General features: G+C 62.9%; 55 protein-coding genes, 1 tRNA gene and 1 pseudogene (1 of these 57 cut by a window edge). 38 read left to right on the top strand and 19 right to left on the bottom strand.

What is annotated here, in order from left to right; translation table 11 throughout:
• Together NKI73_RS19120 and NKI73_RS19115 are read right to left on the bottom strand one after the other, a co-directional pair.
• A protein-coding gene (locus NKI73_RS19120; protein WP_352632342.1) for an MFS transporter crosses the window boundary here: on the bottom strand, positions 1-936 show its 5' portion. 267 nt of this gene lie to the left of the window's left edge; the window shows 936 of its 1,203 coding nt (coding positions 1-936); the start codon lies at positions 934-936; its stop codon lies off the left edge, out of view.
• Between the two features lie 189 nt (positions 937-1,125).
• The gene (locus tag NKI73_RS19115; RefSeq protein ID WP_224571096.1) at positions 1,126-1,584 is read right to left on the bottom strand and encodes an Lrp/AsnC family transcriptional regulator; all 459 of its coding nucleotides are present in this window, start codon (positions 1,582-1,584) and stop codon (positions 1,126-1,128) included.
• 170 nt (positions 1,585-1,754) lie between these two features.
• On the opposite strand from NKI73_RS19115, the gene NKI73_RS19110 reads away from it, so the two are divergent.
• Both NKI73_RS19110 and NKI73_RS19105 read left to right on the top strand, forming a co-directional pair.
• A complete protein-coding gene (locus NKI73_RS19110; protein ID WP_352632339.1) occupies positions 1,755-2,489 on the top strand; it encodes an AzlC family ABC transporter permease in 735 nt (244 codons plus the stop codon).
• A complete protein-coding gene (locus tag NKI73_RS19105; RefSeq protein ID WP_352632338.1) occupies positions 2,486-2,785 on the top strand; it encodes an AzlD family protein in 300 nt (99 codons plus the stop codon). Before NKI73_RS19110 ends, NKI73_RS19105 begins: the two co-directional genes overlap by 4 nt.
• Before the next feature lie 56 nt (positions 2,786-2,841).
• Here the strand turns inward: NKI73_RS19105 and NKI73_RS19100 are convergent, their stop codons facing one another.
• Positions 2,842-3,477, bottom strand: a complete 636-nt coding sequence (locus tag NKI73_RS19100; RefSeq protein ID WP_352632336.1) for an FMN-dependent NADH-azoreductase — start codon at positions 3,475-3,477, stop codon at positions 2,842-2,844.
• A gap of 112 nt (positions 3,478-3,589) precedes the next feature.
• Here NKI73_RS19100 and NKI73_RS19095 point away from each other — a divergent pair, with 112 nt between their 5' ends.
• Positions 3,590-4,546, top strand: a complete 957-nt coding sequence (locus NKI73_RS19095) for a LysR family transcriptional regulator (protein ID WP_352632334.1) — start codon at positions 3,590-3,592, stop codon at positions 4,544-4,546.
• Here NKI73_RS19095 and NKI73_RS19090 read toward each other — a convergent pair.
• A pseudogene (locus NKI73_RS19090) lies at positions 4,479-4,694 on the bottom strand (TetR/AcrR family transcriptional regulator); the annotation flags it as partial. The gene NKI73_RS19095 and the pseudogene NKI73_RS19090 sit on opposite strands and share 68 nt — an antisense overlap.
• Between NKI73_RS19090 and NKI73_RS19085 the strand changes: the two are divergent.
• Positions 4,646-4,993 (top strand): VOC family protein, encoded by a 348-nt coding sequence (locus tag NKI73_RS19085; RefSeq protein WP_502905615.1) that lies wholly within the window; start codon positions 4,646-4,648, stop codon positions 4,991-4,993. The pseudogene NKI73_RS19090 and the gene NKI73_RS19085 overlap by 49 nt on opposite strands.
• A gap of 108 nt (positions 4,994-5,101) precedes the next feature.
• The gene (locus tag NKI73_RS19080) at positions 5,102-6,013 is read left to right on the top strand and encodes an arginase family protein (protein WP_352632330.1); all 912 of its coding nucleotides are present in this window, start codon (positions 5,102-5,104) and stop codon (positions 6,011-6,013) included.
• Here NKI73_RS19080 and NKI73_RS19075 read toward each other — a convergent pair.
• Positions 6,010-6,960, bottom strand: a complete 951-nt coding sequence (locus tag NKI73_RS19075; RefSeq protein WP_352632328.1) for a S1C family serine protease — start codon at positions 6,958-6,960, stop codon at positions 6,010-6,012. The two genes, NKI73_RS19080 and NKI73_RS19075, sit on opposite strands and share 4 nt — an antisense overlap.
• A 168-nt stretch (positions 6,961-7,128) precedes the next feature.
• Between NKI73_RS19075 and NKI73_RS19070 the strand changes: the two genes are divergently transcribed.
• Both NKI73_RS19070 and NKI73_RS19065 read left to right on the top strand, forming a co-directional pair.
• Positions 7,129-8,001 (top strand): S1C family serine protease, encoded by an 873-nt coding sequence (locus tag NKI73_RS19070; RefSeq protein WP_352632326.1) that lies wholly within the window; start codon positions 7,129-7,131, stop codon positions 7,999-8,001.
• 8 nt (positions 8,002-8,009) lie between these two features.
• On the top strand, positions 8,010-8,645 hold the full coding sequence (locus NKI73_RS19065) for a helix-turn-helix transcriptional regulator (RefSeq protein ID WP_352632324.1): 636 nt from the start codon (positions 8,010-8,012) through the stop codon (positions 8,643-8,645).
• Between the two features lie 6 nt (positions 8,646-8,651).
• Here NKI73_RS19065 and NKI73_RS19060 read toward each other — a convergent pair whose 3' ends face one another.
• Together NKI73_RS19060 and NKI73_RS19055 are read right to left on the bottom strand one after the other, a co-directional pair.
• Entirely contained in the window at positions 8,652-9,041 is a 390-nt protein-coding gene (locus NKI73_RS19060) for a type II toxin-antitoxin system VapC family toxin (protein WP_352632323.1), read from the bottom strand.
• Positions 9,038-9,304, bottom strand: a complete 267-nt coding sequence (locus NKI73_RS19055; protein ID WP_352632321.1) for a type II toxin-antitoxin system VapB family antitoxin — start codon at positions 9,302-9,304, stop codon at positions 9,038-9,040. The genes NKI73_RS19060 and NKI73_RS19055 overlap by 4 nt, the downstream gene beginning before the upstream one ends.
• 178 nt (positions 9,305-9,482) lie before the next feature.
• On the opposite strand from NKI73_RS19055, the gene NKI73_RS19050 reads away from it, so the two are divergent.
• Positions 9,483-10,349 (top strand): SDR family oxidoreductase, encoded by an 867-nt coding sequence (locus NKI73_RS19050; protein WP_352632320.1) that lies wholly within the window; start codon positions 9,483-9,485, stop codon positions 10,347-10,349.
• Positions 10,350-10,461: 112 nt separating this feature from the next.
• Here the strand turns inward: NKI73_RS19050 and NKI73_RS19045 are convergent, their stop codons facing one another.
• Both NKI73_RS19045 and NKI73_RS33675 read right to left on the bottom strand, forming a co-directional pair.
• Positions 10,462-10,980 (bottom strand): TIGR00645 family protein, encoded by a 519-nt coding sequence (locus NKI73_RS19045; RefSeq protein WP_352632318.1) that lies wholly within the window; start codon positions 10,978-10,980, stop codon positions 10,462-10,464.
• A gap of 304 nt (positions 10,981-11,284) precedes the next feature.
• Positions 11,285-13,504 (bottom strand): OmpA family protein, encoded by a 2,220-nt coding sequence (locus NKI73_RS33675; protein ID WP_502909568.1) that lies wholly within the window; start codon positions 13,502-13,504, stop codon positions 11,285-11,287.
• Between the two features lie 196 nt (positions 13,505-13,700).
• Between NKI73_RS33675 and NKI73_RS19030 the strand changes: the two genes are divergently transcribed.
• Together NKI73_RS19030 and NKI73_RS19025 are read left to right on the top strand one after the other, a co-directional pair.
• Positions 13,701-14,147: a YcgN family cysteine cluster protein gene (locus NKI73_RS19030; RefSeq protein WP_183462112.1), complete on the top strand. Its 447-nt coding sequence runs from the start codon at positions 13,701-13,703 to the stop codon at positions 14,145-14,147.
• A 293-nt stretch (positions 14,148-14,440) separates the two neighbouring features.
• Positions 14,441-14,821 carry a hypothetical protein gene (locus NKI73_RS19025; RefSeq protein WP_352632312.1) on the top strand — a complete coding sequence of 127 codons (381 nt, stop codon included), beginning with the start codon at positions 14,441-14,443 and terminating at the stop codon, positions 14,819-14,821.
• Positions 14,822-15,125: 304 nt separating this feature from the next.
• On the opposite strand, the gene NKI73_RS19020 is transcribed toward NKI73_RS19025, so the two are convergent.
• Positions 15,126-15,836 (bottom strand): SIMPL domain-containing protein, encoded by a 711-nt coding sequence (locus NKI73_RS19020; protein WP_352632310.1) that lies wholly within the window; start codon positions 15,834-15,836, stop codon positions 15,126-15,128.
• A gap of 134 nt (positions 15,837-15,970) precedes the next feature.
• On the opposite strand from NKI73_RS19020, the gene NKI73_RS19015 reads away from it, so the two are divergent.
• Positions 15,971-16,046, top strand: a tRNA-Ile gene (locus NKI73_RS19015).
• Positions 16,047-16,413: 367 nt separating this feature from the next.
• Here NKI73_RS19015 and NKI73_RS19010 read toward each other — a convergent pair.
• Both NKI73_RS19010 and NKI73_RS19005 read right to left on the bottom strand, forming a co-directional pair.
• Positions 16,414-17,682, bottom strand: a complete 1,269-nt coding sequence (locus NKI73_RS19010) for a D-tagatose-bisphosphate aldolase, class II, non-catalytic subunit (RefSeq protein ID WP_352632309.1) — start codon at positions 17,680-17,682, stop codon at positions 16,414-16,416.
• Positions 17,682-18,668: a tagatose kinase gene (locus NKI73_RS19005; RefSeq protein ID WP_352632307.1), complete on the bottom strand. Its 987-nt coding sequence runs from the start codon at positions 18,666-18,668 to the stop codon at positions 17,682-17,684. Before NKI73_RS19005 ends, NKI73_RS19010 begins: the two co-directional genes overlap by 1 nt.
• A gap of 65 nt (positions 18,669-18,733) precedes the next feature.
• Here NKI73_RS19005 and NKI73_RS19000 point away from each other — a divergent pair, with 65 nt between their 5' ends.
• The 7 genes from NKI73_RS19000 (at position 18,734) to NKI73_RS18970 (ending at position 26,152) form a co-directional block, all read left to right on the top strand.
• Entirely contained in the window at positions 18,734-19,180 is a 447-nt protein-coding gene (locus tag NKI73_RS19000; RefSeq protein WP_352632305.1) for a hypothetical protein, read from the top strand.
• 12 nt (positions 19,181-19,192) lie between these two features.
• The gene (locus NKI73_RS18995) at positions 19,193-20,119 is read left to right on the top strand and encodes an ArsR/SmtB family transcription factor (RefSeq protein WP_352632304.1); all 927 of its coding nucleotides are present in this window, start codon (positions 19,193-19,195) and stop codon (positions 20,117-20,119) included.
• A gap of 183 nt (positions 20,120-20,302) precedes the next feature.
• Positions 20,303-21,814, top strand: a complete 1,512-nt coding sequence (gene arfA, locus NKI73_RS18990; protein WP_352632302.1) for an arabinosylfuranosidase ArfA — start codon at positions 20,303-20,305, stop codon at positions 21,812-21,814.
• A gap of 45 nt (positions 21,815-21,859) precedes the next feature.
• Entirely contained in the window at positions 21,860-22,951 is a 1,092-nt protein-coding gene (locus NKI73_RS18985; RefSeq protein ID WP_352632300.1) for an ABC transporter ATP-binding protein, read from the top strand.
• A gap of 19 nt (positions 22,952-22,970) precedes the next feature.
• A complete protein-coding gene (locus tag NKI73_RS18980; protein WP_502905633.1) occupies positions 22,971-23,888 on the top strand; it encodes a carbohydrate ABC transporter permease in 918 nt (305 codons plus the stop codon).
• A complete protein-coding gene (locus NKI73_RS18975) occupies positions 23,885-24,733 on the top strand; it encodes a carbohydrate ABC transporter permease (RefSeq protein ID WP_352632298.1) in 849 nt (282 codons plus the stop codon). The genes NKI73_RS18980 and NKI73_RS18975 overlap by 4 nt, the downstream gene beginning before the upstream one ends.
• A gap of 105 nt (positions 24,734-24,838) precedes the next feature.
• Positions 24,839-26,152, top strand: coding sequence for an extracellular solute-binding protein (locus NKI73_RS18970; protein WP_352632418.1), 1,314 nt, complete (start codon positions 24,839-24,841; stop codon positions 26,150-26,152).
• A gap of 300 nt (positions 26,153-26,452) precedes the next feature.
• On the opposite strand, the gene NKI73_RS18965 is transcribed toward NKI73_RS18970, so the two are convergent.
• The 6 genes from NKI73_RS18965 to NKI73_RS18940 form a co-directional block, all read right to left on the bottom strand.
• Positions 26,453-28,072 carry a GMC family oxidoreductase gene (locus NKI73_RS18965; RefSeq protein ID WP_352632296.1) on the bottom strand — a complete coding sequence of 540 codons (1,620 nt, stop codon included), beginning with the start codon at positions 28,070-28,072 and terminating at the stop codon, positions 26,453-26,455.
• A gap of 52 nt (positions 28,073-28,124) precedes the next feature.
• The gene (locus tag NKI73_RS18960; RefSeq protein ID WP_352632294.1) at positions 28,125-29,162 is read right to left on the bottom strand and encodes an extracellular solute-binding protein; all 1,038 of its coding nucleotides are present in this window, start codon (positions 29,160-29,162) and stop codon (positions 28,125-28,127) included.
• A gap of 104 nt (positions 29,163-29,266) precedes the next feature.
• The gene (locus NKI73_RS18955; protein ID WP_352632292.1) at positions 29,267-30,055 is read right to left on the bottom strand and encodes an ABC transporter permease; all 789 of its coding nucleotides are present in this window, start codon (positions 30,053-30,055) and stop codon (positions 29,267-29,269) included.
• Entirely contained in the window at positions 30,052-30,951 is a 900-nt protein-coding gene (locus tag NKI73_RS18950) for an ABC transporter permease (RefSeq protein WP_352632290.1), read from the bottom strand. Before NKI73_RS18950 ends, NKI73_RS18955 begins: the two co-directional genes overlap by 4 nt.
• Entirely contained in the window at positions 30,948-32,042 is a 1,095-nt protein-coding gene (locus NKI73_RS18945) for an ABC transporter ATP-binding protein (protein WP_352632288.1), read from the bottom strand. Before NKI73_RS18945 ends, NKI73_RS18950 begins: the two co-directional genes overlap by 4 nt.
• A 91-nt stretch (positions 32,043-32,133) precedes the next feature.
• Complete coding sequence (locus tag NKI73_RS18940) at positions 32,134-33,264, bottom strand: branched-chain amino acid ABC transporter substrate-binding protein (RefSeq protein WP_352632286.1); 1,131 nt, start codon at positions 33,262-33,264, stop codon at positions 32,134-32,136.
• Between the two features lie 193 nt (positions 33,265-33,457).
• Here NKI73_RS18940 and NKI73_RS18935 point away from each other — a divergent pair, with 193 nt between their 5' ends.
• The 9 genes from NKI73_RS18935 (at position 33,458) to NKI73_RS18895 (ending at position 42,191) form a co-directional block, all read left to right on the top strand.
• The gene (locus NKI73_RS18935; protein WP_352632285.1) at positions 33,458-34,372 is read left to right on the top strand and encodes a branched-chain amino acid ABC transporter permease; all 915 of its coding nucleotides are present in this window, start codon (positions 33,458-33,460) and stop codon (positions 34,370-34,372) included.
• A 1-nt stretch (position 34,373) separates the two neighbouring features.
• Positions 34,374-35,549, top strand: a complete 1,176-nt coding sequence (locus NKI73_RS18930) for a branched-chain amino acid ABC transporter permease (protein WP_352632283.1) — start codon at positions 34,374-34,376, stop codon at positions 35,547-35,549.
• Entirely contained in the window at positions 35,546-36,331 is a 786-nt protein-coding gene (locus tag NKI73_RS18925; RefSeq protein WP_352632281.1) for an ABC transporter ATP-binding protein, read from the top strand. Before NKI73_RS18930 ends, NKI73_RS18925 begins: the two co-directional genes overlap by 4 nt.
• The gene (locus NKI73_RS18920) at positions 36,324-37,025 is read left to right on the top strand and encodes an ABC transporter ATP-binding protein (protein ID WP_352632279.1); all 702 of its coding nucleotides are present in this window, start codon (positions 36,324-36,326) and stop codon (positions 37,023-37,025) included. The genes NKI73_RS18925 and NKI73_RS18920 overlap by 8 nt, the downstream gene beginning before the upstream one ends.
• Before the next feature lie 202 nt (positions 37,026-37,227).
• Positions 37,228-38,502, top strand: a complete 1,275-nt coding sequence (locus NKI73_RS18915) for a flavin-containing monooxygenase (RefSeq protein ID WP_352632277.1) — start codon at positions 37,228-37,230, stop codon at positions 38,500-38,502.
• A gap of 50 nt (positions 38,503-38,552) precedes the next feature.
• Positions 38,553-38,993 (top strand): RidA family protein, encoded by a 441-nt coding sequence (locus NKI73_RS18910; protein WP_352632274.1) that lies wholly within the window; start codon positions 38,553-38,555, stop codon positions 38,991-38,993.
• A gap of 5 nt (positions 38,994-38,998) precedes the next feature.
• Positions 38,999-39,673 carry a DUF1028 domain-containing protein gene (locus tag NKI73_RS18905; RefSeq protein ID WP_352632272.1) on the top strand — a complete coding sequence of 225 codons (675 nt, stop codon included), beginning with the start codon at positions 38,999-39,001 and terminating at the stop codon, positions 39,671-39,673.
• Between the two features lie 21 nt (positions 39,674-39,694).
• Positions 39,695-41,185: an aldehyde dehydrogenase gene (locus NKI73_RS18900; RefSeq protein WP_352632269.1), complete on the top strand. Its 1,491-nt coding sequence runs from the start codon at positions 39,695-39,697 to the stop codon at positions 41,183-41,185.
• A 49-nt stretch (positions 41,186-41,234) separates the two neighbouring features.
• Positions 41,235-42,191 (top strand): LysR family transcriptional regulator, encoded by a 957-nt coding sequence (locus tag NKI73_RS18895; protein WP_352632267.1) that lies wholly within the window; start codon positions 41,235-41,237, stop codon positions 42,189-42,191.
• Between the two features lie 39 nt (positions 42,192-42,230).
• On the opposite strand, the gene argE is transcribed toward NKI73_RS18895, so the two are convergent.
• Entirely contained in the window at positions 42,231-43,397 is a 1,167-nt protein-coding gene (gene argE, locus NKI73_RS18890) for an acetylornithine deacetylase (protein ID WP_352632264.1), read from the bottom strand.
• A gap of 276 nt (positions 43,398-43,673) precedes the next feature.
• Here argE and NKI73_RS18885 point away from each other — a divergent pair, with 276 nt between their 5' ends.
• From NKI73_RS18885 to NKI73_RS18835, 11 genes are all read left to right on the top strand, one after another.
• Entirely contained in the window at positions 43,674-45,743 is a 2,070-nt protein-coding gene (locus NKI73_RS18885) for an oxidoreductase (protein ID WP_352632260.1), read from the top strand.
• A gap of 83 nt (positions 45,744-45,826) precedes the next feature.
• Positions 45,827-46,429: an ANTAR domain-containing response regulator gene (locus tag NKI73_RS18880; RefSeq protein ID WP_352632257.1), complete on the top strand. Its 603-nt coding sequence runs from the start codon at positions 45,827-45,829 to the stop codon at positions 46,427-46,429.
• A gap of 2 nt (positions 46,430-46,431) precedes the next feature.
• On the top strand, positions 46,432-47,670 hold the full coding sequence (locus tag NKI73_RS18875; protein WP_352632416.1) for a CmpA/NrtA family ABC transporter substrate-binding protein: 1,239 nt from the start codon (positions 46,432-46,434) through the stop codon (positions 47,668-47,670).
• A 359-nt stretch (positions 47,671-48,029) separates the two neighbouring features.
• A complete protein-coding gene (locus NKI73_RS18870; protein ID WP_352632255.1) occupies positions 48,030-49,346 on the top strand; it encodes a CmpA/NrtA family ABC transporter substrate-binding protein in 1,317 nt (438 codons plus the stop codon).
• A gap of 97 nt (positions 49,347-49,443) precedes the next feature.
• Positions 49,444-50,334, top strand: a complete 891-nt coding sequence (ntrB, locus tag NKI73_RS18865) for a nitrate ABC transporter permease (RefSeq protein ID WP_352632253.1) — start codon at positions 49,444-49,446, stop codon at positions 50,332-50,334.
• A gap of 11 nt (positions 50,335-50,345) precedes the next feature.
• A complete protein-coding gene (locus tag NKI73_RS18860) occupies positions 50,346-51,143 on the top strand; it encodes an ABC transporter ATP-binding protein (protein ID WP_136620067.1) in 798 nt (265 codons plus the stop codon).
• Positions 51,144-51,542: 399 nt separating this feature from the next.
• The gene (locus NKI73_RS18855; RefSeq protein ID WP_352632251.1) at positions 51,543-51,734 is read left to right on the top strand and encodes a hypothetical protein; all 192 of its coding nucleotides are present in this window, start codon (positions 51,543-51,545) and stop codon (positions 51,732-51,734) included.
• Positions 51,735-51,847: 113 nt separating this feature from the next.
• Positions 51,848-53,089, top strand: a complete 1,242-nt coding sequence (locus NKI73_RS18850) for an MFS transporter (protein ID WP_502905634.1) — start codon at positions 51,848-51,850, stop codon at positions 53,087-53,089.
• A gap of 20 nt (positions 53,090-53,109) precedes the next feature.
• Positions 53,110-55,560, top strand: a complete 2,451-nt coding sequence (gene nirB / locus NKI73_RS18845; protein ID WP_352632247.1) for a nitrite reductase large subunit NirB — start codon at positions 53,110-53,112, stop codon at positions 55,558-55,560.
• 5 nt (positions 55,561-55,565) lie between these two features.
• On the top strand, positions 55,566-55,895 hold the full coding sequence (nirD, locus tag NKI73_RS18840) for a nitrite reductase small subunit NirD (protein ID WP_352632414.1): 330 nt from the start codon (positions 55,566-55,568) through the stop codon (positions 55,893-55,895).
• 3 nt (positions 55,896-55,898) lie between these two features.
• On the top strand, positions 55,899-56,104 hold a 206-nt coding region (locus NKI73_RS18835), incomplete at its 3' end, for a hypothetical protein (RefSeq protein ID WP_352632245.1).

The following is a 56,104-nucleotide window of genomic DNA, read 5'->3' as shown; positions in this document are numbered from 1 at the left end:
GAAGATGACGGCCAGCATATAGAACTGGTCGAGCCGGCTGATCGAGAGATAGGCGGCAATGACGATCGCCTGGATCGCCAGGCCCGCGATCAGCACCGGCTTGACGCCCAGCCGATCGGCAAGCACGCCGTAGAAAAGCCGCCCGCCGAGGCCGGCGAGGCCCTCGACGCTGTAGATCGAGACGGCCGCCATGGGGGCGACGCCGCACAGCATGGCGTAGCTGACCATGTGGAAGATCGGTCCGGAATGCGCCGCGCAGCAGGCAAAGAAAGTGAGGCCGAGTACGATGAATTGCGGCGAACGCAGCGCCTGGCCGACCGTCAGGCCGGCGCCCTCGGCAACCGCCGCTGAGCCGGTATCGGCCACGGCGGGCTTTGGCGGCTGGCGCACCAGCAGCACCGCCGGCAACAGCAGCACCCAGGCGGTGATGCCGATGTCGAACATGGCGGTGCGCCAGTCATAGGCCGAGATCAGCCAGCGGGCGAAGGGCGAGATCGTCATCGGCGCCACGCCCATGCCGGCCGAGACCAGCGAGACCGCAAGGCTGCGGTTGGTGTCGAACCAGCCTGTGGTCAGCGCGATCATCGGCGCGAAGAAGGCGCTGGCGGCGAGGCCGACCAGCACGCCATAGGTGATCTGGAAGGTGAGGAGGGTGCCGGCTCGGCTGGCCAGCACCAGCGCCAGCCCGAGCAGCACCGCCCCGATCGTCACGACGATGCGGGCGCCAAAACGATCCGACAGGGCGCCCCAAGCGAAGCCGCCAAGGCCCATCACCAGGAAGTTGAGTGTCATGGCGCTCGAAATGCCGGCGCGCGACCAGTTGGTGTCGATCGCCATCGGCTCAAGGAAGATCGCCAGCGAAAACATCGTTCCGATGGCGACACAGGACATCAGCGCACCAGCGGCGACGATGACCCAACGATAGGAAAGGCTCATTCAAATCTCCCATGCCAGAGGGCAGCGCTGCGCGCTGCTTGCCTCCGAAGGACGCAGGCACCGAGGCCGATCCTACAATCCGGTTGCATTTTTTATCCAGTCTGAAAGGACGCTGTTCTTCGGTGGCATGGCCTTTTTTAGACGCATGTCGTTATCCTAAAACCGCTTTGCACTTTTAGGCGACATGCGTCAGATCGGCAGTTCCGACGTGTATTTGATCGTCTGGCTGGGAACGTCCGTCTTGACGTTCTGCACGCCCTTGATGCGGCTTAGATGCTCCGACTGGAAGCGGCGGTAGTCGTCGATGCCGGCCGCCACCACGCGCACCATGGCATCGCAGTCGCCGAGCATCAGATAGCACTCCATCACCTGCGGCAGTTTGGCGACTTCGGTGGCGAAATGCTCGATCGTGTCCTCGTCCTGCGCCTTCAGCCAGATGCGGGTGAAGAAGGTGAGGCCCTTGCCGATGCTGGCCGGGTTGAGCACGGCGACATAGCGGTCGATGATTCCGGCCTCCTCCAGCAGCTTCACGCGCCGTAGGCAAGGCGAGGGCGACAGCCCGACCTCATTGGCCAGATCGTTGTTGGCCATGCGGCCGTCACGCTGCAGCGCCCGTAGGATCCGCTTGTCGATCTCATCCAGCTTCATGGCTTTAGATTCCATCTATTCGGCAATTTGTGACACTCAATGCCGAAATTCGGTGAAATACAACAATATTTGCAACCAAATTGCGGGCCGATATCGGTATGTTTGCCGCCGACATCAGTTGATTTCAAACGCAGGGAAGCGGCGGCCGCGAGGCCAGCCGATGGAGAACCATGAGCATTTCAGAGGCAGTCAAGGCGGCGGGCGATGGCTCAAGATCCGAATTCCGCCGTGGCGTGACGTCATGCGCGCCGGTGCTGTTCGGCACCATTCCCTATGCGCTGGTGCTTGGCGCCCAGGCCAGACAGAGAGGCTTAAGCGTTGTCGAACTGTCGGCAATGACGGGACTGAATTTTGCCGGGGGGTCGGAATTCGCGGCGATCCAGCTGTGGACATCGCCGCCGCACATCGTGCTCATCGTCGCCATTACCTTTCTGGTCAACAGCCGTCATTTGCTGATGGGCGCGGCACTGGCGCCGTTCCTGCGCGATCTGCCGCGGCGCAAGGTCTTCCCGGCGCTGTTCTTCATGTGTGACGAGAGTTGGGCGCTGGGCTTGGCCGATGCCCGGAAGCGCAGTGCTGCCGGCATAACGCCGGCCTTCAGCCCGCGCTACTACATGGGCGCGGCATTGGCGATGTATCTCACCTGGGTGGCCTTCACCACGCTGGGTGCCGTGCTCGGCCCGATGCTTGGCGATGTCGAGGCCTACGGTTTCGACATGGCGTTTCCGGCCGTCTTCCTGGTGCTGATGCGCGGCATGTGGACGGGCATGGCGGCGGCGCGGCCCTGGCTGGTCAGCCTGGTCGTCGCGGCATTGGTGTATCTCTTCGTCCCAGGCGCCTGGTATGTCGCCGCGGGTGCCGTGTCGGGGCTGGCGGCGGCCTGGCTGACGGCAGGTGATGCATGATCGACGCAACGACCCTTCTCACCATCGTGCTGATGGCCGGCGTCACCTACCTGACGCGGATCGGCGGCTACGTCGTGCTGCGCAACCGCATGCTCAGCGTGCGAGCCACGGCGGTGATGGAGGCGGCGCCAGGTTGCGTGCTGATCTCGGTCATCGCGCCAGCCTTCGTGTCGCGCAATCCGGCGGATCTTCTGGCGCTGGCGATCACTTTGATCGCCGCGACGCGGCTGTCCATGCTGCCGACCGTGCTGATTGGGGTCGCTTCGGCGGGGCTGTTGCGGTATCTGATTGGCTAGAATGAAAAAAGGCAGGCGCGGCGCGCCTGCCTTTTCATCCAGATGATCGGTGTGACTTACGCGGCAGCCGCGATGTCGCGGCGGGCGGCCACCACGGCGTCGACTTTGGCGGTCGCCTTGGCGAGCGCTGCGGTCACCGCGTCAGGGCCCATGCCGACGCCTTCGATGCGGATGACGTCGACATCGGTCATGCCGAGGAAGCCGAGCACGCCGCGCAGGTAGGGAATGGCGTGATCGAACTGCACGGCCGCACCTTCGGAATAGATGCCACCCGAAGCCAGCACGATATAGACCTTCTTGCCGGTGACGAGACCCTTGGGGCCGTTCTCGCCATAGGCAAAGCTCTTGCCGGAACGAGAGATGTGGTCGACCCAGGACTTCAGCGTTGAGGAGATGTTGAAGTTGATGAAGCCTGTGGCCAGGATCACCGTGTCGGCGGCGAACAGCTCGTCGAGCACTACATCGGAGACGCCGACGACTTCAGCTTGGCGCGGAGTGCGGGCTTCTGCCGGCACGTAGATGCCGCTGGCGTAGTCGGCGTCGATATGGGGGAGCGGATTGGCGACGAGGTCGCGCACGACAAGCGTGTTCGACGGATCGGCGGCGACGAGCTTTTCAGCGAATTCGGTAGCGATGCGAGTCGAATGCGAGGCGGCGCCGCGCGGGCTCGAAGTGACGAGAAGAATGGACATTTTGGGGCTCTCCAGCGGTTGGAATGATTTGTCCCGCCAGATATGGGGCTATCGACCCATTCGATAAACTGGTATATTTTCTATACGATCCATCCATAAGTTAGATATAGCGATGCAGCCCAACCCAACCCTCGACCAACTTCAGATCTTTGTGACAGTCGCTGATACCGGCAGCTTCTCGGCCGCCGGCCGCAAGCTCAACCGGGCGCAGTCCGTCATCAGCTATGGCATCGCCAATCTCGAGGCGCAGCTCGGGCTGAAACTGTTCGAGCGCGAGGGGACGCGCGAGCCGCAGCTGACCGAGATCGGCCGGGCGATGCTGGAGGATGCACGCCGCATGGTCGGCGTGCTGCAGCGCATTCGCTCGCGCGTCGACGGCCACCACCAGGGGCTTGAGGCGGAAGTCGCGCTGTCGGTCGATGCGGCGCTGCCCTCACCGGTGCTGGTTCGGGTGCTGAAGGCATTCGAGGCACAGTTTCCGACCGTGATGCTGCGCCTGCACATCGGCACGCTTGGGCTGATCCCCGATCATGTCGTCAGCGGGCAGGCCGACCTTGGCATTGGCGGGCTGCTGGGCGAGGTCGACGTGCATCTTGTGCGGATCGGCTTCATGTCGATCGTGCTGGCCGCTGCCCCTACTCACCCGCTGGCGTTGCTGCCAAAACCAGTGGCGATCGAAGACGCGCGCGAACACATCCAGCTTGTCGTCACCGATCAATCGGAGCGCACCAAGGGGCGCGACTTCGGCGTCTACGCCTACCGCACATGGCGGCTGACGGACATGCGCACCAAGCATACGCTGATGCGCGAGGGGTTGGGCTGGGGCGGGCTACCGCGCTGGCTGATCGCCGACGATCTGGCGAGCGGCCGGCTGGTCGAACTCGACCTCGAGTCCTTCAGGGAGGTGAGTTCTCCCCTGTTTGCCATGCATCGCAACGATCGCAGCCCGAAGCCGGCGGCGGCCTGGCTGATCCACCAGTTCAAGCGACAGCTCCGCTGCTTCAACGAGTTCGAACCGGGCGAGGTGCCTGAGGAGGAGCCGGAGACAGACCTTCGATCAGTGCCATGAGCACGGCGCGGTAATCCTCGGCCGAGGCACCGGCCTCGATGGCCAGCGCGACGCGGTCGAAGGCAGCGGCAAAGAGCGCTGTCAGTGCCTCCGCCGGCAATCTCGTCATCGTCTGCGCCCGCATTGCCGCAACCAGACCTTCGCGCAGCGGATAGCAAACGCGTCAATCTCGGCATCGTCCAGGGCGACCATGAGACAATCCCGGAAGAGGGGCGGGGCCGCACATTGGGCCTGCTGATCAATTTCGAGGTTCGCGATCCCGACGCGGTCTACGAGCGCGTCCTTGCCGCCGGCCTGCCGATCCTTCGATCCTTGCGCGACGAGCCCTTCGGCCAGCGCCATTTCATCACCAAGGACCCCAACGGCGTGCTGATCGACGTCATCAAGCCGATCCCGCCCAGCGAGGAATTTCTGGCGCAGTATGCGGACGGGGCGGCGGGAGCCTGAAAGGCGGCCGTTGGCAGGAACTGTCGGCAGAGGCGGCGCCGGAGTCGGGATCGCTTGGTCGTCCCCATGGCCTCGCTCTATGATGGCGCGACAAACGCGAGCCTGCCCATGCGCAAGGTCTGTCTTATCCGCGCCCCGTCCAACCTCGGCCTCCGGCCGCTGCGGCCCAGCCATGTGCCGGGGACGTGGCGGGCGCCGCAGGCCCTGAGCGAGGCCGGCCTGGTCGAGATGCTTTCGCCGGCCAGGGTGGTCGATCTCGAGCGGCCCGCCTACAGCACCGAACCGCGGCCGGGCACCCGGCTGCGCAACGGTCTCGCGATCCGTCGTTTCAATCTCGAGCTTGCCGAGATCGTCGCCGACGCGCTCAGGCGGGGCGAGTTTCCCTTGGTCATCGGCGGCGATTGCTCGATCCTGCTCGGCGCGCTGGCGGCGGCGCGGCGCTCCGGTCCGCTGGCTCTGGTGCATGTCGACGGGCACAGCGATTTCCGTCATCCCGGTAATTATGATGTCGACGCCGTGCTCGGCTCGGCCGCCGGCATGGACCTTGCGCTCGCCACCGGGCGTGGCGAGGCGTTGCTTACCGAGTGGCCGAGCATTGACGGTACGCTCGTTGCCGACGAGCAGGTGATCCAGATCGGCGAACGCGAGAACCGCAACGCGGACTTTGCCTGGCCGGATGTCAACGCCACCGCCATGACGCGGATTGACGTCTTTGCCGCGCGCGAACTTGGCGCGGCGAAAGTGCTGGACAAGACTCGTGCGGCGCTGGCGCGGTTTCCCTACTGGCTGCACCTCGATATCGACGTGCTCGACCAGACGGTGATGCCGGCGGTGGATTCGCCGGGCAGCCCCGGCATCGATCCGGACGATCTCGTCGCCATCCTCTCGGTGTTGGCAGCCGGCCCCGCCTGCATCGGCATGGACATGACGATCTTCGATCCCGACCTCGACCCGACCGGCGACCTGGCGGCGTTGCTGGTGTCGCTACTCGGGCGGGTGTTTGCGCCGCTACAGCGCTAGCTCGCCCTTGGCACCGGCGTCACCGTCACCTGGCTGACGCCGGTGCGGCGCACGACCGTGCACAGCGTCTCGCGGCCGATGCGTTCGGCGTCGAGCAAACGCACCAGGTCGTCGACGCCGGTGACCGGGCGGCCATCGATGGCGGCGATGATGTCGCCTTCCTTCAAGCCAGCCTTGGCTGCCGGACCGTCCTTTTCGACGCTGCGCAGCCGAACCGCCGTCTTGCTCGACACTTGCGACAGAAGGGCGGCGCGGCGCGGCAAATTGGCTGTGTCGGCCGAAACGCCGATGAACGCCCGGCGCACGCGGCCGAAGCGGATGATTTCCGAAATGACGAAATTGGCGGTGTTGGAGGCGACCGCGAAGGCGATGCCTTGCGCGCCATGGATCATGGCGGTGTTGACGCCGATGACCTCGCCGGCCGACGACACCAGCGGCCCGCCGGAATTGCCGGGGTTGAGTGCCGCGTCGGTCTGGATGACATCGTCGATCAGCCGGCCGGTCGAGGCGCGCATCGAGCGGCCGAGCGCCGAGACGACGCCGGAGGTGACGGTCCACTCGAAGCCCAGCGGGTTGCCGATGGCAATCGCGATCTGGCCGCGCCGCAGCCGCTTGGAATCGCCCAGCGGCGCCACATCGGCAAAGCTGCCATCGGCGCGCACCAGTGCGATGTCGGTGTCGGGATCGCGGCCGAGCACGCGGCCTTCGCGGGACGCGCCGTCCGGCATCGAGACGCGCACTGTCCTGGCATCGCCGACGACATGGAAATTGGTGACCACCAGCCCGTCCGGCGCGATGACGAAGCCGGAACCGTGGCCGCCCTGACCGCCAATGCGCTCGATGCGGCAGACGGCCGGGCCGATGCGGTCGACCGCATCGGCGACCGTCGTCGAATAGGCATCGAGCAGCGTATCATCGGTTTGGAATTTGGCGGCGGCGAGGGCCATGGAAGGGCTCCGTGTGTTCAGGCTTGATCGTGACTATATGTGCGGAGCGGCTGGAACCGCCGCGACCTGACCAGATGGCCAGTCAAACCACCGACTAGCCGTCAGGCGAGTATCTCTAGGCGCGCTATCGAGCGATATCTGGGGCATGGATGAACCCAGGAGACCAATATGAGCGATTTCAATCTGAGTGCGTTTTCGGAAGCCATCGCCGATCTCGCCGCCAAGGCGGCGCCGGCAACGGCGAGTTTCGCCACGCATCATCACCGCACGGCAAGCGCCTTTCATTGGCGTGACGGTTATTTCGTCACCGCCGAAGAGGCTGTCGAGGCCGGCGAGGAGATCGAGCTGGTGCTGGCCTCGGGTGAGACGGTGAAGGCCGAACTTATCGGCCGCGATCCTTCGACCGGCGTCGCCCTGCTGAAGCCGGCTACTGCCGTCAACGCCGAGCCATTGGCCAGGGCTGGTGCGGTGCGGCCCGGCAACATCGCAATCGCCATCGGCAACAGTGACGGTTCCGCTCTGGCCGTATCGGGCTCGGTCGGCGAGGTCGGCCCGGCTTGGCGTTCGATGCGCGGCGGCACCATCGACAGGCGCATCAATCTTGCCGTCGGCGCTGGCGGCCGCTTCGAGGGCGGCCCGGTGCTCGACGCCAAGGGTGCGCTGATCGGTATGCTGTTGTTCGGGCCGCGCCACCGGGCGCTGGTGATGCCTTACGAGACAATCGAGCGGGCGGTTGCGACGCTGCGCGAAAAAGGTCATGTCGCGCGCGGATATCTCGGCGCCGGCCTGCATCCGGTGCGCGACCGCGACGCGCATGGCGCGATGGTGATGAGCCTCGACGAGGATGGCCCGGCCAAGGCCGCCGGCCTCTCGCTCGGCGACATCATCGTGGCGTGGAACGGCGAGGCCGTGCATGGCCCGCGCGACCTGATCCGCAGGCTCGGGCCCGACAGCGCCGGCGCTTCGGTGACGCTCGGCGTCATACGCGGCGGCGAACAGCGTGATGTCGCGCTGACGATCGGCGAAAAGCCACTTTCCTGAGAGGAGTGATGGACACGCTCACCAGCGACCGGATCATGACTGACGGTGCCGTCTCGCGGCGGCTGGTGGTGCTGATTGCGCTTGGCGATGCGTCACGCGCCGAGCGCCTGGCGGCCTCGCTAGCGGCGAGCGATGACCTGCTGCCGGTCGTGGCCGGCGCCGGCAGAGCCGACGTCGCCATCGTCGACGACAGCAGTGGCGACGCCGTGTCGGCTTCCATTCCACGGGTGCTGCTGTCGGGACGCGCCAATATCGAGCGGCCTGCCGGCGAGGTGTTGGCCGTTATACCCGCTGGCGCGGACGATTTGCTGATCGCTGCCGCGGCGCGGCTGGCAGCGGCCGGCTATCGCGTATCTGGCGACGGCAGAGGCGGGCGCCACGAGGATTTCCATGCCGGCGAGGGCGAGCCGTTCGAGGATGAAGCCTCCGACGAGCATGCCGCCCGCCCAACGCTGTCGCCACGCGAGGCGGAAGTGCTGGCACTGCTGGCCGAGGGCGCGCCAAACAAGGTGATCGCGCGGCGGCTGAACATTTCCGTGCACACGGCGAAGTTCCACGTCGCCGCGATCCTGATCAAGCTGGGTGCCGCCAACCGCACCGATGCGATTGCCATTGCTATGCGGCAAGGGCTGGTGCTGGTCTGATATCGATCACACCGCCGCTTCAATATCGGTGAGGCGGAAATCCTCACCCTTGAACAGCAGCGGCATGGCTTCGAGACGCGCCGTGGCGTAGGCGATGCAGTCGCCAAAATTCAGCGCCGCCGGATGCCGGCCCTTGCCGTAGCGCAGGAAGGCCTGGCGTGCGACGGCGGCATGGTCGGCGGTAAAGGCAACGGTCTCGATCGAGGCGGTGCGCAGGAAGTCGTCGAGGCGATCAAGGATTTCATCCTGCCTGCCGCCGGCGAGCACCATCGTCGTTTCAAGAAAGGTTGGCGCCGCCAACAGCCGCCTTTTGGCCTGTGCGATCGCCAACACCAAACGCTCGTGACCAGGCTCGGCGCGCAGGATAGCGACCAGGGCCGAGGAATCGACGATCATTTCGTCGGGATCCCGAATTCGTCGTAGCCGAGGATTTCGTCATCGGTCATCGCATTCTCGCGCTTGGGAACTTTTCCGGCGCTGTCGGCAATCGCCATCAACCGCCGAAACAAGTCATCGGTTTCGTCGCGCGGCACCAGCCGCTCGCGCGCAACTTCACGCTCAAGGCTCTGGCGGATCGCCTCCGTCACCGACACGCGGCGGCGGCGGGCGAGTTCGCGCGCCAGTTTTTCGACTTCCATGTTTTTGATCGACAGTGCCATTCTATAGTCTGCCCATTTGTATAGAATATATATCAGCCGACCGGCAAATCCAATGGGTTTCCTATCGCCACGCATGCCAGCCTCCGCAGCGTCACCACGGCGTCGCACCGCAAGCTCTTGTATCCGTGACCGCCACAGGCAAGGATTATGCAAGGAAAAATACGCAGGCGGAGGAAAAATGTCGCTCAAGGGAAAGACGCTGTTCATCTCCGGCGGGTCGCGCGGCATCGGGCTGGCGATCGCGCTGCGCGCCGCGCGCGATGGCGCCAATGTGACGATCGCGGCCAAGACCGCCGAGCCGCACCCGAAATTGCCGGGCACGATCTACACAGCGGCTGAAGAGATCGAGCAGGCCGGCGGCAAGGCGCTGCCTGTGCTGTGCGATATCCGTGAAGAGGCGCAGGTGGCCGAGGCGGTTGCAAAGACCGTGGAAAAGTTCGGCGGCATCGACATCTGCGTCAACAATGCCAGCGCCATCCAGCTCACCGGCACGCTGGAGACCGACATGAAGCGCTACGATCTGATGCACCAGATCAATACGCGCGGCACCTTCCTGGTCTCCAAAATGTGCATTCCACACCTGAAGTTAGCCAGCAATCCTCATATCCTGAATCTGGCGCCGCCGCTCGATATGAAGGCCAAGTGGTTCAAGAACCACGTCGCCTACACGATGGCCAAGTTCGGCATGTCGATGTGCACGCTGGGCATGAGCGCCGAGTTCGCCAAGGATGGCATTGCGGTCAATTCGCTATGGCCGATCTCGACCATCGATACGGCGGCGGTGCGCAATCTGCTCGGCGGCGCGACGGTGGCGGCGATGAGCCGTTTGCCCGACATCATGGCCGATGCCGCGCATGCCATTTTCATGCGGCCATCGCGCGAGGCATCAGGCAATTTCTACATAGACGAGGAGGTGCTGCGCGCCGAGGGCGTCAGCGACTTTTCGGTCTATTCGCCAGATGCGACCGGGCCTTTGGCCGGCGACTTTTTTGTCCCCGATGAGGTATTTGCCCGCACAGACAGCAAGATCAGGAATATCTACTAGACCCCGGCGTCGAGCCAAGCCATCCGCCACTCGTTAAGTCGCAGGAAAGCCTGCTCAAACAGGCGATAGGCATCGATCCTGCTGGAATGATCAACGCCGGCCGGCGCCTGCCTCACTCCACCTCGCCCTTCTTGCCTTTGCTCAGACCCATCAGCCGGTCGATATAGGCGAGCATGAACGCCGAGATGACGAAGGCGAGATGGATGATGGTCAGCCACATCAGCTGATCGGTCGTGTAGGACGACGAGTTCAGGAACACCTGCAAAAGGTGGATGGAGGAGATGGCGACGATGGTCGAGGCGACCTTGACCTTCAGCGACCCGACATCGATCGTGCCCAGCCAGTGGACGCCACCGTCCTGGTCGTCGAAGCGGCTGACGAAATTCTCGTAGCCCGAGATGATGACCATCACCACCAGCGAGGCGACCAGTGCCGCGTCGATGAGACCGAGCATCTTCAGGATGGTGTCGGTGTCGCCGAGCGTAAAGGCCAAGGTGATGAACTCGTAGAGCTTCTTGCCGAACGACAGCCCATAAATGGCCAGCGCCACACCCAAACCGAGATAGAAGACGACCAGCAGCCAGCGCGAGGCAAGAATGATCGATTCGATGGCGAGTTCGAGACGCTTCATGAGGTGGTTCCGGTTGGTTCTCTAGTCGGTCGGTCGTATTTCGGTCAGGCCACCGCAGTTTGCAAGACAAAAAAACCCCGCCGGAGAGGGTCCGGCGGGGCTCACTGCGTCCCGCTGGAGTCGGGACGGGGCAGGGAACGCCCAGCCTGAATCTGGGGTAGGTGCACCTTCGATTCAATGAGCCCGGTTGCATACCGGTACAATTCTTGTTGAACCCGGCACGTCGATCCATCCCCGGCAGGGCCGGGGATGGATGCTTCTCGTGCCGATTCCACAAACCAGGTCATGGTTTTGAAATCATGGCCTAATTGTTGCTGGCCACAGGCGCCACCAGCGAGGTGATGCGGCGGATGGCAACGCGCCGGTTTTCGCGGTTGGGGGCCGCCGTGTTGACCTTCAGGTACTCCTCGCCATAGCCCTGCGTGGTCAGGTTCTCCGGCGGTATGCCGAAGGCGTTGGTCAGCGCCTCCGCCACCGATTCCGCGCGGCGATCGGACAGAGCGAGGTTCGCCTCCGGTGTGCCGACCGCGTCGGTGTGGCCTTCGATCAGGAAGGTCTCGGCCGGGTTCTTCTTCAACAGCTTCTCCATGGCAGTGGCGACGCCCTCGAGCTTCTGCACCTCGGTGTCGGAAATAGAGGCCGAGCCGAATTCGAAGTTGAGCGTGTCGAGATCGACGCGGCGTGCGATGTCGCGCACGCGGGCCGATCGCTTGACCTCGTCGATCGAGTAGAGCCGCTGCACCCGTTCCACCGGCGGTTGTTCGAGGAAGGTGTAGTAGTCGTCCGGATCCTCTACATCCTCGGAGTCCAGGATGTACTCTTCGCGCGGAATGGTGAGCCGTATCGGCGGCAAGTCGTCGCCCGGATCGCGCCAGTCGCTGTCATCCTCATAGTGCCGCTCGTCGACATAGCTCAGCACATACTCGCGTCCATCCGGCGCAATCCGCGAACGCTGGATGACATCGCCGTAGCGGTTGCGGATGGTGACGATCTGGACACCGTTGTCACGCTCGACAATTTCCCGGGTGCGATCGCCCGACAGATCCTCATAGTACACGTTCCTGGCGCCGCGGTGCATGCGCGGAGCGTCATTGCTTTCCACGATCGTCTGGTTGTTGAACTGGAGAATGACGCGGTCGCCGAGTTCCCTGACGACGTCGACGCCTTTCGGACGCCGGCGGTCGCGGACGTTCTCATCTGGTGCACGCTCGACGCGTTTGCCCTTTTCCTCCGTCACAGGGGCGATCTTCTCAGGCTGGATTGCCTGCTGGGCCGACCTGTCGTCGGTGGGTGGTGGTCCCTGGTCGACCGGGGCAGGCTTTGGAGCCTGCACCTGCTCGCCATTCTGCTGGGCAGGCTGGTTGGCCTGCTCGCCACTCGCATTCTCGCCTCCCTGCGGACCGTTCTTGCCCTTGCGCTTGCGCAGGACATCCTTCTGGCTGTCGAGGATGGGGGCCGCATTCTTGTCGGCTGGGGCTTCACCCTGGGCCGCATTTCCACCCTGGGCCGGCTGTTCACCTTGGGCCGGCTGTTCGCCGGTCACGGGCTGCCGGCCATTGGCGGGTTGTTCGGCCGTCGACGGTTGTTCTCCGGTGGCCGGCTGCTCTCCCGTCACCGGCTGTTCGCCGACAGGCTTCTTGCCGCGCTTCTTCTTTTCCTGAGGCTGCTGCTCGCCCTCGGCGGGCGCCGCCTGCTGCTCGGGCTGAAGCGGTTCGGCTTGCGGAACCGGCTCGCCGGCGGGCGCTTGCTTCCTGGCCGGCGCCTGTTCGGCGGGTGCGGCTTCGATCTGCTGGTCCTGCTTGTGCTTCTTGCGCAGGGGCTGTGGGTTGTTGTCGTTTGCCGGGGCCGCCTGCTCGGCAGGTTGTTCGGCCGGCGCCTGCTCAGTCTGCTGCCGCTGATCGCGCTTCTTCCTGCGCGGCTGCTGTTCCTCGGCGGGTGCGGCCTGTTCGGCCGGCGCCTGTTCGGTCTGCTGCTGCTGAACGCGCTTCTTCCTGCGCGGCTGCTGTTCCTCGGCGGGTGCGGCCTGTTCGGCCGGTGCCTGTTCGGTCTGCTGCTGCTGATTGCGCTTCTTCCTGCGCGGCTGCTGTTCCTCGGCTGGAGCGGCCTGTTCGGCCGGTGCCTGTTCGGTCTGCTGCTGCTGATCGCGCTTCCTGCGCGGCTGCTGTTCCTCGGCTGGAGCGGCCTGTTCGGCTGGTGGCTGCTCGGTCTGCTGCTGCTGATCGCGTTTCTTCCTGCGTGGCTGCTGCTCCTCGGCGGGCTGCTCGCTCTGGGCAGGCGCTGCCTGCTGTTCAGGCGCGGCCCTTTTGCGCTCGGGCTTTTGTTCCGGCTTCGCCTGCTGCTTCTGCGCGCAGGCTTCGGCCGATTCGCCCTCGGCGCACGCCGCTTGCGCCAAAATGAATGGGGCTGACGTGCGCTGGGTAGGGCCGAACGCGGCACTTTCCTGAAGCGGGAACGCGCCCAACGGCGCGGATGCCATAAGCAGGCCAAGTGCGGTGCCGGCCAGAATCCGTGGTTGGCGTTTCATCGAAAACTCTCCTTGTGGGGTCCCATCCTTGCCGAAACCGATCTTGCGTCGATTGGTTCCGGTTTGGCGTGAATAGAGGCCGTGCAGGGCGATTGGCCGGCCTTTTGAAGGCAACTTCGTGTCTTTCACCCGGTGCCGCCGCATTCGGCCCGTTGCCCCGCTTGACCTTGCCGGCGGCTAGGGCCACATGCCGGGAATGGAAACGCCATTCTGGAAAACCAAGACGCTGGAGGCGATGAGCCCCGCCGAGTGGGAATCGCTCTGCGACGGCTGCGGCAAATGCTGCCTGTCGAAGCTCGAGGACGAGGATACCGGCGAAATCTACTGGACCAGCGTCGGCTGCCGGCTGTTCGACGCGCAGACCTGCCGCTGTTCGGACTATGCCAACCGGCTGGCGCGCGTTCCCGACTGCGTTGGGCTGACGCCGCAGAATGTGCGCACCATCAGCTGGCTGCCCAGCACCTGCGCCTACCGGCTGGTGGCCGAGGGCCGCGATCTCTACTGGTGGCACCGGCTGGTGTCGGGCAGCGCCGAGACCGTGCATGAAGCCGGTATCTCGATGCGCGGCCGGGTCAAGGCGAGCGAGACCGATCTTGCCGAGCCTGAAGACTATTTTGACTACATGCTGGACGACGAGCCCTGAGGCTCGCGCCGGGACGACGAGCCCTGAGGCTCGCGCCGGGGGCGACGAACCGCAGGGGTCGGGTTGGGGGCAGGTGATCTTCAGCCAATCCGCTGGGTCGGAACCGGGTGCCGAGCCAACTTTTTGGTGCTCACCACAGGCTGTGGACGATGGCGAATGGCCGGAATTTCCTTTTTCCCGCCACATGAACCGGAGATGAACAGCAGGTTCGTAAAGAGTTCAGACAGGCAAGTGCATTCTCCCACCATCGGTTCACGAGGACGGGTGAAAGCCCGCAAAAAGGAGAGAAAACGATGTTCAACACCATCAAGACGGCAGCCCTTTCGGCCTTGGTCGGTCTCGGTACGCTGACGGCTATCCCCGCTCATGCCGACAGCCTCTATCTCGGCTTCGGCAACAACAACGACCCGCGTTTCGGCGTCTATACCGGCGACGACGGCTATCGCCATCGCCGTGATGAACGCCGCGACGACTGGCGTGATGAACGCCGCGGCGGCTGGCGTCGTGGCTGTTCGCCGGACCGCGCCCTCGACAAGGCCGAACGCATGGGCCTCTACCGTGCCCGCATCGTCGACGTCAGCCGTCATACGGTGAAGGTGATGGGCCGCCAGGACGGCGACCGCGTCGTGGTCGTGTTTGCCAACGAGCGCGGCTGCCCGGTTATCTATCGCTGAGGCCGGGTTCGGCTTGATTGTAGGGGCATGATCTTCCCGAACCTGCAGTTCGGAAAAGATCAGCCCGAGAGCTTAGAGGCATGATCTTCTGCGAAGATCAGCCGGGCAGCATGATCTTTAAGCAAGATCAGCTGGGAGACACGACCTTCTGCGAAGATCGGTCTGGACTAGCCGAGCCCCTTTCAGTCTGAAAGGTGTGGCTCGAAAAAACCCCGCGGGAGCAATCCCGCGGGGTTTTTCATGCACGCTATTGGCTGGTGATTGTATCCTTGGCCGGGCAAGGCCACGGATCGTTCAGTGCCGGTTACTTCAACTCGAAGGTTACGGTGACCTGCACATTGTAGGAGTTCTCGCCGGCCTGCACCGGGGCCGCGGCACCCGCGGCGTCGAAGGCCTTGGCATTGATCGGCATCGGCGTCGGCGCGATGTTCTGGTCGGTGATCTCGAGCACCTTGCCGAGGCTGACGCCGGCGGCCTCGGCCAGCGTCCTGGCCTTGGTCATCGCATTGGCGACCGCCTTCTTGCGCGCCTCGGTGACTGTTGCCGCCGGGTTGTCATTGGTGAAGGCGATGCCGCCGCCCTGGTTCACGCCGAGCGACACCGCCTTGTCGAGGATCTCGCCGGTCTTGTCGACATCGCGCACCCGCACGGAAAGCGTGTTGGTCACCTGATAGGCGACGAGTTCGGCTTCCTGGCTGCCGTCCGGCTTGTTGGTGTAGTTGTAGCGCGGGTTGATCTGGATGCCTGCGGTCTGCAGGTCGCGGTCCTTGATGCCGGCCGACTTCATCGCCGCGATCACGGCGGCCATGGCATTATTGTTGGCATCGAGCGCGGCGCGCGCGGTCTTAGCCTCGCGCATGACGCTCAGCGTCAGGACCGCCAGATCGGGGGCTACGGTTGCTTCGCCTTCACCTGACACGATGATGCGGGGCGGCGTCGGCAAATCGGTGGCTCCAGCCATCGCCGGAAAAGCGATTGCAGCGGCGAGCGCGAGAGGCAAAAGGTGTCTGGTCATGAAAATCTCCTTGGTCTGCGATCAAGTCGCAAAGGTCGCGTAGGGCGCGATTATGGGTTGATTTGGGCGATCTGCGGAAGCCCATCGGGAAAGCCTTGTGCCGCGATGGGAAAAACATTAATCCAGCCGGCGTGGGGCCTGTAGCTCAATGGTCAGAGCCGGCGGCTCATAACCGCTTGGTTGGGGGTTCGAGTCCCTCCGGGCCCACCATCGTCTTCTAGACTCCTTGGAAATCCTGCAAATCTGTGTTTGCAAAGCACTTTCCGCCCTGTATGGCTGCAACATTTGGGCGGTTTGGGTGGCAAAAGTCGCTGGTCTGATACGAAAGAAGAGCGCGTATTTTTACTGTGCGCTGTGGCGTCACGCGCGAACAGCTTTTCGATGCCGCCCGGCTGCACCTCTACAATCTTGAGCGACGCAGCACCGATTGGGGAGAGACCGATCTAGAAGCAACGAGGGCTATCATCCATGCGGACTTGGCGAACATCGGTTCGCCGCACGAAGAGGGCAAACGGCTGCTCATGATCTCGGCCCTGCGCTGGAGCAATGTCGACATATCGCCGTCCATCGCGAAGGTTCAGGTGCCGCAAGCCCGAGCGTAGACCTCGATGCTTCGTTGGACGTGATCGATCGCGATCTCCTCGCCGTCGCAGGCGCGGCCGGCCCATGTGATTGCCCGAGGCAGGTGCTGGAGAAACAGCGTCACCGGCACCTTCCGGCCCTTCAACGTATCGAAGAGTCGGTCGCAGGCGGCACGGGCTTGCGGGGTCGCCCAATAGTATCGGATGCGATCGGAATAGGAGTAGTGGCGCAGTGTCCGCTTGTCGGCATCGCCGCCAGAATAGTGGCTTGCCCAATTCTTGGGGGCGCCGAGCATCAGCTCTTCCATGGCGTGGTAAAGTGGCCGCTCGCCATAGCCAGGCACCAGATCGGAAGCGATCAGGTCGAGCGCGTACAGTGCTTCGCGCAGTTTAAAGGTCAGCTCGGGGCCGACCTTGAGGATGGCGAAACCGTCCTCGACGAGTTCACGCAACGGCCTCTCGCCCTGATAGTCGGTCGAATGGGCTTCGAAAACGAGCGACGGCAATGTGTTCAGAGTTGCCGCCAGATCGCGGGCCTTCGCCCGATCGTAGAAAATCACATTCTGGTTGCCGAACTCCACGCCTGGCTGCACCACAAGGCCGACGATGCGGGAAAACGCGCTTTCGAGCCCGGCGGCCTGGAATGCTTTGGCGTGAATGGCATGTGTTTGGCGAGCCGCCTCCGGACCGGTCGGGGTGATCGCATCCAAGGCGTGATCGGCACCGCCGGGCGGCGGCACCTCCGTGCCGATGATGTAGACCGGACTTGCCCCGCTGCCCTGCGCTGCCGCCTGTTCCGCGACGCCCGCCAGCCTTGCCGCGCGCTCGGCCACCGTGTGGTCGTCGAGCGCCGCCGGCTCACCCGCGCAGCCCATCGAGGCATCGAGGTGGATCTTGCGGAAGCCGGCGCGGACATAAGCATCGACCATTGTCCCGGCCTGCGCCATCGCCTCCTCGGCGGGCCGGTCTTTCCAGGGGTTGGGTCCGAGATGATCCCCGCCAAGTACGATCAGTTCCTTCGGGCACTGCTCGGTCGCCGCGAGCGCTTCCACCATCGCCGCGAAATCGGCCGGCGTCATGCCGGTATAACCGCCCAGATGGTTGACCTGGTTGCACGTCGCCTCGATCAGCACGGTGGTGCCGGTCTCCCGGCCGTGGCGCAGTGCAGCTTTCAGCACCAACGGATGTGCCGAACACACCGAGGTCACCCCGATCTTCTTCCCTTCCCTGTGCAGGGCCGGCAAATCTTCGATCGCCACACGCATCAGCTTCTTCTCGCGGTTCTTGCCATGAAATCTTCCAGTTCGGCACGCGTGCCGGCTCCCTCCATCGGACCGAGACGCGTGACGTTGCGCGCCCCCGCCGCGTTGGCGAATTCGAGCGCCGTCCGCAGCGGCATGCCCAGCCGCCGGCATGCGACATAGGCTCCCCCGAAACAGTCGCCGGCGCCGGTGGGGTCCGTTTCCTCGACCATGAGGCCGGGACAGTCGGCACGGGCGCCGGTGCGTTGACGGGTCGACGCGCCATGTTTGCCGCGCTTGACAGCGATCTCCTTAACCCCTCGTTTGAACAGCGCCTCAATCGCGCGTTCCTCGTCGTCCATGTCGGCAGCCAGGAACAATTCGTCGCCCGACGGCAGCAGCAGGTCCGCTTTGTCCACCAGACCTGCGAATTTCTCCTCGGTCTGGCCGTGGGCCAGCAATTCCTTGCGCAGGTTCGGATCGAGCGACAGCGTGCCTCCGCGTGCCTTGATCAGGCGGATCGCGCGTTCCGTGATCGCCCAGGCGGCGGGGCTCGCGAATACCGTTCCCATGACATGGATATGCCCGCAACGCGCGATCAGCGCCTCAACCTGCGGGGTCCATTCCAGTAGGGCGGCGGCGGATTTGGCGATGTTGTAGACGAAATCGCGGCTTCCATCCTCGCGGTAGCGAACAAAGGCGCTGCCCGTCGGATGATCCGGGGAAACAGCGATAGCGGAAATGTCTACGCCGTCTCGTTTCAGGCGCTCGATGTTGACGAAGCCGAAATCGTCGTCGCCGACCGTGCCGACCATCGCGGCTGCTCCGCCCATACGCGCGCATTGATCGATGAAGATGGCGGGCGCGCCACTCGGAAAGGGACCGATTAGGTCGAGAGGTTCCCGCAAGCCTGCGCCTGTCTCCCTCGCGACGATCTCTACCAATATTTCTCCAATTGTCACGGTTGGTCCGAGCGAGTCCGGTGCCAGCGTTTCGGGGGTGTCGTTCATCAAGCGTCCAATCCTGGGTGCGGTGTCGTTCGCGGGTTCACGAAGCTGAGTCGGAAACCGCGTCCTTGTTGAGTATCTGGTTGTCGAGCGGCATGAAGCGCTGGTGCATCGAGCGCATTCAGCGTCGCCACCGAATTGCTCTGGCGGATCCTGCGAGGCGAGCTGCTGGCGAAGATTGCATGGTTCATGGCGGACTCCGGATGTTCGTTCCCAGCCTATACTTCAACCGAGCTTGTTTTTCCTCCGGCAACGCAAAGTCCTCAAACAATGGTTCGCCTGATGTTCAAGGCAAGCCGTTCCCCGCTGCGCCGGACGGACAGGAGGATGCCGCGAGCGGCATCCTCACCGTTGCAGCATCAATTGCCGACAAGCACCCTTGTCGACATTCTCGGAGGTCACGCCCTGCCGATCAATCGCGCGTGGTCCGAACCGAACTCACGGGTTCGGTCAGCGCATTGATTAAATCAGATACTCAGATATACAAGGTAATTTCGGATATGAATTTCGAATAGACTGGCAATTCCATGAGTCGCAATTTTCTGGTGATCGAACCTGAGGAAGGCATTGCCGTGCTCAAGGGGCTGGCCTCTTTGGCGCGCATTTCCATGCTGAAACTGCTGCATGAGAAGGGACCGATGAATGTCAACGACGTCGCCGCCGTGCTGTCGCTGCCGCAATCGACGGTCTCGACCAATATCCAGGTGCTCGAGGATGCGGGTCTGATTCGCACCGAGAACCAGAAGGCGAAGAAAGGCAGCCAGAAGATCTGTTATCCGACCGCCGAAGAAGTGCTCGTGGTGTTCAGGAGCGAATATCGTGCGGTCAGGAACAATGCGATCGAAGTGTCGATGCCGATCGGACTTTACACTGATTTCGAGGTGACGGCGCCATGCGGTCTCTGTTCGCCGGATGGCATCATCGGTCTGCTCGATGTGCCGAACACTTTCCTCGACCCAGACCGTATGAAAGCCGGGCTGCTGTGGTTCACACGTGGCTTTGTCGAATACCAGTTCCCCAACAATGCAAAGCTCGCCAATGCCGAGATCACTGAACTCGAAGTGGCAATTGAACTATCCTCGGAGGTGCCCGGCACCAGCGCCGACTGGCCCTCCGACATTACGCTGACAATCAATGGCGTCGATGTCGGCACCTGGACGTCGCCTGGCGATTTCGGCGATAAGCGCGGCGTCTTCACGCCGTCCTGGTGGAAGCTCAAGGGCTCGCAATATGGCAAGCTGAAGAATTGGCGAATTTCCGCCGACGGCACCTATGTGGACGGCGTCAGGATTTCCGAAACCAGCCTCGCTGTCCTCGACCTGAAGGGCCATCATTCGATCCGCATCCGTATCGGCGTCAAGGACGACGCCAAGCGCCCTGGTGGGATCAATATTTTCGGCAAGGGATTTGGAAATTACGATCAGGACATCCTGCTCAGGATCAAAACCGGTTGATATCATCAAACCGGGTTTCAAAAATAATGCAGTAATTTCAGGGATTTGGACCAAAAAATGGTAGAAGCTGACGTTCAATTGTCAGACATATGGCTGTTTTTAGCTTGACGAATGGCCGCTGGTTCCCTTTGATATCGAACAAGGTGATTTAAATCATCATTTGTGATATCAATGGAGGAATGCATGAAGGCAGCCGTCACGGCGCATCCGCGCTATGTTGTCTCGAAAATCGATCCGAGGCTCTATGGATCCTTTATCGAGCATCTCGGGCGTGCGGTTTACACCGGCATCTATGAGCCGGGCCATCCGACGGCAGATGCCAATGGCATGCGTCAGGACGTCATCGATCTGGTCAGGGAACTCAATGTTCCGATCGTCCGCTATCCCGGCGGCAATTTCGTGTCCGCCTACAATTGGGAAGATGGGGTCGGCCCCAAGGAAGAGCGTCCGGTGCGCCTCGACCTCGCCTGGCACACCTCGGAAAGCAACGAAGTCGGGCTGCACGAATTTGCCGACTGGTGCGCCTCCGCCAACACCGAGATGATGCTTGCCGTCAATCTCGGCTCGCGTGGCCTCGATGAAGCCCGCAACTTTCTGGAATACACCAATCATCCCGGTGGCAGCGAGTGGAGCGACAGGCGCATCGCCAATGGCCGCAAGGAACCCTTCGACGTCAAGCTGTGGTGTCTTGGCAACGAAATGGACGGCCCTTGGCAGATCGGCCACAAGACCGCCGACGAGTATGGCCGCCTGGCCCATGAGACCGCCAAGGCAATGCGCGCCTTCTCCAAGTCGCTGGAACTCGTGGTCTGCGGCTCTTCGAATGCCAGGATGCCGACCTATCCCGAATGGGAAGCGACCGTTCTCGACCACACCTACAACGAGGTCGATTACATCTCGCTGCACATGTATTTCGACAACGAAGCCAATGACGCGCCGAACTATCTCGCCATGAACGAGAAGCTCGACGACTACATCGTCTCGGTCGCCGGCGTCATCGACTATATCAAGGCCAAGAAGCGCTCCAACAAGCAGGTCTACATCTCGTTCGATGAATGGAACGTCTGGTACCATTCCAAGGAGCAGGACAAGAAAATCCTTGGCGGCAATGACGGCTGGCCCTTCGCCCCGCCGCTGCTCGAAGATATCTACAATTTCGAGGACGTGTTGCAGGTCGGTCTGATCCTCAACACCTTCATTCGTCGCTCCGACGTGGTCAAGATCGCGTGCATGGCGCAACTGGTCAACGTCATCGCGCCGATCATGACGGTTCCCAATGGCCCGGCATGGCGTCAGACGATCTTCTATCCCTATCTCTTTGCTTCGATCTACGGCCGCGGCAATGCGCTGGATCTCAAGGTGGAATGCCCGACCTACAAGTCCACCGTCGCGGCTGACGTTTCCTATGTCGACGTCACCGGCGTGCATGACACGCAAACCGGGCATGTCACCTTCTTCGCCGTCAACCGCCATTCGAGCGAGGCTATCGAAACCGTGATCGACATCGGCGGTTTCGGTGCGGCTGACATCGTTGATCACCAGTTGATGGCACACGCGGATCTCAAAGCCGTCAATTCGGCCGAGAACCCCGGTAATGTCGGTCCCAGGAGGGGGACGGGCGCCTCGGTTGCGGACGGCAGGCTGAGCCTGTCACTGCCGGCCTATTCCTACCAGATGATCCGCCTGAAGCTCTGATTTCAGCGGATTGTCGAAAGTGCATGCGCGAGGAGGAGCGTAGACGTGACGGCCGATATCGAGATCAGGAATGTGAACAAGCACTTCGGTGCCATGACGGTGTTGGAGGATCTGTCGCTCTCCATCAAGGCACGCGAATTCATTGTGTTTCTTGGACCGTCCGGCTGCGGTAAATCGACGCTTCTGCGCATGATCGCCGGCCTCGAAACCGTCGACAGCGGCGAGATCGCCATCAACAACGAGCGTATCGACCATCTGCCGCCGGGCAAGCGCGGCATTGCCATGGTGTTCCAGTCCTATGCGCTCTATCCGCATATGAGCGTGCGCGACAACATGGCCTTCGGGCTTGAAAACATAGGCATGTCACGCGAGGTCGTCGACGCACGGATAAACGAAGCCGCCCGCATCCTCGAAATGCCGCATTTGCTCGAACGCAAGCCCGGCCAGCTCTCGGGCGGCCAGCGCCAGCGTGTCGCCATCGGCCGCGCGATCGTCAAAGAACCGAAGGCCTTCCTGTTCGACGAGCCGCTTTCCAATCTCGATGCGGCCTTGCGGACCCGCACCCGCATCGAACTCGCTCAGCTTCACCAGCGCCTGCAATCGACGATGATCTTCGTCACCCATGATCAGGTCGAGGCGATGACGCTCGCCGACCGCATCGTCGTCATGAACAACCGCAGGATCGAACAGATCGGCACTCCCATGGAGATCTACGAACGCCCCGCGACCAAATTCGTCGCGGGCTTCGTCGGTGCACCGGCGATGAATTTTGTCGAGGCGACACTCGACAGATCGGCCGAGAACGCCACGGCCAGGTTTGCGGACGGTATGTCGGTTCACACCGAGATCGCCTCCAACCAGTTGGCCGATGGCGAATACACATTCGGCATCCGTTCGGAAGATGTTCGCATCGTCGCCGCCGGACAGGGCAATGCTGATGGCATGGTCGATGTGCTCGAGCGGCTCGGCGAACGCACCCTGGTTTATGCCCGGCTCGGCGATGGCCAACAGATTGTCGGCTCGGATGTCGGCAACAGCCGCGTCGCCGTCGGCCACAAGGTCGGGCTCGCTTTCGACGGCCAGAAATCGCATCTGTTCAACAAGAACGGCCGCGCCTGGCACGCGGGGGAGGCCTGATATGGCCGACCGGCTGACGATGCCGCAAACCGCGACGCCGGCCGCGAGCGTCAGGGCGCCCAGCGTCGATATCTACGCGCCGCAATGGCGAAACTTCATTTTCGTCGCGCCATTCCTGTTCTTCTTCACGACCCTGCTCATCTTCCCGCTGCTCTGGGGGATGTGGCTGAGCTTCCATAAGGCCGACACGTTCTCGTCCGGAAATTTCGTCGGGCTCGGTAACTATGTCAGACTGTTCCACGACAAGGTCTTCCTGCAATCGGTCTGGAACACCTTCTACTTCGTGCTTCTGACAGTGCCGACGCTGGCGCTGATCGGCCTTTTTCTCGCGCTTTGCCTCAACCGCCGCACGCGCACTGCCGCCGTGCTGCGGACCCTGTTCTTTTCCTCCTCGGTGCTGTCGGTCACCATCGTCACACTGATTTGGCGCATCGTCTTCATTCCGAATGTCGGCCTGTTGTCGACGGTCTACGGATGGTTCGGCGCCACCGCCCCGGCTTTCATTTCCGATCCCAGCCTTGCGATGATCGGCATCGCCATTGCCACCGTCTGGTGGTGCATCGGTCTGCCGATGATGCTCTTTCTCTCGGCCCTGCAGCAGATCCCGCAAGATATTTATGAAGCAGCAGCGCTGGACAATGCCAATCGCTGGCAGACGCTGCGCTCGATCACGCTGCCGTCGATCAAGCGCACCTTCATCCTGGTGATCATCATCCAGATCGTGTTGCAATTTCAGCTGTTCGGCCAGGCCTGGCTGATGACACGTGGCGGCCCGAATAACCTGACCAAGCCGATCGTGCTCTACATCTACGACACCGCATTCCGGCGCTGGGATCTGGGCTTGGGTGCTGCCGCATCGGAAATCCTGTTCATCCTCATCCTGATCGCGGCCATGGCCCAATACCTCGTTACACGCAACAAGGCGGACCGGGCATGAGAGCTTCAGCCACTTCCATCAGGGGGCGGGTGTTTGGCGACCGCGTGTTGCTGGCCCTCGTCATCCTGCTTTCGATCGTCATGACCGCGCCGGTGCTGTGGGTCATCGGCCTGTCGCTGAAGGAAAATGCCGAGCTGATGGCCGATCCGAATTCGGTGTTTCACGCGCCCTATACGCTCAAGAACTACATCAACACCATCGGCACCTCGTCGGTATTCGTCTGGGTGTTCAACAGCATCATCGTCTCGGGCGGACTGACACTCGGCACGCTGATCCTGTCGTCGCTCGCCGGCTATGGCTTTGCACGGCTGAACTTCCCCGGCCGAAACATCCTGTTCGTCATCGTGCTCTTCGGTCTGGCGGTTCCGGAACAGGCCGTGCTTGTCGCCCGCCACCAGATCTTCAGCATACTGAAGTTCCACAACACCTATCACGGGCTCATCCTCCCGGGCCTGTCGGCTTCGTTCGGCGTCTTCCTGATGACCCAATATTTCAAGGCCATCCCGAAGGAGCTGGACGAAGCCGCCATGCTGGACAATGCCAGCCGGTTCAGGATTTTCTGGAAGGTGCTGCTGCCGCTCACGGTGCCCGCACAGGCAACGCTTGGCATCTTCACCTTCCTTGGCGCGTGGAATGACTATTTGTGGCCGCTGATCTCGGCAACCAGGAAGGACATGTACACGCTCACCGTCGGCATGGCCTCGACACAGACCAATTTCGCCCAGTCCGAAGGCATCGGCTTCCTGATGGCGCAGGCGGTGTTCGCCGGCGCACCGATCCTGATCGTCTACCTCTTTTTCCAGAAATACATCGTCACCGCCGTCTCTGGCGCCGCGGTCCGATAACGAAAATTAAAATTGCAGGGCGGGGGAGTGCGCCGCAGCGATGGAAAGCATGACGCCAATCCGGTGTGGAGTGGCGGAAACTCAGTAGGAGGAACTGACATGAGAATGAAGAAAATACTGTTTGCCGCGGTCTCCGCGGGGGTAATGATGATCGCCAGCCCAGGCTTTGCAGCAACGGACCTGACGGTACAGCGCTTTTTCGGTGCCTGCGATGCCGATTTCGGCACCAACACCGATGTCACCAAGGCAGTTGGTGAATGCGGTATCATCACCTCCCTCATCAACAAGTTCAACGCCGACAATCCCGACGTGCATGTCAGTGTCAGCACCGTGGAATGGCCGGGCTATGACCAGTTGACCGCGCAATTCGCTTCGGGCGATGCCCCGGACATCGTCACCATCCATGAATCGGCGCTTTCGGACTACCAGTCCAAGGGCCTGTTGATGCCGCTCGACGATCTCTTGAAGTCGGTTGGCGTGACGCCTGACGCCTTTACCGATGCAGCGCGTAACGGCGCCACCAAAGACGGCAAGATCTACGGCCTGCCGATCGATAGCTGGACGATGCTTTATCACATCAACATGGATCTCTTCAAACAGGCCGGGCTCGTCAATGCCGACGGCACGCCGATGCTTCCGAAGTCGCCCGAGGAATTGCTCGCTCAGGCCGAACAGTTCAAGCAGAAGACCGGCAAGCCCTACTTCGTTCAGAACCTGGCCAATGAGACGGCACTCTACACGCGCAATCTCTACACCTATCTCTTTCAACAGGATTCCGACTTCTTTGCCGATCCGAAGCACGTGAAGCTGAATACACCGGAAGCCAAGAAGGTCGTCGAGATGTACAAGGCGATCTTCGACAAGGATTACACCACCAAGGATCTCGATTACGGCGGCGCGATCAACGCCTTCCTTGCTGGTGACGGTGGCGTACAGCTTAACGGAACGTGGGTTGTCGGCGACAACAATGCCCAGTCCGAAACCGCGGGCACGGCGCTGAACAAAGGCGGCTATGCGGTCTACCCGTATCCGCAGTTGTTTGGCGGTGCCCACGTGCAATATGCCGACGGCCACACCTGGGCGGTCTCCCAAAAGGACCGCACGCCTGAACAGACGGCAGCGATCGGCAAGTTCCTGAAGTTCTTCGCGGACAACGACTTCGAATGGTCGCGCACCGGTCACCTGCCGGCATACAAGGCCATCATCACCTCGGCTGCGTTCAAGGCCCTGCCGCATCGCAACACGATTGCCGCGGTCGCCGATCTCGGCAGACCGCTGCCGTCCGCGGTGCAGCGCCAGTTTGCGATCCAGGACATTGTCGGCGAGGAAATGAGCGCCGCAATCACCGGCCAGAAGGACGTCGATGCCGCGCTCGCCGACATGGAAAGCCGCGTCAACGAATTGCTCGCCAACATTTGACCGCGGGCTTCCCGGGATTCTCCCGATGCCCCGCGGCTGGAAAACAGTCGTGGGGCATTTTCCGTCACGTGATGAAGTGAGACCGTCGAACGATCGCAGCGCCGACGTCCGCAACTGTAGTGAGAAGGCAGGAGATAGCCCGATCGCGGAAGCATACGGAGCGACGCGGGAAATTTCCGATTTGGCTCACGAAAAAGATAATGAAATCAATGCTCCGGCGCATCCTTTTTTCCAAACGTCTCCAATTCCTTGGCATGGGCTTTCGCCCGAAGGCCGCGACGCTCTTTTTCTTGAATTGCGCTACAGCGACGATCCTCGGCCCAGGATCATCTCCGCGGCTCGCTGTCCGATCATCATGCTGGGCGCATTTGTGTTGCCGCCGATCAGCTTCGGCATCACGGACGCATCCGCGACTCGCAAGCCACTGATGCCGCGCACCTTCAGCGTGGCCGGATCGACGACGGCCATCGCGTCCGTGCCCATCTTGCAGGTCCCGACCGGGTGATACACGGTCAGCGCTTCGGCGCGCAGATAGGCGAGGATCTCGTCATCGCTGCGGACATCCTTGCCCGGCAGCATCTCCTTGCCTCTGATATCGTCGAACTCGGATGCGGCAAGGATTTGACGCGCAATCTTGATGCCTTCGACAAGCACCTTGGCGTCCTCTTCGTTTGAGAAGAAGCGATGATCGATCAGCACATCCCGGCTCGATGCCTGGCCTGACAGTTTGAGTTCGCCGACGCTTTTGGGCCGGAGCACGCAGGTGTGGATTGCGTAGCCATGGCCGTACTCCACCAGTCTGCCGCGATGGCTGCGATAGCCGGGCACGAAATGGAACTGGATGTCGGGAATGCCGTTCGCATACTTCGTCCTGGCGAAGCCGCCGGCCTCGACATAGTTGGTGGTGAGCATGCCCTTGCGACCGGCAAAATACTGAAAGGGCGCCGCCAGCATTCGGGGCAAATTGGGCAGCGAGAGGCCGAGCGTCTTCGTGCTCGAGGAGCGCACCGTGATCATGCCGTCGACATGGTCCTGCAGGTTTTTGCCCACGCCCGGCAGATCGACAACCGGCTCTATGCCGATTGCCTGAAGCTCGTCGGCGGGGCCGATGCCGGACGCCAGCAGGATCTTCGGCGAATTGATGGCGCCGGCCGAGAGCACGATCTCGCGGCGGGCAGATAGCGTCTTCTGCTCGCCCTTGTGCCGCACCCGCACGCCGGTTGCGCGCCCTTCGGCGATCGCTAGGTCGATGACCTCGCATTCGCTGAGGATCGTGAGATTCTTGCGGTCAAGCACAGGGCGCATGAAGGCGGCAAAACTGCTGAAGCGCTGGCCGCGATCCTGCGTGACATTGTAGATGCCGAGGCCGAACTGGCTTTCGGCATTGAAATCGCTGTTGGCCGGAAGGCCGGCATTGTTGCCTGCCTTGACGAACATCGACGACAGCATGTTGGGATCGCGCGGGTTGTCGACCAGCAACTCACCGCTGGTGCCGTGGTAGCGCGGGTCCTGCCCAAGCAGGTTGCGCTCGAGCTTCTTGAAGACGGGAAGCACGTCGCCGAACGCCCAGCCTGTGCAGCCGAGCCGCTCCCACTCGTCATAGTCCTGCGCGGCGCCCCTGATGTAGACCATTGAGTTGATCGAACTGGAGCCGCCCAACGCCTTGCCGCGATTGACCGGAATCCTGCGGCCGTTGAGGTTCGGCTGAGGCACGCCGACGTAGCAGTAATCATAGTTCGGGTTGCCGTAGAGCGAGAGAATGCCGGCAGGCACCTTGACACGCAGGCTGTTGTCGCTGCCGCCAGCCTCGATCAGGCAGACATTGCTGGATGGGTTGGCGCTCAGACGATTGGCCAGGACGCAACCGGCCGAGCCGGCGCCGATGACAATGTAGTCGTAGTCAGGATTTTCGGTCTGCACGGCCAGCCCCATTGAAAACTGATGCCGGGGCGACTCGCCCCGGCTGAGTGGCTCACTGCAGAAGCTGCGTCCAGACCTTGGTGACGAGTTCCTGTGCCGCCGGCGAGCAGGCCTGACCCATCTTGACGGGAACGGTCGGGAACAGTTCCGGGGCGTTTTCCTTGTTGTAGAGCGCCTTGCTCTCGTCGATCTTCACTGGCGAGGAGTGGCCGTAATAGTTGTACTGTGCTGTCGCATTGTCGAGCTGGGCCATGAAATCGATGAACTTCTTGGCGTTTTCGATATTGGCCGCGCCCTTCGGCACGACATAGGAATCCAGCCAGCCGACCAAGCCCTCCTTCGGCATCGCGTATTCGACATTGGCCTTGTCGTTGCGGCGAAGCCGCATGGTGTTGCCGTCCCACCAGAAATGGGCGGCAACCTCGCCGCTGCCGATGCGGTTTTCAATGTTGTCGCTGGAATAGGCCGCAACGTATGGCTTCTGCGCCAGCAAAAGATCGAGCACGCGCTTCATCTCTTGCGCGTCTTCGCTGCAATATTTGATTCCGAGATAGTTCTCCGCTGCCGGAATGACTTCGTCGGGCTGCGCCAGGCTGGCGATCTTGCCGCGCAGTTCCGCCGGCGGTTCGAAATAAGTCTTCCAGCTGTCGATCGGACCCTTATAGAGATCCCGGTTGACTGTATAGCCGGCATTGCCGAAGGCAAGCGGGATCGAATAATTGCCTGTCGTATCCCACCACGGTTTCTGCCAGTCCGGCAGGACTTGGCTGTAGGCCGCCATCGAGCTGGCGCCGAAATCCTCGAGCAGCCCGCTGTCGATCATGATCTTCACGAAGTGCTGCGAAGGCGTGACGATGTCGTAGCCCGACGAACCGGCTTGCAGCTTGGTCAGTAGATCCTCGTTGGAGGAGAAGGCGTCGACCGTCACCTTGATGCCGGTTTCCTTCTCGAATTTCGCGACCATCTCGGGCGAGATGGAATCGGCCCAGGCGTAGATGGCCAGGTTGCCCTCGGCGAGAGCCGGAGCGCAGAAGGCGAGGCTCGCGGCGCCGGCCATGGCGAGCGCTGCAATTGTGGTTCTTGTCGACATGTCATTCCCCTGTTTGTTGTTCTCCCAGGGGCGACGATAACAAACCGTCGGGCTCGATAAATTCGAATTGCCCGACGCCCTGATTAGGAAAAACTTCGCCGCTGCTACTGCCGCCGCTGGAGCAGGAAGGCCACAGTCGCCAGCACGAGCGAAACAACCATGATCAGGGTCGAGATCGCGTTGAGCTGCGGCGACACGCCCTGCTTGATCAGCGAGAAAATATAGACCGGCAATGTGGTGGCGCCGCCGGAATTCAACAGGTTGCTGGTGATGAAATCATCCATCGAAATGACGAAGGCGAGCATCGCGCCGGCGAAGACGCCCGGCAGGATGAGCGGCAGCGTGACGCGACGAAAGGCGACCCAGCCGGTTGAATAGAGATCGCGGGCGGCTTCCTCCAGGTCGAGGTCCATGCCCTGCAGGCGCGCGCGTATCGGCAGGAAGGCGAACGGGATGCAGAAGGTGGTGTGCGCGATCATCAGCTTCACCATTCCGTTGGCGAGCCCGACCTCGGAGAAGAGGATCAGGACCGCGACGGCAACGACGATTTCGGGCAGGAGCAATGGAAGGTTCACCACCGCTTCGGAGATGCGGCGGAATCTGACATTGCGGCCCCGCACCAGGACCAACGCCGCCATCAACGCGACAAGCGTCGAAGCGACGGTGGCGACCGCGGCGACGAGCAAGGAGGTCTTCACTGCCGTCATCAGGTTCGCGTTGGACAGGGCAGTGGCGTACCACTGCAAGGAGAAGCCGCCCCAGTTGGAGACGATGCGGTTCGCATTGAAGGAATAGAACACCACGACGGCGATGGGCAAATAGAGATAGGCGAAGAAGATCGTGCTGAAGAGACCGAAGCCCGGATAGCGCCTGACATCATTGTCCGCGTTCATGACGCGCGCTCCAGCCCTTCGGTGCGCATCGAGCGCAGACCCTGGAAGATCAGGAACACCATGACCGTGGCCATCAGAACGATGGCGATGGCGGCGCCGAGCGGCCAGTTGCGGGCGCCACCAAACTGCAACTGGATGAGATTGCCCATCATCATCGTCTTGCCGCCGCCGAGCAGGGTCGGCTCCAGCACCGCGCCGAGGCTCGGAACGAACACCAGTATCGCTCCGGCGATCATGCCGGGCCGGGTAAGAGGCAGGATAACGCGGCGCAAAGTGGTAAGGCGGTTGCCGTATAGATCATGCGACGCCTCGATGAGTGCAGGGTCGAGTTTCTCGATCGAGGCGAAGATCGGCAGGATCATCAGGGGAATGTAGCTGTAGACGAGACCGAGCAGCATGGCGGTGTTGCCGAACAGCAGCGAGTCCATATTGTCGACGAGGCCGAGACCCCGAAGGGTCTTTTCGATGACACCATCCTTGCCGAGGATGATGATCCAAGAATAGACGCGCACGATCATCGAAACCCAGAACGGCAGCGTGACGACATAGATCAGCAGGACTTTGATCGTCGGTCGCTGCAGCGCGATAAAATAGGCAACCGGAAAGCTCAGAAGCAGGCAGATCGCGGTCGTCACGGCCGACAGGACCAGCGTCCGCCCAACCACGATGAGATATTGCGGATTGAACTCCAGCTCGCCGGTCCAGCCTTCGTTGACCAACAGCTGCTTGTAAGGCGCGGCGGTGAACACATATTCGAACCCGCCATAAGGTCCACGCGTCGAGAACGACACGACGATGATGATCCCGATCGGGATGATCAGCGTCAGCAGCATGATGAGATGGGCCGGCAGCAGACCGAGGAGGTTCCAGCTCGGACTTTTTGTATATGCCTTCATGCACCGAGAATCCGCACGGATTCGGCCGTAAAGCCGACTTTCACCGACTGCCCGATCTCGAACATCTGGCCGCGGCTGATACTGTTGCGCTTGGAAATACGAAGCTTGGTGCCGCCCGCTTCAACGAGATAGTACGTGTAGCCGCCCAGGTAGTTGGTGCTCATGATCGTGCCATCGATAGCAATCGGATTGTCCTGGGCGGGCAGGCTGATTTTCTCCGGACGTATCGAGAGGAAGGCCTTCTGGCCGGCGACCGCTTTCTTGTGAGAGGCCGTCAAGGTCATGCCGAGCGGGGTCTTCACGGTTGCCCGCTCGCCGTCCACGGCAATCACGTCGGCGTCGAGGAAGTTGGTCTCGCCGATGAAGTCGGCGACGAAGCGGTTCGACGGCTCCTCGTAAATTGCGGCAGGCGTCCCAAGCTGCTGGATCTCGCCATCGCCGAGAACGCAGATGCGATCCGACAAGTCGAGCGCTTCTTCCTGATCATGGGTAACGAAGACGAAGGTGATGCCGGTCTTGCGTTGCAGGATGCGCAGCTCGTCGCGCATGGCCTGGCGCAGCTTCAGGTCGAGTGCCGAGAGCGGTTCGTCGAGCAGCAGGACTTCCGGTTCCGGTGCCAAGGCGCGGGCGAGTGCGACGCGCTGGCGCTGGCCGCCTGACAATTGCTGCGGCTTGCGCCTGGCAAATGCCTCCATATGGACGAGACGAAGCATATCGGCGACGCGCGCATCGCGGCGGTCTTTTGACCAGCCGAGGTTTTCGAGCCCGAAGGCGATGTTCTGTTCGACGCTCATATGCGGGAACAGAGCATAGCTCTGGAAGACGGTGTTGACCCGCCTCTTGTGCGGCGGCAGCCCCTGTATGTTCGAGCCGTGCAGGAAAATCTGCCCCGTAGTCGGCTGCTCGAAGCCGGCCATCATGCGCAACAGGGTGGTCTTGCCGCAGCCGCTCGGGCCGAGCAGCGTGAAGAACTCGTTGTCGTAAATGTCGAAGGAGACCGGCTTCAACGCTTGGTAGGTCCCGAACACCTTCGAGACGCCCTTGATCTCGACAGCCTTTCGAGGTGCGCGGTGGCCGGCCTCGTCATTCATGGTCTGGGCGCTCCGGTCAGGACTTTGCGAACTCGGCGATGAAGGATTTCAACGCCGCGCCACCAAATAGGGCGCGGCGTTGATCAGGTGACTACATCTTCTCCCATTTGCCGCTGCGCACGACGAACATGTCGATGTCGATGGCCATGTTGGTCTGTCCGTTCGCATCGAAGGAGACGGTTCCCAGAATGCCGTCGTGATGGATGTCACGAACAGCCTTGCTCAGCGCTTCCTTGTCGTCGAGGCCCTTTTCCTTGATGACCTCGAGCAGGATCTGCGTCGCCTCATAGGCATATTTGGCATAGGACCCGGCAGGATCGGGATAGGCCTTGGTTTCGTAGGCCTTGTTGAACTCTTCCAGCTTCGGGTTCGACTGCACCGCCGGGGTTCCGGCAATTGTGCCCTCGGCGGCAGCCCCCGCGATCTCGATGAACTTCGGATCGTAGATGCCTGAAATTCCGTACATCGGCAGGTTGCCCATGCCGAGGTCGGCCATCTGGCTGCGCACCAGCGCTGCTTCGGTGACGACGCCACCGAAATAGACCGCGTCAGGCGCCGCTGCCTTCGCCGTGGTCAGCATGGCGCGGAAATCGGTCGTGCCGACAGCCGCGGCGTCCGCAGAAACGATCTCGCCGCCGGCAGCCTTGAAGAAATCGCCGAACCATTTGGTGTTGGCCGCGCCATAGTCGGTCGTGTCGGAGATGATGGCGATCTTCTTGATCTTGCCTTGCTTGGCGATGGCTTCGGCCAGCGGCTTGTTCTCGTTGACCAGCGTCGGGGTTACGCGGGTCACGTTCGGGAAATTCTGCTCGGTGATCTTCGGGCTGACCGCGCCCCAGACGATGAAGGGCATCTGCGAGCGGTTGAAGACCGGGATTGTCGCCAGCGCGACCGAGCTGTTCCAATGCCCGGTTGCCGCGACCACCGAGGGATCGTTGACCAGTTTCTGCGCCGCCGAGACGCCGACGGCCGGATCGGAGGCGTCATCGAGAACGACGCCTTCCACCTGGTGCGGGTAGCCGCTGGCATTGGCCTGTTCGATGGCGAGCAGGAAGCCGTTGCGGGCGCCGAGGCCCTGCTGGGCGTTGCCGCCTGAGAGCGGTCCGATAAAGCCGAGCTTGATCCGGTCGGCCTGGGCCTGGGCGGCGCCCAGTGCGATGGCAAACAGAGACCCGGCCAGAATTGACGATACGCGGATAAGCGCACTGCGCCTGTTTTGCATGGTTCCACCTCAAATGGAATTATCTGCCGCCGTCGTAGCGACCCGGCCGATCGTGATCGTCGGCTGATCATCAATGTACGGGCGCGTATTCAGCGACGAAATTCGGAAATTGTGACTCGTGAGTTCGGAGATTCGTTCTGTCCGCCCGGCACGGCGGTTGATACCTGTCGGCTTCAATCGAGAGACGGACCGCATGGCGGAACTGCTTGTCCAGCAACTGGTGAACTGGATAACCCTTGGCTGCATCTATGCCTTGCTGGCGATCGGATTCAGCTTGATCTTCGGTGTCTTGAACGTCATCCATTTCTCGCACGGCGATGTCGCGATGACGGCGCCGTTCATCACGCTGGGGCTCGCCCAGGCGTTGGCGACGGCCCTTGGAGCGTCGAGCCCCGCTTGGCTGGTCCTTGCGGTTCCGGTCGCCGTCGCCGTCGGGCTGATCGGCGTCGTGCTGGACAAGGTGGTCATCAGGCGCTTCCGCGACGCACCTGCCATGATGGCGCTGGTGGCGACGGTGGCGCTCGGCATCGTCATTCGCGAACTGATCCGCCATCTCTATCCGCAGGGATCGAACCCGCATGCTTTCCCACGTCTGGTGTCGGGCATGGCTTTCGAAATCTCCGGCGTGGCCATCAGCTGGTTCGCGCTGCTGGTGGTGGTGCTCACCGTCGCACTGGTTGCCATGCTGTTTGTCTTCCTGCGCATGACGCCGCTTGGCCTGCGCATCCGGGCGGCCTCGGAGGACCGAGTCGTGGCGCGCATGATGGGCATCCGCGATGCGCGCGTCTTCCGGGCGACGTTCTTCATTGCGTCAGCGATCGGCGCCATCGCCGGCCTTCTGTTCGCAAGCTATGCCGGCGTGACCCGGTTCGACTTCGGCGTCATGGCCGGCCTGCTCGGCTTTTCCGCCGCGGTGATCGGCGGCCTCGGCTCGATGCCGGGGGCCATACTGGGCGGATTGATCATCGCCGGCATCGAGGTGCTGGCGCAGACATTCGTGCCAGACGGCGCTTCCTACCGGCTGGTCTTCGTCTTCCTGCTGGTCATCGCCGTGCTCATCTTCCGCCCTGCCGGCCTGCTTGGGCGCACCGTCATGGAGAAAGTCTAGCATGCAGCGTCGTGCTTCATCTGACGCGCCGGGCATAGCGGCGGCCTCGGCCTTCGCCATCGCCTCGCAACTCATCGGGGCGGCTTTCCTGTACGTCATCCTCAGGGTCGACGGCGGCTGGCAGGTGGTCGGTCTGCTGGCTTTGCTCGGCCTTGGCTTTTACCTCTTGCAGAGGCTGCCTTGGATTGCCGACTACGCGTTGGCGAGCTTTGCCCGCGTTCCCCTCGTGGCGATGGTCACCGCTGCGGTCATCGTCCTGGCGTTCCCGTTCTTCGTCGGCTCGAACACCTACATCCTGCATCTGCTGATCGTCGCCGAGCTCTATGCGGTGCTGGCGCTGGCGCTCAATTTCCAGCTCGGCAGCGCCAACATCCCGAACTTCGCTACCGGCGCTTCCTATGGCATCGGCGCCTATGTGTCGGCACTGCTGGCGATCAATTTCGGCGTCAGCTTCTGGCTGACGCTGCCGGTCGCGGCGCTGGCGGCAACCCTGTTCGGTTTCATCATCGGCATTCCGTCGATGCGCACGCGTGACACCTATCTGGCGCTTGTCACCATCGCCTTCGGTGTCGTGGTTCAGCAATTGTTGAACAATTTGAGCTGGACCGGCGGACCCAACGGACTGGTCGGCATTCCGGCGCCCAGTCTGTTCGGCCATTCCTTCGCCGATCCGCTGGTGATCTTCGGCTGGAAGCTGCCGAGCCAGGCGAACTTTTACTATCTGTCAGCCGCATTGGTCGTCGTCGCCATCGTCACGGCGCATCGGCTGCACGGCTCGCGTATCGGGCTGGCCTGGAACGCGCTGCGCGCCGACGAGATCGCGGCCAAGGCGCAAGGCATCAATGTGGCGTGGTTCAAGGTGCTGGCGTTCGCGGTCGACGCCTTTCTCGCCGCCTTCGCCGGCACGATCTACGCCTTCTACGTCTCCTACATTTCTCCCGACAATTTCACCTTCCTGGTCTCGGTCACCATCATGACCATGGTCATCGTCGGCGGCATGGACAATATTTTCGGCGTCATCGTCGGTGCGTTCCTGCTGACCATCCTGCCCGAAAAACTGCGCGCCTTCGCCGACTACCGCCTGCTGTTCTTCGGCGTCGTCATCATCGGCTTCCTGATGATCCGGCCGCAGGGTCTGTTCCCGCAACGCATGCGGCGCTACGGAGGCGAGTTGTGAGCGCGCTTCTCAAGGTCGAGAATTTGACGATGCGCTTCGGCGGCCTAGTCGCGCTCAACGATGTCAGCCTGTCGATCGACAAGGGCGCGGTGCTCGCCGTCATCGGTCCGAACGGCGCCGGCAAGTCGACGCTGTTCAATGTCGTGACCGGCGTCTACCGGCCGACCTCCGGCCGGGTGACCTTCGACGGCGCCGAGATCACCGGCCGCCCGTCCTACGAAGTCGTCGACCGCGGCATTGCCCGCACCTTCCAGTCGTCGCGGCTGTTCTCGGACCTCAGCGTCCTCGACAATGTCATCATCGGTATGCACACCCGCACCAGGACCGGCGTGCTGACCGCGCTGTTTCGGCCTGGCGCGTCGCGCCGCGAGATGGCGGCCTGCGTGGAAAAGGCCGAAACCCTGCTCAAGCTCGGTTCGGGCGACCTGTTCGAACAACGCTACCGGCCGGCGGGCACGCTGGCGCAGGCCGACAGGCGGCGGCTGGAAATCGCCCGCGCGCTCGCCTCGCAGCCAAAGCTGTTGCTGCTCGACGAGCCGTCGGTCGGCATGGACGACACGGAAACCGACGCGCTGGTGGCCGACATTGCGCGGCTGCGCGCGCAGAACCCCGAATTGTCGGTGGTGCTGATTGAGCACGACATGCGGGTGGTTGAGGCTTTCCCGCACCATGTCACTTGCATCGACTATGGCAGCAAGATTGCCGAGGGCGACTTCGCGGCGGTGCGCGCCGACCCACGCGTCCAGGAAGCCTATCTCGGGAAGGCGGTCGCCCATGCTTGAGCTGAAGGGTGTCGATACCTCCTATGGTGCCGTGCCGATGCTGCGCGGTGTGGCGATGAGCGTGCATGCCGGCGAACTGGTCTGCCTGCTCGGGCCGAATGGCGCCGGCAAGACGACCACCTTCATGACCGTCTGCGGCGTCGTGCGGGCGCAGCGCGGCAAGGTCGAGGTGATGGGCCGGGACATGGCGACGTTAGGCACGGAAAACCTGGCGTCGCTCGGTGTCGGCCTTGTTCCGGAAGGGCGCCGGCTGTTCCCCGGCCTGACCGTGAGCGAGAATTTGCGCCTGGGCTATGACGCGGTGTCGGGCCGAGGGCCCAACTTCGCGGAGCAGCTGGACAAGATGTGCAAACTGTTCCCGCGCATCCAGGAGCGCCTGCGCCAGGTCGCCGGCACTCTGTCGGGCGGCGAACAGGCGATGGTCGCACTGGCGCGCGCGCTGATCGGCGAACCAAAGCTGGTAATCATGGACGAACCCTCGCTCGGTCTCTCGCCCAAGCTCATCGGCGAGTATTTCGAGATCACCCGGGAGATTCACCGCCGCGGCACGACCATCCTGTTGATCGAACAGAACGCGGAAATGGGGCTGGGCATCGCCGATCGCGGCTATGTCCTGGTCAAGGGCAAGGTCGCTCAGGAGGGGCCGGCAAAGGAGCTGCTCTCATCCAAGGCGGCCAGAAGCCTTTATCTCTGAACCGCCCCATTGCGTCTCTCCGACTGCGATATCCATGCCCTGCGCTCCACATCTTCGGTCATGCTTCCCGGCATTTAGGGACAAGCTAACCACTGCCACATGAAATCGTAATTTTCGCTGTCCGGTCCCTCCAGTAAACCAACGATCAGAACTCCGCCGCATCCGCAGAAACTCTCGGGGAGAGCCAGAAAGGGCCGCTGAAATGCCAGTCGAAACAGTAGACACGCTTGTTGTTGGCGGCGGCCAGGCTGGGTTGGCCATGAGCGAGCATCTGAGCAAGTGCGGCGTGCCCCATCTCGTGCTCGAGCGGAGCCGCATTGCCGAACGCTGGCGCTCCGAAAGATGGGACTCGCTGGTTGCCAATGGTCCGGCCTGGCATGACCGGTTTCCGGGCATGGAATTTCCGGATGCCGGTCCCGACACCTTTGTCGCCAAGGAGAAGGTCGCGGATTATTTTGTCGCTTACGCCGACATGATTGCTGCCCCCATCCGTTGCGGCGTGGAGGTCAGGAAAGTACAAAGACTTGTCGGCCGTCCCGGCTTCCAGGTCGAAACCTCGGATGGCACGATCGAGGCCAGGAGCGTGGTTGCCGCCACCGGCGCTTTCCAGCATCCCGTCATCCCGGCGGTCGTTCCCGGGGATGCCGGACCGATGCAGATCCATTCCAGCGCCTATCGCAATCCCGGCCAGCTGCCCGAAGGGGCAGTGCTGGTGGTCGGTTCGGGGTCTTCGGGGGTGCAGATCGCCGACGAACTCCAGCGGGCCGGACGGCGTGTCTTTCTCTCGGTCGGGCCGCACGATCGACCGCCGCGGGCCTATCGCGAGCGTGACTTCTGCTGGTGGCTGGGGGTTTTGGGCAAGTGGGACGCCCAGGCGCCTGCACCCGGCACCGAACATGTCACCATTGCTGTCAGCGGTGCGCGTGGCGGCCAGACGATCGACTTCCGGCGCCTTGCAGGGCAAGGGATGACGCTGGTCGGCCGGACGGAATCCTACAAGGACGGTGTCATGGCCTTCGCACCCGATCTGGCCAAAAATATCGCTCGCGGCGATGCAAACTACATTTCGGTGCTGGACGAGGCCGACGCCTATGTCGCCCGCAACGGCCTCGACCTTCCCGAAGAGCCCGAGGCCCGCAAGATCGGGCCGGACCCACAATGCATGACCGATCCCATTCTCAAGCTGAACCTGGCTGAAGCCGGAATAGGTTCGATCATCTGGGCGACGGGATTCACCGTCGACTACAACTGGCTGAAGGTCGATGTGTTCGACGAAAAGGGCAAGCCCAGGCACCAGCGCGGCGTGTCGACCGAGCCCGGTATCTATTTCCTCGGACTGCCGTGGCAATCGCGCAGGGGATCGAGCTTCATCTGGGGCGTCTGGCACGACGCCCAACATGTCGCCGACCATATTTCCACGCAGCGCAAGTATCTCGCCTACCATGCGTCCGCGAAGCGCGAGACCAAGGTGGCATAGAAACGGCAACTGAGCCGGATGTCCTCGAGCCTGATCCGACGGAGACCAAGATGGCGCATACAAGAATTCGCAAGTTCAACACCAAAGACACCTATCCCGAGCAGAAACTCGACAATGATCTGTGCCAGGCGGTTGTTACGCGTGGCGGCAGGACCGTCTATCTGCGTGGCCAGTGTCCGCAGGATCTCGACACGGCCAGGAATATCGACAGCCACGATCCCGTCGAGCAGACGCACAAGGTCATGCAGAACATCCGCCAGCTGATCGAGGAGTGCGGCGGCACCATGGAGCACCTAGTCAAGGTGGTCGTCTACATCACCGATGTGCGCCATCGCGAGGCGGTTTACCGCACCATGGGCGAATACATCAAAGGCGTGTATCCGGTCTCGACCGGTCTCGTGGTGCAGGCCCTGGCGCGGCCGGACTGGCTGGTCGAGATCGACGGCACCGCCGTCATTCCGGACGATCATAACTCGATCATCCAGGATTAAAGGCGATGACCTTTTCCATTGTCGCACGGTGCGCGCGCACCGGCATGTTCGGGGTCGCGGTATCCTCTTCGTCGCCGGCTGTGGCGGCGCGCTGCGCCTATGCGCAGGCAGGCGTCGGCGCTATTGCCAGCCAGAACGTCACCGATCCGAGGCTGGGGCTGCGGGGCCTCGAATTGCTGGCGCGCGGCGCTTCGGCCGCCGAAGCGGTTGCCATCCTGAAGCGCACCGGCGCTTATCCCGAATACCGGCAGGTGCTGGCGGTCGATGCCGCCGGAACGACCGCGATTCATTCCGGGCCGAAGGCACTTGGCATCTGGGCGGAGGCGCGTGCGGAAAATGTCGCCTGCGGCGGCAACATGCTGGCCCATGACGGCGTGCCGCAAACCATGGTCGAGGCCTTCCTGGCATCGGAAGGGCATCTGGGCGACCGCCTCATCGCGACCATGCGCGCCGCGCTGAAAGCCGGCGGCGAGGCCGGCCCTGTCCATTCCGCCGGTTTGAAGCTGGTGCGCGAGGTTGCGTGGCCGGTCGCCGATCTGCGCTGCGACTGGACCGACGACTGCCCGATCGAGCAATTGGCTGCGCTGTGGGAACTCTACAAGCCTCAGCTCGACGCCTATGTGACCCGCGCGATCAATCCATCCGATGCGCCGAGCTACGGCGTGCCGGGCGATGAATAGTCAAGACAGGGATCACCTGAGATGAGCGAGCTCAGCCACAAGGACTGGATCGGCAAGGCGTCCGCGCTCCGGTTTCGCGACAAGGCGTTCATCGACGGCAAGACGGTTGCGGCGCGCTCGGGCCGAACCTTCGCCAGCGTCAATCCGGCAACCGGCGAGGTGCTGGCCGAGGTGGCGTCCTGTGGCGAGGAAGATATCGACCTGGCGGTTGCCGCCGCACGGCGCAGCTTCAATGCCGGTGTCTGGTCGCGGACCAGCCCGGCGCACCGCAAGGAAGTCTTGCTGCGGCTGGCGCAATTGCTGCGCGAAAGCCTGCATGAGCTGGCCCTGCTTGAATCGCTCGACATGGGCAAACTCGTCAAGGATGCAGCCTCGGTCGACGTGCCCGGATCGGCCGCGATCTTCCAATGGTATGGCGAGGCCATCGACAAGATCTATGGCGAAGTGGCGCCGACCGGCGAGGGCGATCTGGTGCTGGTTCGGCGCGAGCCGCTTGGCGTGGTCGGCGCGGTGGTGCCGTGGAATTTTCCGCTCGACATGGCGACATGGAAGTGCGCGCCGGCGCTGGCGGCGGGCAATTCGGTGGTGCTGAAACCCGCCGAGCAGTCGCCTCTGTCGGCCCTGCTTCTGGCGGAACTGGCTGTTGAAGCGGGCCTGCCGGCTGGCGTGCTCAATGTGGTGCCGGGCCTTGGCGAAACCGCCGGCCAGGCGCTTGGCCGCCACATGGATGTCGATTGCCTCGCTTTCACCGGCTCGACCGCCGTCGGCAAGATGTTCCTGCAGTACTCCGGGCAGTCGAACATGAAGCAGGTCTGGCTGGAGACCGGCGGCAAGAGTCCCAATCTCGTCTTTGCCGACTGCAACGATCTCGATGCGGCGGCCGATATGACGGCCTTCGGCATCTTCTTCAACCAGGGCGAGGTCTGTTCGGCCAATTCCCGCCTGCTCGTAGAACGCGGCATCAAGGATGCCCTGATGGAGAAACTGGTGCAGCGTGCGGCGGCCATGCAGCCCGGCGATCCGCTCGATCCGGCTTCGAAAATGGGCGCGATGGTCGATAACCGCCATGCGGCCAATGTCATGCGGTTCGTCGAGGCCGGCAAGAAGACCGCGCGCCTGGTCGCGGGCGGCGATCTGGTCACGGTCAACGGGCGCGGCAGCTTTGTCCAGCCCACCATCTTCGACGATGTCGCGCCTGCCGATCCGATTGCCCGCGACGAGATCTTCGGGCCGGTGCTTTCGGTCGTCGCCTTCGACGACGAGGCGGAGGCGATCCGTATTGCCAATGACAGCCCATACGGGCTGGCCGCATCGCTGTGGACCGACAGCCTGTCGCGGGCGCATCGCATCGCCAGCCGCCTCCATGCCGGCACGGTTTCCGTCAACACGGTCGACGCGCTGAGCCCGATGACGCCGTTCGGCGGCTTCAAGCAATCCGGCTTCGGCCGCGACCTGTCGCTGCATGCGCTCGACAAGTACACCGCGCTCAAGACGACGTGGATCAAATACTGATGGGTGCCAAGGCTTGATCGAAGCACCCAAACCGGCAACATAGCCAGCCATGCCGCTACGCTTCACGCTCAGACAGCTGGAATATTTCGTCGCCGTGGGCGAGGCGGGTTCCATCGCCAAAGCGGCCGAACAGGTCAATGTATCGCCGCCATCGATTTCAGCCTCCATCGCCCAGCTGGAAACCGAGTTCGGCGTCCAGCTTTTTGTCCGCAAGCATTCGCATGGCCTCTCGCTCACGGCTGGCGGCCGCGTCTTCCTGAAGGAAGCCGCCCGGCTGCTGAACGATGCCGACGCCCTGCATGACGTCGCCGGCGATTTTGCCGAAAAGGTGCGCGGCCCGCTGGCGGTAGGCTGCCTGCTGACGTTCGCGCAAATTGTCCTGCCGGCTTTGCGCATGCGGTTCGAGCGCGCCTATCCCGATGTGCGCGTGCGGCAGTTCGAGCGCAATCAGGGGCAGTTGCTGGAGATGCTGCAACGCGGCGAAATCGACCTGGCCCTGACCTACGATCTCGAACTGTCGCAGGACATGACCTTCGAGCCGCTGATGCTGGTGCCGGCCTATGTCATGCTGCCGGCGGGGCATCGCTTCGCGGCAAAGGCGTCGATCACGACCGAGGAACTAGCAGACGAGCCGATGGTGCTGCTCGACCTGCCGTTCAGCCGCGAATATTTCCTGTCGGCGTTCCACCAGCGCGGAATCCGGCCCAACATTGCCGAGCGCACCGGCGACATCGCCGTCATGCGTTCCATGGTGGCGAACGGCTTCGGCTACGGCATCGCCAATATGCGGCCGCTCAACACGCTGGCGCCGGATGGCAAGCCGCTCGTCTTCGTGCCGCTGGACGGCGACCTCAGGCCCCTGACCATGGGCGTCGCCTTGCCCAGCTCCGAACATCGCACGCAAACCGTCCAGGCGTTCATCGACCACTGCCGGCATTTTGTCGTCGAGCAAGGCGTGTTCGGCGCCGAGCGGGCCGTCGGCCAGGCGGCATTTCCCCAGAAGTAGCGCTCAGTTCGGCGATTCAGCGGAACCCACAGCTGTCCGTCACGCCAGATGAAGCTGCTGGCCGGCAAGCCGCTGCAGCAATTTCTCCAGCATGTCGTCGCAGCGGTGCATCTGCTCGACGCTGACGAATTCGTCCGGCTTATGCCCTTGCGCCATCGATCCCGGTCCGCAGACGACCGTCGGCGTGCCGAGATCGCGGCTGAACAGGCCGCCCTCCGTGCCGAAGGCAACCTTGATGGTGTTGTTGGCGCCGGTCAGCGATTTGACGAAAGCGACGGCCTGCGAACTGGTTGGCGTGTCCAGACCGGGATAGGTGTTGGTGATGTCGATGTCGATCGCCGCCTCGGGCGCGATGGTCGAGGCTTCGAGGGCAATGCGCGCGGCCTGCGCCCGCAGGCGGTCGAGAATCTCGTGCGGATCATCAGCCGCGACATTGCGGATCTCGAAGTCGACCTGGCAGAGGTTCGGTACGATGTTCAGCGCCACGCCGGCGTTGATCTTGCCCGCGTGGACCGTTGTGTAGGCAATGTCGTAGTCGCCGTCGCTGGCGCCATCGCGCACCAGCCGGTCCTGCTCGTGGCGCAGGGCAGCGACGAAGTCGCAGCCGAGATGGATGGCGTTGAGCGCCAGCGGGGCGAGCGCCGAATGTCCCTCGCGGCCCTTGCAGATGGCGCGTGCGGCAAGCTTGCCCTTGTGCCCCGTCGCCACTTGCATGTCGGTCGGCTCGCCGACAATGCATAGCAACGGCCGTTGCGGGGCCGCTCGCAGCATGTCGATCAGGCTGCGCACACCGATGCAGCCTATCTCCTCGTCGTAGGACAGTGCCAGGTGCAGCGGCGTGCGTAGCGTCATTGTCGAGGCCTTGAGACATGCGGCGAGCGCGCAGGCCACAAAACCCTTCATGTCTGCCGCACCGCGTCCGTAAAGCTTGCCGTCGCGTTTCGTCATCTCGAAGGGCGGCAGCGTCCAGGCCTGGCCGTCGATGGGAACGACGTCGGTGTGGCCCGACAGCATGATGCCGGAAGCGTCGGCCGGCCCGATGGTGGCAAAGAGGTTGGCCATATGGCCGTCCTCGCTTCGGATGATCTGGCACGCAATGCCATGCGCGTCCAACAGGTCCGCCACGTAGCCGATGAGGTCGAGGTTCGAGTCGCGGCTCACTGTCGGGAATGCGATCAGCCTTTCAAGGATCTGGATGCTGTCCATGCGTCTTATGTCTCGTTAGCCGTCGGCACTTCTAGCATCGCGTGGCGGCGGCCTTGAAGTCGCATTTGGCTCAGCCGGGATTCACCGGATGCTAATCCAGGCAGATGCGATTAGGCGCGGCCTAATCGACACACAAGAAATCTGTTGTTTTCCAGCGCTTGCCGCAACCTATGAGTAGCTACACGGAATCAACCCACTGGGCTGGCTGGCTTGCGCTTTGGCTCGAAACCATTGTCGGGCATGCTGCAATGCCAAGCTGGAAGGAAGGCAAGTTCCATGCGCGATCCTCGCTACGACATTCTGTTCGAGCCCGTGAAGATCGGTCCTGTGACCGCCAAGAACCGCTTCTATCAGGTTCCGCATTGCAATGGCGGCGGCTATCGCGATCCGTCCGCGGCGGCCGAGATGCGCCGCATCAAATCGGAAGGCGGCTGGGGCGTCATCTTCACCGAGCAGACCGAGATGCACCATACGTCGGAGATCACACCCTTCATCGAACTCAGGCTGTGGGACGACGCCGATATCCCGGCCCTGGCGAAGATGGCCAAGGCCATGCACCAGCATGGCGCTCTGGCCGGCATCCAGCTGGCCTATTCAGGCATCAACGGTCCCAACCTCTACACCAAGGAAGTGCCGCGCGGGCCGTCGGCCATGCCGATCCGCACCTTCACCAACGATCCGGTGCAGGCGCGCGCCATGGACAAGCAGGATATCCGCGATCTGCGCCGCTGGCACCGCAATGCCTTCAAGCGTGCCAAACTGGCGGGCTTCGACCTAGTCTGCCTCTACGGCGCGCATGGCTTCGGCATCATCCAGCACTTCCTGTCCACCGCCACCAACCAGCGCAGTGACGAATATGGCGGCTCGCTGGAAAACCGCTCGCGGCTGATGCGCGAGCTGATCGAAGAGGGCAGGGATGCCATCGGCGACACCTGCGGCCTGACGCTGCGGCTGTCGCTGGACGAGATGATCGGCAAGCTTGGCTTCGCCAATTCCGAAGTGCGCGACATGATCGAGATGCATGCCGACCTGCCCGACCTCTGGGACCTGGCGCATGGCGCTTGGGAGGACTGCTCCGGGCCGTCGCGGTTCAAGGAGGAGGGCGCGCAGGAGAGCCTGGTGTCCGGCATCAAGAAGCTGACCTCGAAGCCGGTCGTCGGCGTCGGGCGCTTCACGTCGCCGGACGTGATGGTGAAGATGATCAAGTCCGGCACGCTTGATTTCATCGGCTGCGCGCGTCCGTCGATAGCCGATCCCTTCCTGCCGAAGAAGGTGGAGGAGGGCAGAATTGAAGACATTCGCGAATGCATCGGCTGCAACATCTGCATCACCGGCGACATGACCATGTCGATCTCGCGCTGCACGCAGAATCCGACTTTCATGGAGGAGTGGCGCAAGGGCTGGCATCCCGAACGCATGCAGCCCAAGGGCGACAGCGACAGCGTGCTGATCGTCGGCGCCGGCCCCGCCGGGCTGGAGGCCGCCCGCGCGCTCGGCCTGCGCGGCTATCAGGTGGCCGTCGCCGAAGCCGGCACCGAGCTCGGCGGCCGCGTGGCGCGCGAATGCCGCTTGCCTGGTCTCTCGGCATGGGGCCGCGTGCGCGACTATCGCCAGTACCAGCTCAGCCAGATGTCCAATGTCGACGTCTATTTCGAAAGCCGGCTGTCGGCGCAGGACATCCTCGCCTTCGGCTTTCAAAACATTGCCATCGCCACCGGCTCGACATGGCGCCGTGACGGCGTGGCGCGCGCGCATGTCGTGCCGATGCCGGTGGACCCGGCCATGCCGGTCTACACGCCGGACGATTTGATGGGTGGCAATGTGCCGATCGGCAGCGTCGTGCTGTTCGACGACGACCACTATTATATGGGTGGCGTTCTGGCCGAGCTGATGGCGCGCCAGGGCGCGAAGGTGACGCTGGTGACGCCATCGGCCTATGTCTCCGACTGGACCCGCAACACGCTGGAGCAGGGTGCCATCCATCGCCGGCTGGCCGAGCTCGGCGTCGAGATCGTGCTGAACCGGACCGTGACGCGCATCGTGCCGGGCGGCGTTGCCACGGCCTGCGCTTATACGGGCAACCAACGTGACATCGCCGCGGACGCTGTGGTGCTGGTGGCGTCGCGCCAACAGGACGATGGCGTCTGGCACGAGCTGAAGGCGCGGCGGGACGAATGGGCCGACAGCGGCATCCGCTCGATCAAGGTCATCGGCGATGCCGAGGCGCCGGGCCCGATCGCCTGGGCTACCTACGCCGGCCACCGCTTCGCCCGCGAGCTGGATGAAGCCGATATCGGCGACGCACTGCCCTTCCGTCGCGAGGTCACGGCGCTGGCGGCGGAATAGGCGCCTGCGTCGCGATCAGCGAATGTCGCGATTGTTCAACTATACCGCATTGCACAATTCTTTCGCTTGGTCACAATACAGGCATGGTCCGAACCGCACTCGCCGTCCTGGTGATCGACGAAAACCGCATCCGCGCCGCGATCATCGAGGCGGGGTTGCGCGAGGCCGGCCATGAGCGGGTCACCGTCATCCATGACGTGACCGGCATTGCGCGGCGGATCGCCGAGATCGAGCCTGACGTCATCGTCATCGATCTTGAAAATCCGAACCGCGACATGCTGGAAAACATGTTCCAGCTGTCGCGCGCGGTGAAGCGGCCGATCGCCATGTTCGTCGACCGCTCCGACCAGGCCTCGATCGAGGCGGCGGTCGATGCCGGCGTTTCGGCCTATGTCGTCGACGGGCTGCGGCAAGAGCGCGTCAAGCCGATCCTCGACATGGCGGTGAGCCGCTTCAACGCCTTTTCACGCATGGCGCGCGAACTGGAAGAGGTTCGTGGCGAACTCGAGAGCCGCAAGGTGATCGATCGCGCCAAGGGCATCCTGATGAAGTCGCGTGGCCTCTCCGAAGAGGCCGCCTACACGCTGCTGCGCAAGACGGCGATGAACCAGAACCGCAAGATCGGCGATATCGCCCAGAGCCTGGTGACCGCCGCCGGGCTGCTGGGATCGGCGGAGGACGAATGACGATGGGCGCCGAGCACCAGATCACCGCCGGCTTCATGCCGCTTTTCGACAGCGCCGTGCTGGTCGCGGCCGGCGAGCTTGGCTTTGCCGAACGGGAAGGCGTCGATCTCACGCTGCACCGAGAGACATCCTGGGCCAACATCCGCGACCGCATCGCCATCGGCCACTTCCATCTCGCGCACATGCTGGGACCGATGCCGCTCGCCTGCAATCTCGGGCTGACGCCGCTTGCTTCTGAGACCATCGTGCCGTTCTCGCTCGGCCTCGGTGGCAATTGCGTCACCATCTCCAACGCTGTCTGGGCCGGCATGATGGCGCACGGCGCGGAACCCGATCTCGACCCGGCGCGCGCAGGTGCCGCACTTGGCGCGCTTATCCGCGAGCGGGCGGTGGCCGGTCACGACCCGCTGCGCTTCGCAGTCGTGCATCCCCATTCCGGGCACAATTACGAACTGCGCTACTGGCTCGCGGCTTGCGGCATCGACCCCAGCCGCGGGATCGAGATCGTTATCGTGCCGCCGCCCTTCATGGCCGATGCGCTGGCCACTGGGCGGATCGACGGCTATTGCGTCGGCGAACCCTGGAACAGCGCCTCGGTTGTCGCCGGCACCGGTCATATCGTCACCGTCAAGGCGCAGATATGGCGCAACAGCCCGGAGAAGGTGATCGGCGTGCGCAAGGCCTGGGCGGACGAGAACCCCGAGGCATTGGCGGCACTGCTGCGCGCGCTGCATCACTCGGCGCGCTGGTGCCAGGATCCGGCCAACCATGGCGAGTTGGCCGCCGTGATGGCGCAGGCCGGCTTCCTCGGCCTGCCGCCTGCGATGCAGATGCCGATCCTGACCGGCCATCTGCAATTGGGTGGCGTGGCGGAGTTGGATATCGACGACTTCTTCCTGCCTTTCGACAAGGCGGCGAACTTTCCGTGGAAGAGCCATGCGCTGTGGTTCTACACGCAGATGGTGCGCTGGGGGCATGTGGCGCACACGCCGGAAAACCTTGCCATCGCCCGCGACTGCTACCGTCCCGACCTCTACCGCTCGGCGCTGAAGCCGCTTGGCGTGGCACTTCCCGGCGCCAATTCGAAGGTCGAGGGCGCGCTCAAGGCAGCGACCGCGGTCGGCGCGACAGGTGCCGGCCTGGTGCTCGGCCCAGACGGGTTCTTCGACGGCCAAATCTTCGATCCCGTCGAGATCGACGCCTACATTGCCAATCAGAAATTGGCGCGCACCGAAGCCTGATCATTTCCGCGCCATTCTTGTGCATTGCACAAAAGTTGTGCGTGCACCTGCGCTGATGAACAATCTTTGGCTTGCTCGCCCGGCGGGCCGGCGCGCCGACGATTGTGTCATCTGCTTGATCTCATTGATGTTTGTCATTCATTCCAAAACTGGCATGGTTCCTGCTTTGCAATAAGCAGACTCTTCTCGGGGTCACGGAACAGGCGTCCAATGGCGGGCGCTACAGGCAAAGCTGCCGCTTAGGTCAACACGCGATCCCGGATGGACGGACGCGCGCGGCCTGGCCGGCGGCTTTTTTGTTTTGATCGAACACGCAATCGACGGCGCTGAACCCAAGCAGTGCCCAACGGGAGACGATGATGACGAAACGCATCAAGACCGAAGCCCCTCTCGAGGGAATGACTCGCCGCAATTTCCTGATGGCAAGTGCTGCCACCGCGGCAACCCTGGTGGCCGCGCGTGCTCTGCTGCCCTCCGGCGCCTATGCGGCGACCGCCACTCCGGAGGTCACCGGCGCCAAGCTCGGCTTCATCGCGCTGACCGATGCAGCACCGCTGATGATCGCCAAGGAGAAAGGATTGTTCGCCAAGTTCGGCATGCCCGATGTCGAGGTGCTCAAACAAGCCTCCTGGGGCGCGACGCGCGACAATCTGATGCTCGGCGGTGCGGCCAATGGCATCGACGGCGCCCATATCCTGACGCCGCTGCCCTACCTCATGCACACCGGCAAGGTGACGCAGAACAACCAGCCGATGCCGATGGCGATCGTGGCGCGGCTTAATTACGACTGCCAGGGCATTTCGGTCGCGCAGGAATATGCCGGCACCGGTGTCGGCCTCGATGCCTCGAAGCTGAAGGACGCCTTCGCCGCCAAGAAGGCCGCCGGCAAGGAGATCAAGGCCGCCATGACCTTCCCGGGCGGTACCCATGATTTGTGGCTGCGCTACTGGCTGGCCGCCGGCGGCATCGATCCCGACAAGGACGTTTCGACCATCGTGGTGCCGCCGCCGCAGATGGTGGCCAACATGAAGGTCGGCAATATGGACGTGTTCTGCGTCGGCGAGCCGTGGAACGAGCAACTGGTCCATCAGGGCGTCGGCTTCACCGCGGCCACCACGGGCGAACTGTGGAAGGGCCATCCGGAAAAGGCGCTCGGCCTGCGCGCCGAATTCATCGAGAAATACCCGAACGCCACCAAGGCGATCCTGATGGCCGTTATGGAAGCCCAGCAATGGTGCGAGGCCAAGGAAAACAAGAACGAGATGGCCGCCATCATCGGCAAGCGGCAATGGATGAACGTGCCTGTCGCCGACATCATCGGTCGCCTCAAGGGCGATATCAACTACGGCAATGGCCGCGTCGCCAACGGCACCGACCTCTACATGAAGTTCTGGAAGGGCGGCGTCTCCTATCCGTTCAAGAGCCACGATTCATGGTTCCTCGCCGAGAACATACGTTGGGGCAAGTTCGCGCCGACCACCGACATCAAGGCGCTGGTCGATCAGGTCAACCGCGAGGATCTATGGCGCGAGGCGGCCAAGGATCTTGGTGTGGCGGCAGCCGACATCCCGGCGTCGTCGTCGCGCGGCGTCGAGACCTTCTTCGACGGCAAGATCTTCGATCCGGCCAACCCGTCCGCCTATCTCGACAGCCTGAAGATCAAGGCCTCGGCTTGACCGCCGCAGACGGCGCATTGCGCCGTTTGTCGCCTCCCTGCGCAAGCGGCGCTCTCGCCGCTTGTCGCAAATCCCGACCACGGAGTTTTTCCCAGACATGTCGATCCAGACTATCGAGGACACAAAGGTGAAGGCGTTCCCCGCGAAACCGGCGGAGGTCATCGCCTTCACCGCCAAGGCGCGGCGGCGCTTCGATCTGCTCGCCATCGCTGGCAAGCTGGCCAGCGCTCTGGTGCCGCCGGCCATCGTCATCGCCCTCATGCTGGTCGTCTGGCAGATCGCCTGCTCGTCACCGACATCGAGCCTGCCGCCGCCGAGCCAGGTGTGGAACGAGGCCTACGATTTGATCGCGCATCCGTTCTTCGACAATGGCCCGCAGGATATCGGGCTCGCCTGGCGCGTGCTGATCTCGCTGCAGCGCGTTGCCATCGGCTTCGGCATGGCGGCGATTGTCGGGGTGGCGCTCGGCGCGCTGGTCGGCCAGTCGATCTGGGCGATGCGCGGCCTCGACCCGGTGTTCCAGATTCTGCGCACGGTGCCGCCGCTGGCCTGGCTGCCGCTGTCGCTGGCCGCGTTTCGCGATTCCAGCCCGTCGGCGATCTTCGTCATCTTCATCACCTCGATCTGGCCGATCATCATCAACACCGCCGTCGGCGTGCGCAACATCCCCGAGGACTACCGCAACGTCTCGCGCATCCTGCGGCTCAACCAGTTCGAATTCTTCATCAAGATCATGGTGCCGGCCGCTGCGCCCTACATCTTCACCGGCCTAAGGATCGGCATCGGCCTGTCCTGGCTCGCCATCGTCGCCGCCGAAATGCTGACGGGCGGCGTCGGCATCGGCTTCTTCATCTGGGACGCGTGGAACTCGTCGCGGCTGCCCGACATCATCGTCGCGCTCGCCTATATCGGCGTCACCGGCTTCTGCCTCGACCGCCTGGTCGCGGCGGTCGGCGCCTTCGTCACCCGCGGCACAACGGCAAAGTGAGGAGAGGGGCGATGACTGCCTATCTGAAACTCGACCATATCGACAAATCCTTTGCCCGTGGCAACCAGGTCAGCGAGGTGTTGAAGGACATCAGGCTGACCATCGACAAGGGCGAATTCGTCTCCATCATCGGCCATTCCGGTTGCGGCAAGTCGACCTTGCTGAACCTGATCGCCGGGTTGACCAAGGTGTCCGCCGGCGCCGTGCTGCTCGAGGACAAGGAGGTCGACAGCCCCGGACCCGAACGCGCGGTTGTGTTCCAGAACCACAGCCTGCTGCCATGGCTGACCGTCTACGAAAACATCAATCTGGCGGTATCGAAGGTCTTCGGCCGTTCGAAGAGCAAGGCCGAGCGGCATGACTGGATCATGCGCAATCTCGACCTCGTGCAGATGGCGCATGCCAAGGACAAGCGTCCGGCGGAAATCTCCGGAGGCATGAAGCAGCGCGTCGGCATCGCCCGGGCGCTGGCCATGGAGCCGAAGATCCTGCTGCTCGACGAGCCGTTCGGCGCGCTGGATGCGCTCACGCGCGCCCATCTGCAGGACGCGGTGATGGACATCCATTCCAGGCTCGGCTCGACGACGATCATGATCACCCATGATGTCGACGAGGCGGTGCTGCTCTCCGACCGCATCGTCATGATGACCAACGGCCCGGCGGCGACCATCGGCGAGGTGCTTGCCGTGCCGCTGGCGCGGCCGCGCCGCCGAGTCGAACTGTCTTCCGACCGCACCTTCCTGCGCTGCCGCGAGGCGGTGCTGAAGTTCCTCTATGAACGCCACCGCTTCGTCGAAGCCGCGGAGTAAGGCCATGACCGAAAAACGCGTCGTCATCGGCAACTGGCAATCTGCATCGGCAATGGGCAATCTACCGCATTGCACAAATATTATGCTGCTGTGCAAGGCATTCTGACTAATCTTTGATCCGCTGCCAGGCTTGGTCAAAAGTCGCGCGGCTGCGATCCACATTGATTTCATTCGATAATCTAGAGCGCTGTCGAATTGGCACGCTTCCTGCTTTTCAGAATACAGGTCCGCAAGGGCCAAGTGACACGGCGTCCAATGGCGGGCGCCACAGGCAAAGCTGCCGCTCAGGTTAATACGCGATCCCGGATGGACGGGCGCGCGAAGACCTGACCGGCGGCTTTTTTTGTTTTGACGCAATCGACGGCGCTGGTCCCACACGGCGCCCAACCGGAGACGACGATGACGAAACGGATCGGAACTGGCGCGTCCCTCGCGGACTTCACGCGCCGCGATTTTCTGGCCAGCAGTGCGCTGACGGCGGCGCTGTTCACCGCGGCACTCCTGCTGTTTCCCGTCGGCGCCAAGATCGAAAGCAGGAACCTGACCGTGGCGCCCCCGGTCTCGTTGCACGCACCGATGCCGCATCGCTGATTCACCCACAAAATATCCGCGGTGCCTCCCACGCCGCAAACCGGAGCCAGACATTGACCGCAAATCTCCCAGCCGCGCCCAGCCAGGACAGTGCTCCCCGGCAGGCGCTTGTGATGTCCACCATCGCCTTCACCGTCTGCTTCGCGGTGTGGACGATCTTTTCAATCATCGGCGTGCGCATAAAGCAGGAACTCGGGCTGAACGAGACGGAGTTCGGCCTGCTGGTCGGCACGCCTATCCTCACCGGCTCGCTCGTGCGGATGGTGCTTGGTGTCTGGACGGACCGTTTTGGCGGACGGCTGGTCTACACCGCGACCATGCTTGCGGCGGCGGTCGCGACGTTCCTGCTGGCTTTCGCGCACACCTACGGGCAGATGCTGATCGCCGCGCTCGGTGTCGGGCTCGCCGGCGGCTCCTTCGCAGTCGGCGTCGCCTATGTTTCGCGCTTCTTCCCCGCCGGCAAACAGGGGACGGCGCTCGGCATTTTCGGTGTCGGCAATGTCGGGGCCGCGGTCACCAAGTTCCTGGCACCGTTCGTGCTTCTCTCCTGGGGCTGGCAGTCGGTCGCGCTGATTTGGGCGGCCGCACTCGTCGTCATGGCTGCCGTCTTCTGGTTTACCACCGGCGACGATCCGGTCATCCGCGAGCGCCGCGCCGGCAAGGCGGCACCGGCGAGAAGCTTCTGGGAGGAATTCGCGCCGCTGAAGAACGTGCAAGTCTGGCGCTTCGCCTTCTACTACTTCTTCGTCTTTGGCGGGTTCGTAGCACTGTCGCTGTGGTTGCCGCGCTACCTGATCGGTGTCTACGGCTTCGGCATCGCGACCACCGGCATGATCGGCGCAGCCTATTCGATCCCGGCAAGTGTCTTCCGCGCCTATGGCGGCGTGCTTTCCGATCGGATCGGCGCTCGCACCGTGCTCTATTGGACCTTCGCGGTGTCGTCCATCGCCACGTTGATCCTGTCGCTGCCGCCCACGGATTATATCGTGCACGGCATTACCGGGCCGATCGCCTTCCACTTCGCCATCGGGCCGGTTGCCTTCATCGCCGTCGCAAGCGTGCTCGGCTTCTTCATGAGCCTCGGCAAGGCAGCCGTCTACAAGCACATACCGGCCTACTATCCAGGCAGCGTTGGCGCAGTCGGCGGTGTTGTCGGGATGATCGGCGGGCTCGGCGGTTTCGTCCTGCCGATTGCCTTCGGCGCGCTCAACGATCTCACGGGCGTCTGGTCGAGCTGCTTCATGCTGCTATTTGTCATCGTCGTCGCTTGCTTTGCCTGGATGCAGTTCAGCATTCGGCGGATGGAGCGCGCGGCATCTTCCGAAGCCCCAGCCCTTTCCTACGCGGCTGAGTGAGACCGGAGCGGATCAGGAATATGACCGAAAAACTCGTCATCATCGGCAACGGCATGGCCCCCGGGCGCATGCTGGAGCATCTCCTGGAAAAGGCGCCCGACCGCTACCAGGTCACCATCTTCAACGCCGAGCCGCGCGTCAATTACGACCGCATCATGCTGTCGCCCGTTCTGTCGGGCGAGAAGGCTTATGAGGAGATCATCATCCACGGCGATGGCTGGTACATCGCCAACAACATCACCCTCTACAAGGGCCACAAGATCGTTGCTATCGACCGGGAGGCCAAGACCGTCACGTCCGATCATGGCGTTACCGAGCCCTACGACAAGCTCGTCATCGCCACCGGCTCGGTGCCGTTCATCATCCCGGTGCCCGGCCACAATCTGCCGGGCGTGCTGACCTATCGTGATCTGGACGACGTCCGGGCGATGATGCTTGCCGCCCAGTCGCGGGCCAAGGCCGTTGTCATCGGCGGCGGTCTGCTCGGCCTGGAGGCGGCAGCAGGGCTGAATGCGCAAGGCATGGACGTCACCGTGCTGCATGTCATGCCGACGCTGATGGAGCGGCAGCTCGATCCCGCCGCCGGATATCTCCTGCAGCGCGCCGTCGAGCAGCGAGGCATCAAGGTCATCACCAAGGCCAACACGCAGGCGATCACCGGCAACGGCAAAGTCGAGCAGGTGGAACTTGCCGACGGCACCATCATTCCGGCGACGCTGGTGGTCATGGCGGTCGGCATCCGGCCGAACGCGGCAATCGCCAAGGAAGCCGGCATTGCCGTCAATCGCGGCATCGTCGTCGATGCCGGCATGCGCAGCAACGATCCCGACATCTATGCGCTCGGTGAGTGCGCCGAGGTCAGTGGCCAGGTCTATGGCCTGGTCGCGCCGCTCTATGAGATGGCACGCGTCACCGCCAGCCAATTGGCCGGCGACGAGGCTGCTGCCTTCGTCCATTCGGACACGCCGACCAAGCTCAAGGTCACCGGCATCGAGTTGTTCTCGCTCGGCGATTTCGCCGACGGCGACGACCGCCAGGAAATCGTGCTGCGCGATGCTTCGGCCGGCGTCTACAAGCGGCTGGTGCTGAAGGACGACCGCATCATCGGCACCGTACTCTATGGCGAGACGGCCGACGGTGCCTGGTTCAACGACCTCAAGAAGAAGCAGACCGACATATCGGAGATGCGCGATACGCTCATCTTCGGCCAGTCCTACCAAGGGGGTGCCCCGCTGGACCCTATGGCGGCCGTTGCAGCCTTGCCGGATGATGCGGAAATCTGCGGCTGCAACGGCGTTTGCAAGGGAAAGATCACGGGCGCGATCACGGCCAAGGGCCTGACCTCGCTCGACGACGTGCGCGCTCATACCAAGGCATCTGCCTCCTGCGGCTCCTGCACCGGCCTGGTCGAGAAGCTGATGGTGCTGACCATCGGCGACAAATACAATCCGGCGGCGGTGCAGCCGATGTGCGGCTGCACGACGCTTGGCCATGACGAGGTGCGCCGGCTGATCAAGGCCAAGAGCCTGAAGACCATTCCGGCGGTCATGCAGGAACTGGAATGGAAGACCTCTTGCGGCTGCGCCAAATGCCGGCCGGCGCTCAACTACTATCTCGTCTGCGACTGGCCGGACGACTATGCCGACGACTACCAGTCGCGCTTCATCAACGAGCGCGTCCATGCCAACATCCAGAAGGACGGCACCTATTCGGTGGTGCCGCGCATGTGGGGCGGGGTGACAAACGCCGCCGAACTGCGCGCCATCGCCGACGTCGTCGACAAGTTCGAGATCCCGATGGTCAAGGTCACCGGCGGCCAGCGCATCGACATGCTCGGCATCCGCAAGGAGGACCTGCCGGCCGTGTGGGCCGATCTCGGCCAGGCCGGCTTCGTCTCCGGCCACGCCTATGCCAAGGGCCTGCGCACCGTGAAGACTTGTGTCGGCTCCGACTGGTGCCGCTTCGGCACGCAGGATTCGACGGGGTTTGGCGTCCGCATCGAAAAATTCATGTGGGGCTCGTGGACCCCGGCCAAGGTCAAGATGGCGGTGTCGGGCTGTCCGCGCAACTGCGCCGAGGCGACCTGCAAGGATGTCGGCGTCATCTGCGTCGACAGTGGCTACGAGATCCATTTTGCCGGTGCTGCCGGCCTCGACATCAAGGGCACCGAAGTGCTCGGCCTGGTCAAGACCGAGGACGAGGCGCTGGAGCATATCGTGGCGCTGACACAGATGTACCGCGAGCAGGGCCGTTACCTCGAGCGCATCTACAAATGGGCCAAGCGCGTCGGCATTCCCGAGATCAAGCGCCAGATCATGGACGATGGGGAGAAGCGCAAGGCCTATTACGACCGCTTCGTCTTCAGCCAGAAATTCGCCCAGGTCGATCCATGGTCGGAGCGCGTGTCCGGCAAGGACAAGCACGAGTTCCGGCCGATGGCCTCGGTCGGCTTTGCGCAGGCGGCGGAGTGATCATGATGAATTGGGTATCGATAGGCTCCCTCACGGACATTCCGCGCCGCGGCGCTCGCTGCGTCGCTACGCCCGAGGGGAAAATCGCTGTCTTCCGCACCGCCGACGATCAGGTCTACGCCATCGAAGACCATTGCCCGCACAAGGGCGGACCGCTCAGCCAGGGCATCGTGCATGGCACGGCCGTGACCTGTCCCTTGCACAATTGGGTGATTTCGCTGGAGACGGGCAAGGCGCTCGGCGCTGACGAGGGCGCGGTGCGGACCATTCCAGTGCGGGTCGAGGGCGAGCATCTGTTCATTGCGCTGGAAGCGCTGGCGAGCCGCGCGGCCTGACACATGGAAATTGAAGAAGCGCGCGAGGTGAGGACCACCTGCCCCTATTGCGGGGTGGGCTGCGGCGTGCTGGCGAAGGTCGCCGCCGGGCCGGCGCATGTGGACACGCCGCCGCCCCAACAAACGGCGCGCTTATGGGGGGTGGGTTCTGGCTGTAGGTTGTGGCGCGACCGCCCTCGTCCAGGGAAGGCCCCAGCCAATCGGCGGCG

The sequence above is a fragment of the Mesorhizobium sp. M0496 genome (assembly GCF_040321205.1).
Lineage (GTDB): Bacteria > Pseudomonadota > Alphaproteobacteria > Rhizobiales > Rhizobiaceae > Mesorhizobium.
Note: the sequence above shows the minus strand (reverse complement) of the source record. Positions and strands in the feature narration are given on the sequence as shown.

Excerpts from the sequence above, each read along its gene's own strand:
- NKI73_RS18875 (WP_352632416.1), top strand. The coding sequence starts at position 46,432 with ATGGGCGCCGAGCACCAGATCACCGCCGGCTTCATGCCGCTTTTCGAC.
- NKI73_RS19045 (WP_352632318.1), bottom strand. The coding sequence starts at position 10,980 with ATGAAGCGTCTCGAACTCGCCATCGAATCGATCATTCTTGCCTCGCGC.
- NKI73_RS19030 (WP_183462112.1), top strand. The coding sequence starts at position 13,701 with ATGGAAACGCCATTCTGGAAAACCAAGACGCTGGAGGCGATGAGCCCC.
- arfA (WP_352632302.1), top strand. The coding sequence starts at position 20,303 with ATGAAGGCAGCCGTCACGGCGCATCCGCGCTATGTTGTCTCGAAAATC.
- NKI73_RS18970 (WP_352632418.1), top strand. The coding sequence starts at position 24,839 with ATGAAGAAAATACTGTTTGCCGCGGTCTCCGCGGGGGTAATGATGATC.
- NKI73_RS18995 (WP_352632304.1), top strand. The coding sequence starts at position 19,193 with ATGAGTCGCAATTTTCTGGTGATCGAACCTGAGGAAGGCATTGCCGTG.
- NKI73_RS18870 (WP_352632255.1), top strand. The coding sequence starts at position 48,030 with ATGACGAAACGCATCAAGACCGAAGCCCCTCTCGAGGGAATGACTCGC.
- NKI73_RS18880 (WP_352632257.1), top strand. The coding sequence starts at position 45,827 with ATGGTCCGAACCGCACTCGCCGTCCTGGTGATCGACGAAAACCGCATC.
- NKI73_RS19100 (WP_352632336.1), bottom strand. The coding sequence starts at position 3,477 with ATGTCCATTCTTCTCGTCACTTCGAGCCCGCGCGGCGCCGCCTCGCAT.
- NKI73_RS18980 (WP_502905633.1), top strand. The coding sequence starts at position 22,971 with ATGCCGCAAACCGCGACGCCGGCCGCGAGCGTCAGGGCGCCCAGCGTC.
- NKI73_RS19105 (WP_352632338.1), top strand. The coding sequence starts at position 2,486 with ATGATCGACGCAACGACCCTTCTCACCATCGTGCTGATGGCCGGCGTC.
- NKI73_RS19050 (WP_352632320.1), top strand. The coding sequence starts at position 9,483 with ATGTCGCTCAAGGGAAAGACGCTGTTCATCTCCGGCGGGTCGCGCGGC.
- NKI73_RS19010 (WP_352632309.1), bottom strand. The coding sequence starts at position 17,682 with ATGCGTGTGGCGATCGAAGATTTGCCGGCCCTGCACAGGGAAGGGAAG.
- NKI73_RS18920 (WP_352632279.1), top strand. The coding sequence starts at position 36,324 with ATGCTTGAGCTGAAGGGTGTCGATACCTCCTATGGTGCCGTGCCGATG.
- nirD (WP_352632414.1), top strand. The coding sequence starts at position 55,566 with ATGAATTGGGTATCGATAGGCTCCCTCACGGACATTCCGCGCCGCGGC.
- NKI73_RS18945 (WP_352632288.1), bottom strand. The coding sequence starts at position 32,042 with ATGAATGACGAGGCCGGCCACCGCGCACCTCGAAAGGCTGTCGAGATC.
- NKI73_RS18960 (WP_352632294.1), bottom strand. The coding sequence starts at position 29,162 with ATGTCGACAAGAACCACAATTGCAGCGCTCGCCATGGCCGGCGCCGCG.
- NKI73_RS18910 (WP_352632274.1), top strand. The coding sequence starts at position 38,553 with ATGGCGCATACAAGAATTCGCAAGTTCAACACCAAAGACACCTATCCC.
- ntrB (WP_352632253.1), top strand. The coding sequence starts at position 49,444 with ATGTCGATCCAGACTATCGAGGACACAAAGGTGAAGGCGTTCCCCGCG.
- NKI73_RS19110 (WP_352632339.1), top strand. The coding sequence starts at position 1,755 with ATGAGCATTTCAGAGGCAGTCAAGGCGGCGGGCGATGGCTCAAGATCC.
- NKI73_RS18935 (WP_352632285.1), top strand. The coding sequence starts at position 33,458 with ATGGCGGAACTGCTTGTCCAGCAACTGGTGAACTGGATAACCCTTGGC.
- NKI73_RS19095 (WP_352632334.1), top strand. The coding sequence starts at position 3,590 with ATGCAGCCCAACCCAACCCTCGACCAACTTCAGATCTTTGTGACAGTC.
- NKI73_RS18905 (WP_352632272.1), top strand. The coding sequence starts at position 38,999 with ATGACCTTTTCCATTGTCGCACGGTGCGCGCGCACCGGCATGTTCGGG.
- NKI73_RS19020 (WP_352632310.1), bottom strand. The coding sequence starts at position 15,836 with ATGACCAGACACCTTTTGCCTCTCGCGCTCGCCGCTGCAATCGCTTTT.
- NKI73_RS18885 (WP_352632260.1), top strand. The coding sequence starts at position 43,674 with ATGCGCGATCCTCGCTACGACATTCTGTTCGAGCCCGTGAAGATCGGT.
- NKI73_RS18860 (WP_136620067.1), top strand. The coding sequence starts at position 50,346 with ATGACTGCCTATCTGAAACTCGACCATATCGACAAATCCTTTGCCCGT.
- NKI73_RS18930 (WP_352632283.1), top strand. The coding sequence starts at position 34,374 with ATGCAGCGTCGTGCTTCATCTGACGCGCCGGGCATAGCGGCGGCCTCG.
- NKI73_RS18975 (WP_352632298.1), top strand. The coding sequence starts at position 23,885 with ATGAGAGCTTCAGCCACTTCCATCAGGGGGCGGGTGTTTGGCGACCGC.
- NKI73_RS19115 (WP_224571096.1), bottom strand. The coding sequence starts at position 1,584 with ATGAAGCTGGATGAGATCGACAAGCGGATCCTACGGGCGCTGCAGCGT.
- NKI73_RS18950 (WP_352632290.1), bottom strand. The coding sequence starts at position 30,951 with ATGAAGGCATATACAAAAAGTCCGAGCTGGAACCTCCTCGGTCTGCTG.
- NKI73_RS18915 (WP_352632277.1), top strand. The coding sequence starts at position 37,228 with ATGCCAGTCGAAACAGTAGACACGCTTGTTGTTGGCGGCGGCCAGGCT.
- nirB (WP_352632247.1), top strand. The coding sequence starts at position 53,110 with ATGACCGAAAAACTCGTCATCATCGGCAACGGCATGGCCCCCGGGCGC.
- NKI73_RS19060 (WP_352632323.1), bottom strand. The coding sequence starts at position 9,041 with ATGATCGTCGATTCCTCGGCCCTGGTCGCTATCCTGCGCGCCGAGCCT.
- NKI73_RS19025 (WP_352632312.1), top strand. The coding sequence starts at position 14,441 with ATGTTCAACACCATCAAGACGGCAGCCCTTTCGGCCTTGGTCGGTCTC.
- NKI73_RS19055 (WP_352632321.1), bottom strand. The coding sequence starts at position 9,304 with ATGGCACTGTCGATCAAAAACATGGAAGTCGAAAAACTGGCGCGCGAA.
- NKI73_RS19065 (WP_352632324.1), top strand. The coding sequence starts at position 8,010 with ATGGACACGCTCACCAGCGACCGGATCATGACTGACGGTGCCGTCTCG.
- NKI73_RS19080 (WP_352632330.1), top strand. The coding sequence starts at position 5,102 with ATGCGCAAGGTCTGTCTTATCCGCGCCCCGTCCAACCTCGGCCTCCGG.
- argE (WP_352632264.1), bottom strand. The coding sequence starts at position 43,397 with ATGGACAGCATCCAGATCCTTGAAAGGCTGATCGCATTCCCGACAGTG.
- NKI73_RS18900 (WP_352632269.1), top strand. The coding sequence starts at position 39,695 with ATGAGCGAGCTCAGCCACAAGGACTGGATCGGCAAGGCGTCCGCGCTC.
- NKI73_RS19075 (WP_352632328.1), bottom strand. The coding sequence starts at position 6,960 with ATGGCCCTCGCCGCCGCCAAATTCCAAACCGATGATACGCTGCTCGAT.
- NKI73_RS18850 (WP_502905634.1), top strand. The coding sequence starts at position 51,848 with ATGTCCACCATCGCCTTCACCGTCTGCTTCGCGGTGTGGACGATCTTT.
- NKI73_RS19070 (WP_352632326.1), top strand. The coding sequence starts at position 7,129 with ATGAGCGATTTCAATCTGAGTGCGTTTTCGGAAGCCATCGCCGATCTC.
- NKI73_RS33675 (WP_502909568.1), bottom strand. The coding sequence starts at position 13,504 with ATGAAACGCCAACCACGGATTCTGGCCGGCACCGCACTTGGCCTGCTT.
- NKI73_RS19005 (WP_352632307.1), bottom strand. The coding sequence starts at position 18,668 with ATGAACGACACCCCCGAAACGCTGGCACCGGACTCGCTCGGACCAACC.
- NKI73_RS18940 (WP_352632286.1), bottom strand. The coding sequence starts at position 33,264 with ATGCAAAACAGGCGCAGTGCGCTTATCCGCGTATCGTCAATTCTGGCC.
- NKI73_RS18895 (WP_352632267.1), top strand. The coding sequence starts at position 41,235 with ATGCCGCTACGCTTCACGCTCAGACAGCTGGAATATTTCGTCGCCGTG.
- NKI73_RS18955 (WP_352632292.1), bottom strand. The coding sequence starts at position 30,055 with ATGAACGCGGACAATGATGTCAGGCGCTATCCGGGCTTCGGTCTCTTC.
- NKI73_RS18855 (WP_352632251.1), top strand. The coding sequence starts at position 51,543 with ATGACGAAACGGATCGGAACTGGCGCGTCCCTCGCGGACTTCACGCGC.